Here is a 56,277-nt window from a genome sequence, read left to right as displayed (position 1 = left end):
ACCACCACCGTGCAGTGCGTGGTCGGCGTGCTCGATCATGTGGTCGAGCGCGTGCGCAAGGAACTCCTGCCCAAATACCCCAACGTCGACGATGTGGTGGCGCTGTCGCACAGCTACGGCTGCGGCGTGGCAATCAACGCGCCGGACGCCGTGGTGCCGATCCGCACCCTGTACAACATCAGCCGCAACCCCAACTTCGGCGGTCAGGCACTGGTGATCAGCCTCGGCTGCGAGAAGCTGCAGGCCAGCCAGTTGATGGATGGTGATCAGCTCACCAACGGCATGGACGAGGAGGACTGGCTGTTCCGCCTGCAGGATTCCGGCACCGGTTTCACCGGCATGGTCGAGCAGATCATGAGCATGATCGAGGAGCGCCTGAAGGTGCTCGATCAGCGTCGCCGCGAGACCGTACCGGCTTCCGAACTGGTGGTCGGCATGCAGTGCGGCGGCAGCGATGCCTTCTCCGGCATCACCGCCAACCCGGCTCTGGGGGTGGCCGCCGATCTGCTGGTGCGCGCCGGCGCCACGGTGATGTTCTCCGAGAACACCGAGGTGCGTGACGGCATCCACTTGCTCACGCCGCGCGCCGCCAGCGTCGAGGTAGCCGATGCGCTGATCCGCGAGATGGACTGGTACGACCGCTATCTGTCGCGCGGCATGGCCGACCGCAGCGCCAACACCACGCCGGGCAACAAGAAGGGCGGGCTGAACAACATCGTCGAGAAGGCCATGGGCTCCATCGCAAAATCCGGCAACAGCCCGATTGCCGGCGTCGTGGCACCGGGTGAGCGCATTCGTGGCAAGGGCCTGTGGTTCTGCGCCACGCCGGCGAGCGACTTCATCTGCGGCACCCTGCAACTGGCTGCCGGGATGAACCTGCACATCTTCACCACCGGTCGCGGTACGCCTTACGGGTTGTCCATGGTGCCGGTGATCAAGGTGGCTACGCGCACCCAATTGGCCGAGCGTTGGCCGGACCTGATCGACGTCGACGCCGGGCAGATCGTCTCCGGGCATATGACCCTGGAGGAAATGGGCTGGCATATCTTCCAGCTCTACCTGGACGTGGCCAGCGGTCGCAAGCAGACCTGCGCCGAACACTTGCGCCTGCACAACGACCTGGTGCTGTTCAACCCGGCGCCGGTGACCTGAGATGAGTGGCCTGTCCGAACATCTGATCCAGGCGCTGCGCGACGTGGTCGGCGAGGCCGGCCTGATCCTCGATGCCGAGCGCATGCAGAGTTACCTGAGCGACTGGCGCGGCGCCTATCGCGGCCAGGCGGCTGCAGTGCTGCGGCCTGCCTCGACCGAGGAGGTCGCTGCCGTTGTGCGTCTGTGCGTGCAGGCCGGCGTCGCGCTGGTGCCGCAGGGCGGCAATACCGGCCTGTGCGGCGGCTCTATTCCGGACGACTCCGGGGCGCAGATCGTGCTGTCGCTGACGCGCATGAAGCGCATCCGTGAAGTGGACGTGGCCAACGAAACCATTACCGTCGAAGCCGGGGTGATCCTGCAGCAGCTGCAGGAGGCCGCCGCCGAAGTCGGCCGGTTGTTCCCGCTGTCGTTGGGTGCCGAGGGCAGCTGCACGGTCGGTGGCAACCTGGCGACAAATGCTGGTGGCACCGCCGTGCTGCGTTACGGCAACATGCGCGACCTGGCGCTGGGGCTGGAAGTGGTGCTGCCCGACGGGCGCATCTGGGACGGCCTGCGCGGCCTGCGCAAGGACAATACCGGCTATGACCTCAAGCACCTGTTCATCGGCAGCGAGGGTACGCTGGGCATCATCACCGCCGCCGTGCTCAAGCTGTTCCCGGCGGTGCGCAGCCTGACTACCGCCTGGGTGGCGCTGCCCAGCCCACAGGCAGCCGTCGAGCTGATCGGGCAGATGCGCGGTCTGTGCGGCGACCGCCTGACAGGTTTCGAGCTGATGTCGCGGCAGAGCGTCGAGTTCGTCCTGCGCCATGTCACCGGCGTCAGCGATCCCTTCGCCGAAGCGCATCCCTGGTACGTACTGATCGAACTGAGCGATACCCAGCCCAATGCGCCGTTGAACGAAATGCTCGAGCAGGGCATCGGCGAGGCGTTCGAAAAGGGCATGGCGTTGGATGCTGTGCTGGCTGGTAGCGATGCGCAGGTGCGCGCCTTGTGGGCACTGCGCGAGGGCATCTCGGAGGCGCAGAACCACGAGGGGCCGAGCCTCAAGCACGACATCAGTGTGCCGGTCAGCCGTATTCCCGACTTCATTGCGCGTACCGACCAGGCGCTGCAACTGGCTTTTCCTGGCGTCCGTGTCGTGGCCTACGGGCACGTCGGCGACGGCAACCTGCATTACAACATCAGCAAGCCAGTCGGCGCCGAGGATGGCCCGTTCAAGGCGCAGGCCGAGGCGATCATGCGGGTGATCTACGATCAGGTCCTGGAAGATGCCGGCAGCATCAGCGCCGAACATGGCCTGGGCCAGTCCAAGCGGCTGGCCGCGCAGCACTACAAGGCGCCGTTGGAGCTGGAACTGATGGCCCGCATCAAGCAGGCGCTGGATCCATCCGGGCTGATGAATCCGGGCAAATTGCTGTAGAACGCATGATCGAAACAGGAGGATCCATGAGCAAACTCAAGGTGCTGCAGATCGGCCCGCTGAGCGAACGCTTCAATCGCGAGCTGGCCGACGAATACGAGGTCAGTGCGCTCTGGCAGCAGGCCGAGCCACTGGCCTTTCTGCGCGAGCAGGGCGAGCAGTTCATCTACATGGTGTCTTCGGCGCGTTTTGGCTGCACGGCTGATCAGCTGGCGCTGCTGCCGAATCTGCGCGCCATCTGCAGCTTCGGTGTCGGCTACGATCCTTATCCGCTGGAGCTGCTGCGTGACCGTGGCATCGCCCTCAGCACCACGCCGGACGTGCTCAACGACTGCGTGGCTGATCTGGCCATGGGCCTGATGATCGACAGCGCGCGGCGTCTGTCCGAAGCGGATCGCTTCGTGCGCAGCGGCGCCTGGAGCAGCACCACGGGCTTCCCGCTGGCGCGTCGGGTCAGCGGCAAGCGCCTGGGCATCGTCGGCCTCGGCCGCATCGGTGAAGCAGTAGCGTTGCGCGCCTCGGGGTTCTCCATGCCGGTGCGTTACCACAACCGCCGTGCGGTCGAGGGCAGCGCTTATCAGCACGAACCCGATCTGCTGGCACTGGCGCGCTGGGCGGACTTCCTGGTGCTGACCTGCCCTGGCGGCAAGGCCACCCATCACCTGATCAACGCCGAGGTGCTCGAAGCGCTGGGGCCTGATGGCTTCCTGATCAACGTGGCGCGCGGCTCGGTTGTTGAAGAGAGCGCACTGATCACAGCACTGAAAAAGGGTGTGATTGGCGGTGCGGGCCTCGACGTCTTCGAGCGCGAACCTCAGGTGCCGGCTGCATTGCGTGAGCTGGACAACGTGGTGCTGTTGCCGCACGTCGGCAGCGCGAGCGTCGAGACCCGCCAGCAGATGGCCGATCTGGTGCTGGACAACCTGCGTGCCTTCATCGCCACCGGCCAGTTGCTGACGCCGTTGTAACCCATTTGCGTGACGGCGCCTGTCGCCACGCTTATCGCCGCAACGCCACAAGCGCTGCGGCCGCTTCTCCCTCAACCTCACCTGCAGCACCGGCGCGCCACAAGCGCGCCGGGTTATCCCGCTATGCCTTGGGCAGGGTATCGCGGGGTCGCCCAGGCTGTGCGCACCGAGTAACACACCTGTCTTGGTGCGCACAGCGCACCCTACCGGCCAGATGCTTGCCACTGCGAACCAATAATGCACTTGCCCTGCCTGGGTGGTCAGGCTCTACACTCTGTGGTTTTTCCGCAGGCAAGGACTCTCACCGTGCAGTCGGTCATCTCCATTTCGCAACTGAACAAGATCTATGCGTCCGGGCACCCGGCCCTGCAGGGCATCGACCTGGACATTCGCCAGGGCGAGATCTTCGCCTTGCTCGGCCCCAACGGCGCGGGCAAGACCACCCTGATCAGCATCATCTGCGGCATCGTCAATCCGGGCGAGGGCCGGGTGCTGGTGGCTGGCCACGACATCGTCCGTGACTACCGCGCGGCCCGCTCGCAGATTGGCCTGGTGCCGCAGGAGCTGGTCAGCGACGTGTTCGAAACCGTCTGGGCGACGGTCAAGTTCAGCCGTGGTCTGTTCGGCAAGAAGCCCGATCCGGCCTATCTGGAGCAACTGCTCAAGGACCTGTCGCTGTGGGACAAGCGGGACGCCAAGATCATGGAACTGTCCGGCGGCATGAAGCGCCGGGTGATGATCGCCAAGGCCCTCTCGCACGAGCCGCAGATTCTCTTCCTTGATGAGCCTACCGCCGGTGTCGACGTCGAGCTGCGCCGCGACATGTGGAACATGGTGCGGCGCCTGCGCGAGCGCGGTGTGACCATCATCCTGACCACCCACTACATCGAAGAGGCCGAGGAAATGGCCGACCGCATCGGGGTGATCAGCAAGGGCCGGATCATCCTGGTGGAAGACAAGCAGGTGCTGATGCACAAGCTGGGCAAGAAGCAACTGACCCTGCACCTGCAGCAGCCTCTGTCATGCGTGCCGGCCGAGCTGGCGCGTTATGGTCTGGAGCTGGTGGATCAGGGTCATGCGCTGGTGTTCACCTTCGATGCCCAGCACGAGAACACCGGTATCGCCGAACTGCTGCGTGAGCTCGCTCAGCACGGCATCGACTTCAAGGACCTGCAGTCGAGCCAGAGTTCGCTGGAGGAGATTTTCGTTTCATTGCTGGAGGAGTCGCGCGCATGAACCTGTATGCCATCAAGGCCATCTACCTGTTCGAGCTGGCGCGCACCTGGCGCACCCTGCTGCAGAGCATTGCCACGCCGGTGATCAGCACCTCGCTGTATTTTGTGGTATTCGGTTCGGCCATCGGTTCGAGCATGACCCAGGTGCAGGGCGTGAGTTACGGCGCCTTCATCATTCCGGGGCTGATCATGTTGGCGCTGCTGACCGAGAGCATTTCCAACGCTTCGTTCGGCATCTACATGCCCAAGTATTCCGGGAGCATCTACGAGCTGCTGTCGGCGCCGGTGTCCTACCTGGAGATATTGATCGGCTATGTTGGCGCGGCGGCGACCAAGTCGGTGATCCTTGGTCTCATCATCCTGCTCACGGCGCGACTTTTCGTCGATTTCGAGATTCAGCATCCCATCTGGATGGCGGCGTTTCTGGTGCTGACGGCGCTGACCTTCAGCCTGTTCGGCTTCATCATCGGCGTGTGGGCCGATGGCTGGGAGAAGCTGCAGATCGTCCCGGCGCTGATCGTCACGCCGCTGACCTTCCTGGGCGGCGCCTTCTATTCGATCAGCATGCTGCCGCCGGCCTGGCAGACGGTGACCCTGTTCAACCCGGTGGTGTACCTGATCAGCGCGTTCCGCTGGAGCTTCTACGGCGTTTCCGACGTCAATGTCGGCGTCAGCCTGGCGATGGTGCTGGGCTTTCTGGCGCTGTGCATTTTGCTGGTGGGCTGGATCTTCAAGACCGGTTACCGGCTCAAGAGTTGATGCCGGGCGCGAGCGCGGCATTCGCGGCTGAAGCCGCTCCTACGCTCGGGTAAGGTGGTGTGCGCCTTTGACTGTAGGAGCGGCTTCAGCCGCGAAACGGTAGAAACGAAGGGGCGCACCATGCGCTCCTCGTTCATTTCAGCATGGTCGTTTTTTTCATCCACCAACGAGGTGGATCGATAAGCATGTAGGGCGGGTGCAACCCGCCATGAAGGGGTGGCGGGTTGCACCCGCCCTACGGTTCCGTGGGAGGCGCTTTAGCGGCGATTCGCTTCGATTCGTCGCTGCTGAAGCCCCTCCCACAGAAGCTGTGCCTGGCGCGGCCTCGCTCACTTCACCCGCAGTTCACACTCGAAGGTTTCGGCCGGCGGCACGTTCGGTTCCCAGGGCTGCTGGTAGGTCAGCAGCAGCCGGCCTTCGCCCGGTTCGCGAGCGGTAAAGCGCCAGGTGGAGATGCCCCCAGCACCCACCAGCCCGGCGTCTTCCGGATTGCTGTACACCTCCGGGCCAAGACTTTGCAGCACGTTCGGCGCCGCGTCGCGCACCTCCCAGCGAAAGCCGGTGGTGGGGTTGCTGGGCAGGCTGAGAATCAGTTGCTGGCCCTTGTTCAGCGTCAGCGGGCACTGCCGGTCCTTCTTCAATTCCAGCGTACCGGATTGATGGGCGCAGGCCGTAAGCAGGGCCAGGGCGGGCAGAATAAGCAGGCGCAAGGTGGCGTGCATGACGAACTCCAGTCGAACAAAAACTGGCCCAGCATAGCCGCACCGGGGGGCGGCACGCGAGCCGTAGGGTGCGCCGTGCGCACCTCGGTCAGTCGAACAACAACTTGGCTACGTCGCCATAGCGTTTGGCGAAGTGCACGGTCAGGCCTTCCTTGAGGTAGTCCGGTAGTTCCTCGTAGCTGCCGCGGTTGGCCTCCGGCAGGATCAGTTCAAAGATCTTCTGCCGGCGCGCCGCGATCACCTTCTCGCGCACGCCGCCGATGGGCAACACCTGGCCGGTGAGGGTCAGTTCGCCAGTCATGGCCACGCCTTTCTTCGGTGCCTGGTTGCGCGCCAGGGAGAGCAGGGCGCTGGCCATGGTGATGCCGGCGCTGGGGCCGTCCTTGGGTGTGGCACCTTCCGGCACGTGCAGGTGGACGAAGGCCTGGTCGAAGAAGGTCGGGTCGCCACCGAACTGCTTGAGGTGCGAGCTGACGTAGCTGTAGGCGATCTCCGCCGATTCCTTCATGACCTCGCCGAGTTGGCCGGTAAGCTTGAAGCCGCGATTGAGCGTATGAATGCGCGTCGCCTCGATCGGCAGGGTGGCGCCGCCCATGCTGGTCCAGGCCAGCCCGGTGATCACCCCGGTGCCGGCCAATACCCGCTCGTTGCGGAACACCGGCATGCCCAGCGCTTGCTCCAGGTCCTTGGCGCCGATGCGAATCTTCGCCTCGGGATCGTCCAGCAACTTCACCACCGACTTGCGCACCAGCTTGCCCAGCTGTTTCTCCAGCTGACGCACGCCGGCTTCGCGGGCGTAGCCCTCGATCACTGCACGCAGCGCCGCGTCGCTGATGGATAGGCGCGCTTTCGGTACACCCGCCTTTTCCAACTGCTTGGGCCACAGATGGCGCTTGGCGATGGCGATTTTTTCCTCGGTGATGTAGCCGGACAGGCGGATCACTTCCATGCGGTCGAGCAACGGCCCGGGGATGGAGTCGAGGGTGTTGGCGGTGCAGACGAACAGCACCTTGGACAGGTCCAGGCGCAGGTCCAGGTAGTGGTCGAGGAATTCGACGTTCTGCTCCGGGTCCAGCGTTTCCAGGAGCGCCGAGGCGGGGTCGCCCTGGTAGCTGGTGCCCATCTTGTCGATCTCGTCGAGCATGATCACTGGGTTCATCACCTCGGCTTCCTTCAGCGCCTGCACCAGCTTGCCGGGCATGGCGCCGATGTAGGTGCGGCGATGGCCCTTGATCTCCGCCTCGTCGCGCATGCCGCCTACCGAGAAACGGTAGAATGGCCGGTCGAGGGATTCGGCAATGGACTTGCCGATGCTGGTCTTGCCCACGCCGGGCGGGCCGACCAGCAGCACGATGGAACCGGCGATCTCGCCCTTGAAGGCGCCGACGGCGAGGAACTCGGTGATGCGCTGCTTGATGTCGTCCATGCCGGCATGGTGCTTGTCCAGCACCTTGCGCGCGCGGCCTAGATCGAGCTTGTCCTGGCCCTGTACACCCCAGGGCAGGGCGGTGGCCCAGTCCAGATAATTGCGCGTGACGGCGTACTCGGGCGAGCCGGTCTCGAGGATCGACAGCTTGTTCAACTCCTCGTCGATGCGCTTCTGCGCCGGTGCAGGCAGGGTCTTGCCTTCGAGGCGGGCAAGAAATTCCTCGCGATCCGCGCTCTTGTCGTCCTTGCTGATGCCCAGCTCCTGCTGGATCAGCTTGAGCTGCTCCTTGAGGAAGAATTCGCGCTGGCGTTCGCCGATCTGCTTGTTCACCTCTGCCGACAGCTCTTTCTGCAGGCGGCCGACCTCGACCTCCTTGCGCAGCAGCGGCAGCACCTTCTCCATGCGCTTGAGCATGGGCACGGTATCCAGCACTTCCTGCAGCTCATGACCGGAGGCGGTGGTCAGTGCGGCAGCGAAATCGGTGAGTGGCGACGGATCGTTAGGGCTGAAACGGTTCAGGTAGTTCTTCAGCTCCTCGCTGTACAGCGGGTTGAGCGGCAGCAGTTCCTTGATTGCATTGATCAGCGCCATGCCGTAGGCCTTGACCTCGTCACGCGGGTCGGCCGGCGCCTGTGGATATTCGACTTCGGCCAGGTATGGGCCGCGACGGCTCAGCCAGCCGCGAATGCGCACGCGGGTCAGGCCCTGGGCGACGAACTGCAGTTTGCCGCCTTCTTCGCTGACGTGGTGTACACGCACCAGGGTGCCGTGCTCGGGCAGGCTGGCCAGGTCGAACTCACCGTGCTCGTCCGGTGGGGTATCGACGAAGAACACCGCCATGCATTTGTGCTCGGTGTTGCCGACGCGCGTCAGCGTGCGGCCCCAGGGCTGCTGATTGACGATTACCGGCAAAACCTGCGCCGGGAAGAACGGGCGGTTGTGGATGGGGATGATGTAGAGCTTGTCCGGCAACTGCTGCGCGGGCAATACCAGGCCAGTGCTGCTGGCCTGGGCGTGAACTTCGACGGCTTCCGGGGTGTTGTCCTGATCGTTCATGGAGCACCTTTGCGTGTACGTTGGGTGCTACATGGGGCGACTTCGGGATTTTTTCAACGTTTCAGTCGAGGCTCAGGCGAATGCCCTGCAGACGCTGTTCGATCAGTGGGGTGAGCAGGGCGAAGCACTCGCCGGGCGCCAGGCGAATCTGCGCCGGCTCGATCAGATCACTCTGCAGGCGCTCGATCAGCGCGAGCAGATGCGCGTCCTGCTCCTGATCGAGCATGCGGTTGCAGAGAAAGCGCAGTTGCATCTGCAGGCCGGGCGGGCAGCGTTCGTAATTGGCCGCGCGCACCGCCAGGCCACGCAGCCTGGCGAGGTCTTCGAGCGAGCGGCAGGCCTCGCCGATTCCGCGAATTCTGGGGTGATGCTGACGGTAAAGACGATCCTCGAGCTGTTCGATCACCGCCAGCAGTGTCTCGATCAGTCGGCAGTGCGCATCGAAGTCGGCGGGTTTGCGGCGCAACTGTGGCCAGTGTTGTTGCAGAGGGGGTAGTTGCATGCTGGCACCGGGCCAATTCAGCCAGAGCTGATCCAGCTGCTGCGCCTGCGCATTGCGCAGCGCGACGCTCGCGGCATCCTGCTGCGCGCCCAGCCCGCGATGTTTCTGCAGGGCCTGCAGCAGGTCGAGGCAGCGCTGCACGATCTCGGTGTCCGCCTGTTTGCTGGCTTTCAACTGGCGATTTTCCGCGCGGTGGGTGAGCCAGTAGCTCAGTATGAGCAGCACGACCAGCAGGGTCAGAAAAATGAGGGCGGCATCGCTCATTGGGGTTCGCTTGTTGTGGTCGGTCGAGAGGGGCGAAGCAACTCTCCTGCCATTTGCCGGGGACTGCGTAATTCGGCTCAGCGAAGGTTCCCGGATGCACAGTAATAGAGCCTGAAGGTGTTCGGAGCTGCGACTTGGTGCGTTGGTTGTCAGGCGCATTGGTTGCTATAGGTGCAACCATTTCGCTGATAGGTGGTTGCGGCGTTTTTGCTTGGAAAGGAGTAAAGTGCAACCCTTGTTTCGTGCCGCCAGTCTTTTGCGATGCTGCAAGCCCGTGTGATCCGCCTGGATGAACAGGCCCATGAACATGCCCATGACCATCACCAGTTGGTGATGTCTCTGGTCGGCCGCGCCGAATTCGAAGTCGGCGGTCGTGGTGGCGAGGTGTGCCGCATGCGCGCCTGCCTGGTGCCGGGCGATGCCGCCCACCAGTTTGCCGGTATGGGCGACAACCGCATGCTGATTCTCGACCTGGACGAACAGGACACCCCCAGCGAAGACCTGGAGCTGCTCCACCGTCTTTTCGAAACACCGCGTTATCCCGCCCTCGATGTCGATTTCCAGCACCTGCTGAGCTATGCCGGCGCAGAGCTGGAGCGCTATGGCAGTGACTCGATCCTGGCGCGCTCTCTTGGCGGTGTTCTGTTACGTGCCCTGCATCTGCGCCTGTTCGGCGAACAGCGCCGGCAGCCGCAAGGGTCACTGGATCTGCAGCGCCTGGATGATTACATCGGCGAGCACCTGGCGCGGCGCATCAGCGTCGCCGAGCTGGCGCAGGAAATGTGCCTCAGCCCCAGCCACTTCCACGCCCAGTTCAAGGACAGCGTCGGCCTCACGCCGCACCAGTACCTGCTCCAGACTCGCCTCGACCGCGCTGCGCGCATGCTGCGCGAAAGCAACCTGCCGTTGGTACGCATCGCCGAGGAGTGCGGTTTCTCCAGTCAGAGTGCGCTGACCACCGCCATGCGCCGCTACATGGGCCTGACGCCCAAGCGTCTGCGCAGCGAATAGCATCGCTGCTGGCTAATTGCCGCTGGCCGGTTCGGCGCCGGCCAGCTAGGCTGTCACCTCAGTACGCCAAACTCGGTTGCCAGGACGGCATGTAATCCTGTGAACGTCCGGCCTTCGGCTCGGGCCAAGGTGCGCGCATGACTGGTTGCACGTCTTCCCTGTTGACCCTCGTTATCCTCGTGGCCATTGCCATGGCGAGTCCCGCATCCTATGCCGCGGCGCTGCACGCTGAGCTTGTGGGGGCTGCGGGCGAGCCGCTCGCCGATGCAGTGATCAGCTTGCGCGGTCCGCTACCGATGGGCACGCCATCTGCTTCGTCAGCAGCGCCTGAGGCGTTCATGGATCAGCGCAACAAGCAGTTCCAGCCCCATGTGCTGGCGGTGCGCACTGGCACTTCGGTGTCCTTCCCCAACAGCGATGATATCCGCCACCAGGTCTATTCCTTCTCACCGGCCAAGCGCTTCGAGCTGCGCCTGTACCAGGGCACGCCGAGCGAGCCGGTGCTGTTCGACAAGCCCGGGCTGGTGGTGCTCGGCTGCAATATCCACGACTGGATGCTCGGCTATATCTACGTCACGGACGATCCCTGGTTCGCCGTCAGCGACGAGCACGGCCGCGCCGCCATCGCCGACTTGCCGGCCGGGCGCTACGCCGTGACCCTGTGGCATCCGGGCAGCCCGCAGCTCCTGCCGCAGGCCGCTGGCGAACTGCAGTTGGAGGCGCAAGCGCCGAGCCAGCGGTTCGTCCTGGCCGGTAGCGCTCCCGTTGAGCCACCTGCGTCGCCGGCACCGAGCGCATTCGGCGAGGCCTTCAGGAAAGCTGCCGAAGATGCTGCGCAGTAGCTTCCAGGCGCGCATAGCCGGGGTCCTCATCCTGCTCCTGCTGGTGGTGATCGGTGCCCTCTATGTCGCGGTGAAGGCGGCCACCGATGCCGCCGTGCGCGCCCAGGCCCAGGAACAGCTGAACGTCGGCAGCCTCGTCTTCGAGCAACTGCTGGCGCTGCGCAGTGACCAGCTGCAGCAGGCCGCCCAGGTACTGGCGGCCGATTTCGGCTTCAAGGACGCAGTGGCCAGCGGCGATGCGCCGACCATCCGCTCGGCGCTAGCCAATCAGGGCGCGCGGATCAACGCCGGCGCGGTGTTCCTGCTGGGGCTCGATGGTAGCCTGCAGGTGAGCACAGACCCGGACATCGACGCCGAGGCTGTGGCCGGGCTTGCCAGCCAATTACAGCAGCCCCGGCGCGACGGCCCGCGCCTTTTCCTGTTGCCCATCGGCAGGCAGATCTACCTGCTGGTGGATGCCACGGTGAGTGCGCCACTGCCGATCGCCCGATTGCTGATGGGCTTTGCCGTGGACCGCGAATTCGCTCTGCAACTGCGCGAGCTGACCCACCTGGAACTGAGCCTGGTGGCCAGTGGCGACGGCACTGCGCCGATCTGGATCAGCACGCTGCCGGACAGCGCCCAGGCTCTGCTGGAGTCGCAGATGGAGGCGGCCAGCGCGATGCCGGAGCGCCTCGACGATGGCATCGAGCACTACTTCGGCCAGCACCTGCAGCTGACCAGCGGCCCCGGCTACCGGGTCGATGTGCTGCTGCACAAATCCCTGACCGAGGCTGAGGCGGCGTTCGCGCCGCTGGATCGACGAATCCTGCTGATCACCCTGGTGGCCATGCTTGCCTCGCTAATCGGCGCGCTGTTACTGGCGCTTAGCGTGTCGCGGCCGGTGCGCGAGCTGGCCGCCGCCGCTCAGCGCATCGGCCGCGGTGACTACCAGCAGCCGGTGGCCTTGGCCCGCAGTGATGAGCTGGGTCTGTTGGCGCTGGCGGTCAACGACATGCAGCGCGGCATCGCTGAACGCGAGCGGCAGTTGGCGCACAACGCCCTGCACGACGCCCTGACCGGTCTGCCCAACCGTACCCTGGCGCTGGAACGGCTTGGCAGCGCGATCACCGCCGGGCGATCCACGGCGCTGCTGTACCTCGGCGTGGGCAACTTCGCCGCGATCAACGAGAGCTGCGGCCAGGGCGGCGGCGACCTGGCTCTGCAGCAGTTGGCTCGGCGCCTGCAAGCGACCCTGCGCCCCGGCGACAGCCTGGCGCGCCTGCTGGGCGACGAGTTCCTTCTGCTGCTGGAGCAGTGCGACGGCGATAGCGCAGTGGCCAGCGCCGATCGTCTGCATCAGTTGCTGCTCAAGCCGCTGCGCATCGGCACGCTGGACGTCGCGTTGGACTGCCGCATCGGCATCGCCGCTTACCCGGCCGATGGCGACACGCCGGACGACCTGCTGCGCCGTGCGCGCATCGCCATGCAGGACGCCGCCCAGCAACCCGGTCGCCTGCAGCTCTACCAGCAGGGCCGCGACGCCGCCCAGCAACGGCAGATCCGCCTGATCCGCGATCTGCGCCACGCCGCCGCGCAGGGCCAACTGCTGCTGCACTACCAGCCCAAGCTGGATATCCGCGAGGGCCGCGTGCGCCAGGCCGAGGCCCTGCTGCGCTGGCAGCACCCGCAGCTGGGCATGGTCTCGCCTGGCGAATTCATCCCGCTGGCCGAGCGCACCGGCAGCATCCAGTTGCTCACCGCCTGGGTCATCGAGGAGGCCCTGCGTCAGTTGCAGGAATGGGACGGGCGCGGCGTCTGGGTGCAGCTGTCGTTGAACATCTCCACCGAGGACCTGCTCGACGTCGGCCTGCCGGCGCGAGTCGGTGCGCTGCTGACGCAGTACCGGGTGGCGCCGGAGCAACTGATCTTCGAGATCACCGAGAGTGGCGTGATGCTCGACCCCGAGCGTGCGCTGCAGGTGCTGCACGGCCTGCGCGGCTGCGGCATCGGCCTGTCGGTGGACGATTTCGGCACCGGCTATTCCTCCCTGGCGCAGCTCAAGCGCATGCCGGTGCAGGAGCTCAAGATCGACCAGAGTTTCGTGCGCGAGCTGGACGATCATAGTGAGGACTCGGTGATCGTCCGCTCGACCATCGAAATGAGCCACAGCCTGGGCCTCAAGGTGGTGGCCGAGGGCGTCGAACTGGCGCCCAGCCTGAGTCTGTTGCAGCGCTGGCACTGCGACACCGCGCAGGGTTATCTGATCAGCCGGCCGCTGGCTGCCGCGGCTTTCGAGGCTTGGCTGGCGCAGCCCTATCGCTCTCCTCTGGCCAAGGTGCACTGAAGCATGCGACTCACTTATCTGTTGGGCCTGTGCCTGTGCGGCGAGTTGGCAGTTGCCGGCGAAGGCCGTTTGTTGGCCACTGGCGGCGCCACTAGCCTGGAGGGTGCCGCTGGCGGCGGGATCATGCCCTGGGCGGTGCTGGCCGGCTACGGCGAGCGCGGCGAGTGGGGCGCGGACGTGTTCGCCACCCGCGTCGAGACCGGCGACTACCGCCTCGACGTGGCGGGCGTAGCGGCGGCCTACGGTAACCGCATCGAGCTGTCCTACGCGCGCCAGCGCTTCGACCTCGGCACGTTGGCGCGCGACCTGCGCCTGCCGGACAACAGCCTCAGTCAGGACGTGCTCGGCCTCAAGCTGCGCCTGGCCGGCGACCTGATCTACGAGCGCCTGCCGCAGATTTCCCTCGGCCTGCAGCACAAGCGTCAGCGCGACTTCCGAGTGCCCAGCCTGGTCGGCGCGCAACGCCGCGAGGACAGCGAAGGCTACCTGGCGGCCAGTCGGCTGATCCTCGGCGGCGCGTTCGGCTACAACCTGCTGCTCAACGCCAACCTGCGCTACAGCCGTGCCAACGAACTGGGCCTGCTGGGCTTCGGCGGCGACCGCCGCGACCGCCATTCCTGGCTCAAGGAAGGCTCAGTTGCTGTGCTGTTGGATCGTCACTGGGCGGTGGGCATCGAGTACCGGGAAAAGCCCGACAACCTGAGTTTTGCCGGCGAGAGCGACTGGGCCGATCTGTTCGTCGGCTATTTCCCGAACAAGAACCTGGCCCTGGTGCTGGCTTACGCGCGGCTCGGCGAGATCGCCACGCTGGACAACCAGGACGGCGTCTACCTGTCCGTGCAGGGGAGTTTCTGAGCATGCGCCTGGCCATGCTTTGCTTGCCGCTGCTGCTGGCGGCCTGCGCCCAGCAGGCGCCGCGCGACGACGGCCTGTACCGCGCCCTGGGCGAGGAGCCCGGTATCGTGCGGATCGTCGAAGGCATGCTGCTGGGCAGCGCGCGCGATCCGCGCATCGCCCGGCACTTTCTCGACATCGACATCGAGCGTCTGCGTGAGAAGCTGATCGAACAGCTGTGCTTCGAGAGCGGCGGCCCCTGCGTCTACACCGGCGACAGCATGGAGGAGAGTCACAAGGGCCTGCGCCTGACCCCCAGCGACTTCAACGCCCTGGTCGAGCACCTGCAGGACGCCATGGAGGCCGAGGGTGTGTCGACGCCGGCGCAGAACCGCCTGCTGGCGCGCCTGGCGCCGATGCGCGGGCAGGTGATCGACCGCTAGTGCCTGGGCTCAGGCGTAGTTCTGCGGACTGAGCTGGCGCTCGATCAGTTCGATGAGGATGTGCAGGGTCTTGATGTGCAGCTCCTGCACGCGGTCGGCGAAGTCGCCGCCAGGGGCGCAGATGCACACGTCGGCCAGGCTTTCCAGCAGCGAGCCGGGTTTACCGGTCAGGGCGATCACCTTCACACCCAGCGTCTTGGCGGCTTCGGCGGCCTTGACCACGTTGGGGCTCTTGCCGCTGGTGCTGATGGCGATGAGCACGTCACCTTCGCGGCCATGGGACTCGATATAGCGCGAGAAGATGAAGTCGTAGCCGAAGTCGTTGGCCACGCAGCTGATGTGGCTTGGGTCGCTGATCGACACGGCGGCGATGCCCGGACGGTTCTTGCGGTAGCGCCCGGTCAGCTCCTCGGCAAAGTGCATGGCGTCGCACATCGAGCCGCCATTGCCGCAGGAAAAGGCCTTGCCCTTGTGCTCGAAGCTCTCGACCAGCAACTCGGCGGCCTTCTGGATATTGCTCAGGGTCTGTTCGTTGGCGAGGAAGGCCTCCAGCGCGCGCTGGGCTTCCTGCAGGCTGTTGCGGATATGTTCGATCATCGCGTCTCAGAACCTCAAGGGAGTTCAGGGCTGGAATAGAAGGCCGTCAGCACTTTCACCAGGTGCTCCAGGTCGTGGCTGCCGGCCAGTTCGCGAATCGAGTGCATGGCGAAGGTGGGCAGACCGATGTCGACCGTGCGCACGCCGAGCTGGCTGGCAGTGATCGGACCGATGGTGGAGCCGCAGGCCATGTCGCTGCGCACCACGAAGCTTTGCACCGGCACTTCGTTTTCCAGGCACAGGTGGCGGAAGAAGCCGGCGGTTTCGCTGTTGGTGGCGTAGCGCTGGTTGCTGTTGATCTTGATCACCGGGCCAGCGTTGAGTTTGGGCCCGTGGTTGCCGTCGTGCTTGTCGGCGTAGTTCGGGTGTACGCCGTGAGCGTTGTCGGCCGATACCAGCAGCGAGCGTTGGATGGTGCGGACGAAGGCGTCGCCGTCTGGCAGCACGCGGCGCAGCACCTGCTCGAGGAAGGGGCCGTCGGCGCCACAAGCCGAGCAGGAGCCGACTTCTTCGTGGTCGGTGCAGACCAGTACACAGGTTTCCTCGTCGTCCGCATCGATCAGCGCCTGCAGGCCGGCGTAGCAGGACAGCAGGTTGTCCAGGCGCGCGCTGGCGATGAAGTCCTGATTGAGGCCGACGATGGCGGCGCTCTGAGTGTCGTAGAAGCTCAGTTCGTAATCGAGTACCGCGTCCGGGTTGAAGTCGTGCTCCATGGCCAACTGTTCGGCGAGCAGGGCGCGGAAGTCGGCGGTTTCGCTGCTGGCGAGCTGGGCGAGGATCGGCGGTAACTCGTTCTGCGGGTTGATCGCCCAGCCCTGGTTGGCCTCACGGTTGAGATGGATGGCCAGGCTGGGGATCACGGCGATGGGCTGGTAGAAATCGATCAGCTGGCTCTCGACCTTGCCGTCGCGGCGGTAGGTCACGCGGCCGGCCAGCGACAGGTCACGGTCGAACCAGGGGGCGAGCAGGGCGCCGCCGTAGACTTCCACGCCGAGCTGGAAGAAGCCCTGACGCTGCAGCTCGGGGTTTGGCTTGACACGCAGGCACGGGCTGTCGGTATGCGCACCGACCAGGCGAATGCCGCCATCTACGGCCGGACGCTTGCCCAGCTTGAAGGCGATGATCGAGGAGTCGTTGCGGGTCACGTAATAGCGGCCACCGGCTTCGGTGTGCCAGGGCGCGCGTTCGTCGAGGTGCCGATAACCGGCAGCTTCCAGGCGCATCGCCAGGCTGGTGGTGGCATGGAAAGGGGTCGGCGAGGCGTTGAGAAAATCGAGCAGGCCTTGGATCAGTTCTTCGCGCATGTATCACTCCGGACAGCGATGGCGCAGTGTAACCGTTTTGCCTGTTCTTGGCAGAACGGCGCGTGCATGGCCCGGATAGAGAACGGCAATATTGCGTGCGGCACGGCAGCATCGGGTGATGGCTGCCCGGAACAAAAAAGCGGACACCGACAGAGCCTCGACCTGCCGGTATCCGTGCGCTGCAAATCAGAATTTGTAGGTGGCCGAGAGGCTGAACACGTCACCCTTGGCTTTCACCTCACCATCCATGCGGGCGCCGCCCAGGCGGTCCTGGTTGACGGTGCGCAGGCGCGCCTTGTCGACGAACTGGTGGGAGTAGGCGGCGTCGATGCTCAGGTTCGGCTCGGACGCGAAGCGGTAGCTGCCGCCGAAAGAGACGAAGGTGCGGTCGCCATCGGGAATCCGCGCGTCACGGGTGGAGTTGCGCGTGGGCGTCTGATCCAGCGCGACACCGGCACGCAGGGTGAGCTCGTTGGTAACGCGATAATCGCCGCCGATCGAGTACATCCAGGTGTCCTTGTAGTCGTAGGGAATGACCACCAGGGTATTACCGTTGGATTCGAGCTTGAGCTCCTTGAACGATGACCATTGTGTCCAGGTAACGCTGGCTCCCAACGAGAAGCGGTCGTTGAACTCATGGACCCAATCCAGCGTGGCGCTGGCAGGTACATCCAGGCGGGACTTGGCGTCGGCTCCGTCCGGGTTCAGATTCAGGCCGGGGAAGGCCAGTTCGATGGCGGTGGCATCGCCGAATACCGGAGGAAACAGCGGGTTGGTCAGCAGATCATAGGAATATTGATCCGCATGGATGTTGTAGTCTCCTTCGAGCTTGTTGCGAATGCGGGCGTGATAGTTGATGCCCAGGGTGTCGCGCGAGGTAGGTTTCCACGCGACACCGGCAAACCAGCCGAAGGAGGTGTTGTCCACCTTCACCCGGATGAGTGCGTCGCTGATACCTGGCGGCAGGCCCAGCGGCAGTTGGGAGGATGGGGTGCCGGCAGCGGCCAGCAGGTCGAGGTTCTGGCTGATAAAGCCCTTGGTGTGCTGGACGATGACGCCACCGCCGACGGCGAAGGCATCGTTGACCTTGAAGGACAGGGAGCCAGTCAGGCCGACGGTCTCGATCTTGGTATCGACCGCGAAGTCCTGACCTTTCCAGTCTCCATCCCAGGTGGTTTGCGCGCCCATGGGCACCACCTGGCTCAGGCCGAAGCTCAGTCGATCGTTGATCGGCATGACCAGAAAGCTGGTGGGCAGCGCCTTGCCGAAACCACCCTGACCGCCATCGTTGGTGATGGGACCGTTATCGATGATGTTGCCGGTGGGGTTACCGGCCGGGTCAAATTCCAGGTCGCGATCCGAGCGCGGGTTGCCCTGATTGTCATAGACGTTGCCTTTGTACTTCAAACTGATCCGTGCATGGTGCACGGACACCTGAGCGACGTTATGGTCGATGAACGCCATGGCGGCAGGGTTGTTGAAGGCGGCGCTGGGGTCGTTCTTCCACATCGACCCGCCAGCGAATGCTCGGCCCCAGCCTGGCGTGCCGTAGGTTGGAACACCGAATGCGCCCGCCTGAACCTGGGAGGCGGCCAACATGGAACCTGCCAGGGCGGCAATCCAGAGAGTTCGGTGTGTGTTGGCAGAGAGAATATTATTTTTATTGCGCATGGCTGATCTCTTTTGTCTGAGAACTTCATTACTTCCAATAACCCGCGCCGTTATTGATCGATTCAATGCGGACGCGGGTTATTACTACGTGCCGGCCTGCACCTGTCAGTTGACCGAAATGGCCGGCGCCTGAACGTTCAGAGAACGGATATTGCAGTTGCCCGCCAATGCCTGTGCGGAGGTGACGCGCAAGGTGTGGTTGGAGTTGGTCCATTGCACGTTGATGGTGGTCGGGCCTGCGCAGTTGGAGGCCGGGATCAGGGGCGGAGCACCGGCGATGGTGAAGCCAACGCCGGATACGGTACCGAGCCAGGTCTCGCCACCGTCTGTGGTGGTGCTCGGAGTCAATGTCCACGGCAGGCCGGTGATGCTCGGCAGGGCGCACAGGCCACTGCCACTGACGGTCACGGTATTGATATTGGCGCTTGCCCCGCCGGCATTGATGGTGCCGTTGAAGACCACGTTGCAGTTCACCGTTGCGCCAAAGGACGAGGGTCCCGAAACACCGATGGTGCCGGTTGCGGTGAACGGGGAGCCGCCAGTGATGGTGGCCGCCGAGGCCATGCCGGAAATACCCAGGCCGATTGCCAGAGCACCGATGACACTAACCAGTTTGTTGTTTTTCATTGTTTCCTCACTAACAGATTGTTGTTGTATGTATGGCTGTTACGAGACGCACAACAAAACACTGACCTCTCTCTTCCAGCCCGAACTTCCCGAACAGTCCCGAATGCTTTTTCAGGCAGGCGCTCGGGATACAGCTAACTGAATGCAGGTGTCGCCATGTGCATGCAGTTGGCTGTTTTGCAGGCGAAGCAAACGTTCGCCGAATCGCGGTGAAACGTCCTTATTTCTTGCCGGGTGCAATGGCTGAAGAAATAGAGTGGGAGACTGCAGCATGCCGAGGCGTGACGTGATTTCGCCCAGGCAGGAAACAGGAGCGGATGAAGAGTTGCCTAGCGAGCAGTTCCATCTGGTTCAAGCTCCCCGTCATGTTGGTGGCAGGACCGTTCGAGTTGAGCGATATGCAGACCGTGCGGTGCAGTCGGCGGGCTCGTTGTCTGCCTCTAAGGTAATCTTCCGGGGCGAAAGAAAACCCCAGCCAAGGATGGGTTGGGCTGCTGACCGATCGATCAACTGTGAGTAACCGGGAAGAAGGTACACACCGCCTGTCGCCGATCCATACCAATGGATGGGGGCGGTGTGATCAGTTTGCGACTCGTACGTAACCGGGCTCGAGCCCGAAGACTTCCAGCCCATCAGGCATCGAGCGTCCGGCCTCGACTTCGACCACGCTGATGGGATGCTGGGGTGCGCTGCGGTAGTCCAGCAGCCACTTGTCCCCGGCTCGACGCATTGCGGCGGCGGGCACAACCAGCGCTTCGGGGTTTTGATAGGTGAGGATGCTCAGCTTGGCGCTCATGCCCAGCCTGACCTGGCGCATCTGCACTTCATCCAGTTCCGGGATGCTCACCACGACTTCGAACTGGGAGCTACCGCCGGGGACGCTACCGCCAAGGGCCTGGCCGCCCACCGCCATGACCTTGCCTTGCAGGTGCTGGTCATCGAAACCGTCGCCGGTAACGTCGACCGGCTGGCCTTCTTTCAGCTGGTTGACGTCCAGTTCGGCGACTCGGGCAATGACGCGCAGTCCCTCGATGCTGGCGAGGCCGAACAGGGGCTGGCCCTGGCTGACTCGGCTACCTGTCTGCAGCGGGCCTTTGGCTGCCTCCTCGGCGCTTATGCCGGGGGCCTGCACGACGATGCCGGAGAACGGCGCAAGGATCTCTCCTGAGGCTATCTGTCGGCTCAGGGCCGCGTGCTTGACCTCGGCATTGGCCAGCTCCATCTCGGCGATCTGCCGGTACTCGCCGCGGCCGCGTTCGAGCACGGCTTGCAGCTCCGCTTCTGCGGCCTGCAGGTCCATGCGCTGCAGCTGTGTCTGTCGCTCCAGCTCTTCCAGTTCGTTGCGGGCAACGATGCCTCGTTCATGCAGCGAGCGCGTGTCCTTGAGTTTCTGTTCGTTGCCGTCCAGGCCCATCTGTACGCTGCGCAAGGCGCGCCGCGCCCGGCTTACATCCTGTCCCGCCTCCCAGTCCTGCAGTTCGCGCACCGTGCGACGGGCCTTGAGCAGCGTGGAAAGGGCATCACGCACCTGCACCTCCAGCTCGCTGGCATCCATGCTGAGCAAACGCTCGCCCTTGACGACCCGTTGCCCGGGGGCGACGCGGTTGTCGGCGATGTTGCCGCCAAACGGAGCATTGATGCTGACGGTGCGCTCTGGCTCGATGCGGCCGACCAGACCGATACGGTGCTCCAGATTGCTCGGCTGCACGGCCAGCCACTGCCCGGAGGGTGGTTCGACAGTGGCGCGTGGCTGCATCTGGAACGACAGCGCTGCGATGCCCGCCAGCAGTGCGAGTCCGGTGATCATCAGGCGCGGTAGGCGCCAGTGTTTGCGCTCAGTGGTCATTGAGAATGATGTCCCAGCTTTCCAGTGTCATGCCCAGGGTCAGGTCCAGCTGCGTCTGCGCGTTGAGGTAGGCGATCACGGTGCTGAGACGAGCGTTCTCGGCGTTCTGCAGATCGCTTTCGAAGCTCAGCACCTGGAAGTTACTGGAGCGCCCGGCCGCCAGCTTGTCCCGTTCGATCGCCAGCTTGCGCCTGGACAGTTCCACGCCACGCTGGGCGATTTCGTACTGGCGCCAGCGGGTGCTCACATCCCGTATGACATCCTTGACGTTGCGAATCAGTGCCTGCCTGGCATCGGCCAACTGCAGTTGCTGATCTTCGACGTTGACTCGGGCATGTACTTCTCCCTGGCGTCTGCTCAGATCGCCGATGGGGATGTCGAGCCGTATGCCGGCATAGCTGTCCCAGCTGCGATCTGCGCCATTGCCATAGGTCGAGCCGTAGCGATCTCTGGCCTGATTGGCGCCGACTTCGAGCGACAGATCCCAGAGGCTCTGGTTCTTGGCGACCAGCAGGTTGATGTCCGCTTGCTGGCGCATGATCAACTGGCGCAGAAAGTCCGGCTGCTGTCGCTCGGCCAGACTGATGGCCTGGCTGGGGTCGATCTCGATCGCTTCAGCGTGCAGGGCGTCGGTTGCTCGCACTGGCGAAGAGAGATCCAGCGCGAGCAGGCGCAGCAGCTCCAGGCGGCTGCTGTCGACCAGATTGGCCGCTTCCTCGACGCCCAGCTCCTGGCTGGCCAGGCTGGCTTCGGTCTGCACCACCTCGAACTCCGCCATCCGCCCGGCTTCGATCATCGCCTGGTTGACGCTCAGCAGCTCCTGCGAGCGCTGCAGGGCAGCCCTGGCGATACCCAGTTGCTCCTGGGCTCGCAGCAGCTCGCGGTAAGCGAAGATGATCGCCGCGACGGTCTGCGAGATGCCGGCCTTGAGGCCGAGCCTGTTGGCCTCTTCGGTCAGTTGCGCGAGTCGCAGTGGCGCGGTGGTGACGTCGCGTCCAGCGCCACGTAGCAGCGGCTGGATGATGCTGAAGTCGACGCCGTCGTTGCGGCGCCAACCCGCCTGGTCGGCTTGCGAGTGGAACTTGCTCCAGCCTAGGCTGACTACGGTGCCATATTCTCCCAGTACGGTCGCTGTGGCGCCGAACTGACCCGCACGCTGACGATCGGCATGCCCCCGCGACGCTCGGTAGCTGTTGGAGAGGTACAGTTTGGGATTGAACGCATCTTCCGATACCCGCAGGTCGAACTTGTCGGCAATGCGCCAGAGATAGGCGCTCTTGATCGAGCGGTTGTTGCGCAGCCCAAGAAACACCGCGTCGACCAGCGACAGGTCGGCCATCTGTTCACTGAGCAGTTCAGCGGGCGCGGGGTTGGGCATGCTGGGTGCCGAAGGGCGCAAGGGTTCTTCCCGCCATGCCTGTGCTGGTGCGCTGAGGGTGACGATGAGGAGCGCGCCGAGCGCCAGTCGCCTATTCATCGCGCAGCGCCTCTACCGGTTGCAGGCGCGACGCGGCGATGGCCGGATGCAGACCGAAGAACAGGCCGACCAGTACCGTACTGCCGATGCCCAGGGGCAGCGCGCCGGGGGCCAGAAAGAATGCCCAGCCAGACAACTGCGCATAGCCCCAGCCGCCCGCCATACCGAGGACAGCGCCCAGCAGCGCGCCAACGCTGGTCAAGGCCACGGCCTCGACCAGGAACAGGTTGCGGATATCTCTGCGGCGTGCGCCCAGGGCCAGGCGCACGCCGATTTCCCGGCGGCGCTCGCTGACGTTCATCAGCATCACGTTCATCACCCCCACACCGCCACCGATCAGCGAGACGACGCCGAGCGCTGCCAGCAGGTAGGTGAAGGTTCGGGTCTGCTGTTGCATGCCCTCGAGGATCTGCTGCGCGAAGATCAGGGTAACCGGAGCATCCCCAGCGATGCGCTGGGCGAGAGTCTGGCGCAGTTGCTCGCCGGCCTGGATGACTTCTTCGGCGCTGTTGGCGCGGGCCACGACGTGGCTGATCTGTGGTACGGGATTGATGCGCGTCATGCCCTCCATGGGGATGAACAGCGTTTCGTTGGCATTGAACGGCAGGAGCATGCCGGGTGCCCCTTCCTGGAGAATGCCGACGACCCTAAATTGATAGGACTGCAGGCGTAGCTGGTCACCCGGTTGCAGCGGATCATCCGGCAGGCTCAGGGCCTGTGCCAGCGAGGCGCCGATGACCGCATAGGCTTCCTTGCGGTCGAACTCCGACAGCGAGCGACCGCTGGCGATATTCAGGCGTGCGGCCTCGAACAGTGCCGGGTCGGCGCCGATGATGTTGGCGTTGCCGACCCGCCCGTTGAAGATCGCCGCTGCGCCATAGGTCATCACCGGAGACAGGCTGGCGACGGCCGGGGTTTGCCGACCCAACGTCTCCACGCTCAGACGCAGGGGCAGGCCGTCGAGCCCGGTGGGTTGTGGTGGCAGCTGCAGCACCAGGGTATCGCTGCCCAGGTTGCGGAAGATGGCAATCGACTGCGCTGCGGCATTGCCGCCGATGTTGAGCAGGGCCACCACCGAGCAACTGCCCATGACGATGCCCAGCAGGGCCAGCAAGGAGCGCCGACCGAGCATGCGCAGGCTGTTCAGCGCCTCGAGCAGTATCTGTGCGGCGCTCGGTCCGCTGCTGAGCGGCATGCTCAGGCTCATGCTGCGCCGGCCTCGCGCAGCAGCCCCTGATGCACCTCGACCCGGCGCGCCAGGCGGTTGGCGATCAGAGGGTCATGGGTGACCACGATCAGCGTGACGCCTTGCTCGCGGTTGAGCTCGATCAGCAGTGCCATGATCTCCTGGGCCGTGCTGGCATCGAGGTTGCCGGTCGGTTCGTCGGCGAGAATCAGTGCAGGCTTGCCGACCAGCGCGCGGGCGATGGCTACGCGCTGGCGCTGCCCACCGGACAGGCTGGCAGGACGATGCTCACTGCGTTCGCCCAGGCCGACCCTGACCAGCATGGCGTGCGCCTGCTCGCGCGCCTGGCGGGGCGCGATGCCGCGATAGGTCAGGGGCAAGGCGACGTTGTCCAGCGCGCTGAGGCGGGGAAGCAGGTTGAAGCTCTGGAAGACGAAACCGATCAACTGGTTACGCAAGGCGGCCAACTGGTCAGGGCTGGCCTGGGCGACGTCGATGCCATTGAGGTGGTAGTTGCCGGTATCGGGCAGGTCGAGCAGGCCGAGCACGTTGAGTAGGGTGCTCTTGCCCGAGCCGGAGCTGCCGAGGATGGCGCAGCTTTCCCCATGCGCGATCCGCAGGCAGACGTCGCCGAGGATATGCAGCGTCTTGTCGGCAAGCCGGTAGTGCTTGCCAATGTGCTGCAACTGGATGAGCTGTTCTTCGTTATTGTTTTCGAGCATCCCGATGCCACTGCCTGCGTCCATGTCGATGAACCACTGAGCATCGCCTTGTCAGGCATTTCCCGGAGCCGAAGCCTCCGGGAAATCAAAGGGCAGTCGTCCCTCTGAAAGCGGCCACAACAGGGCCATGCCCGATAGCAGGATTGGCAGCGCTGGCTTGTCTGTAAAGCCAACTTTTTTCTGGTTCGCTCAGGCAGTGTTACCGATGCTCACACTGCCTGTGCAGAGCGGGTGAGCACGCCGAAACAGGGGTTCAATGAGAGCATTGGGCCGCCCTCGGCGCAGGTGACGGATCAGAACGGCGCGGGGCACTCGAAGCGCATGCGTTCGCCCGTTTGCGGGTGGGTAAGGGCGAGCATGCTGGCGTGCAGACACAGGCGCTCATGGGCGGCCAGGGCCTGTTCATGGGCGTAGAGGCGGTCGCCCAGCAGCGGGTGACCGATGGACAGCATGTGCACGCGCAACTGGTGCGAGCGGCCGGTGATGGGCGTGAGTTCGACCCGGCACCAGTCGCCGCAACGCTCGACGATGCGCCAGTGGGTCAGTGCATGCTTGCCCAGTTCATGATCGACGACATGGCGTGGCTTGGTTGGCGGGTCGTAGCGCAACGGCAGATCGATGCTGCCACTGTCGGCCTGCGGCTGGCCCCAGCAGAGGGCGGTGTAGGCCTTCTCGGTTTCACGGTCGTGAAACTGGCGTGACAGCTCGCGGTGGCTGTCGGCGTCACGGGCCAGGACGATGATGCCGGAGGTTTCCCAGTCCAGCCGATGCACGATGCGCGCTTCCGGGTAGCCGTTTTCCTGCAGGCGGGTGACCAGGCAATCCTTGTTGTCATCGGCGCGGCCGGGCACCGACAGCAGCAGGGTGGGTTTGTTGATCACCAGCAGGGCGGCGTCCTGGTGGAGAATTTCGATCTGGCTTAGCGGCATGGTGTATGGGCTGGTGTAGGAGCGGATTTATCCGCGATGCTGTTGGCCTGTAGAAGCTTCGCGGATGAATTCGCTCCTACAGGTGTGTGTTGCTACAAACGAACACGGCGGCCGAAGCCGCCGTGAGCACAACCGGTCTCGATTAACGGTCCGGCAGGGTAATGTTCAACTCCAGGATCGAGCAACTGCCCTGGTTTTCCAGTGCGACCTGGACCTGATCCGATTCGATGTTGACGTACTTGCGGATCACTTCCACCAGCTCCTGCTGCAGGGCAGGCAGGTAGTCCGGCTGGCTGCGCTGACCACGTTCGTGGGCAACGATGATCTGCAGGCGCTCTTTGGCGATGGATGCGGTGGTTTCCTTCTTGCGCGAACGCAAGAAGTCAAAAATATTCATTCTCGACCTCCAAACAGGCGCTGCAGGAAGCCCTGCTTCTTCACATCCAGGAAACGGTGCGCGACTTCCTTGCCAAGCAGGCGATCGACTGCGTCGCTGTAGGCCTGGCCGGCATCGCTCTGGTCATCGAGGATGACCGGGATACCCTGGTTGGATGCCTTGAGCACGGCCTGGGATTCGGGGATCACGCCTAGCAGGCGGATGGCGAGGATTTCCTCGACGTCTTCGACGCCGAGCATCTCGCCCTTGGTGACGCGCTCGGGGTTGTAACGGGTGAGCAGCAGGTGTTCCTTGATCGGCTCTTCGCCTTTCTCGGCGCGGCGCGATTTGCTCGCCAGCAGGCCGAGCATACGGTCGGAGTCACGTACCGAGGACACTTCCGGGTTGGTCACGACGATGGCTTCGTCGGCGAAATACATCGCCAGGTGGGCGCCTTTCTCGATACCGGCCGGCGAGTCGCAGACCACGTATTCGAAATTCTGCGACAGCTCGGTGATGACTTTCTCGACACCTTCGAGGGTCAGCGCGTCCTTGTCACGGGTCTGGCTGGCGGCCAGCACGTACAGGTTCTCGAGGCGCTTGTCCTTGATCAGGGCCTGGGTCAGGGTGGCTTCGCCATTGACGACGTTGACGAAGTCATACACCACGCGGCGTTCGCAGCCCATGATCAGGTCGAGGTTACGCAAGCCGACGTCGAAGTCGACGATGACGGTCTTGTGGCCGCGCAAGGCGAGACCGGTGCCGATGGCAGCGCTGGTGGTGGTTTTACCGACGCCACCTTTGCCGGAAGTGACTACGAGGATCTTGGCCAAGGTGATTCACCCCAAAAAATGAAGATAACGCGGGAATCTGAGGCCAATCGAGGCTTCCAGATGCCCTTTTTGTGTCCGTAAAAAGTGGCCGCAGTATCCGTTAAAGGCGGGTGATGTTCAACACGTCACCCGACAGGCTGACGTGCACTGCATCGCCCCACAGCGGGTCGCGGCGCAGGTCTTCGGCAACCTTGTAATGGCCGGCGATCGACAACATTTCGGCGCCCATTTGCTGACAGAAAATCCGTGCCTTGGTGTTGCCCTTGATGCCCGCCAGGGCGCGGCCACGCATGGGCGCGTAAACATGGATGTTGCCATCGGCGAGAAGTTCCGCCCCGGCGCTGACCGGCGCCAGTACGATCAGATCGCCACCCTGGGCATAGATCTGCTGGCCGCCGCGTACCGGGCTGGTGATGATGCGGCTGGGTTTGTGCTCGGGTTCGGCCGGTTTCTCTTCGGCTTTCCTTGGTGCCGGATCGAGGGGGCGCTCACGTGCACCGGAAGGCGGCAGCACCGGCAGATCCATGGCTTCGGCAGCGGCGACGTCGCTCTCCCGCGAGGCACGGATGGCCAGGGTGCGCAGGCCATGGCGGCGGCAGACGGCCATCAGCTCGGCCAGATCCAGCTCACCTTCGCCTTCCGGAAGTTTGTCCAGGGCCAGCACCAGCGGCGTGTTGCTGAAGAAGGCCGGGGCCTGGGCGACTTTTTCCGTCAATTGCGCGTCGAGGCGTTCGAGATCGTTGTGCGCCAGTTCCATCACGGTGATGGCGAGCATGCTGCCCTTGAGCTGGAATACGGGGTCTTGGGCGAGGAGGTCGGCTTGGCTCATGGTGGTGCGATGGGCCTTCTGGCGAGTCGAAAGATGCCCGGACTTATAGCGACATAGGCCGCATGCCGCAAGCTGCGCACGTCAGCTAGGCAGGGACGGGATGAACGCCTGGCTGTCGATTCGCCGTCGCGATCTGCTCTGCTGGCAGTGCTGTCAGCGAGCTGGCTGGGAAAACTGCGTTAGAATGTGCGGCTTTGTAAGTGATCGGAAACATCTCATGGATCGCCCCCGCTTTCGCGCCTGTTTTCTTCATCCGCGCTTCTGGCCGCTGTGGCTGGGCTTTGGGTTGCTGTGGCTGGTGGTGCAGCTGCCGTATGGCGCACAGCTGAAACTGGGGCGGGTGCTGGGTTGGCTGATGTACCACACAGCAAGCTCGCGCCGGCAGATCGCCGCGCGCAATCTGGAACTTTGCTTCCCCGGCAAGAGCGCTGCCGAGCGCGAGCGCCTGCTCAAGGACAACTTCGCCTCCACGGGTATCGCCTTCTTCGAGATGGCCATGAGCTGGTGGTGGCCCAAGGCGCGCCTGGCGCGGCTGGCGCACGTGGAAGGTCTCGAACATCTGCAGCAGGCGCAAGCCGAGGGGCAGGGTGTGATCCTGATGGCGGTGCACTTCACCACCCTGGAGATCGGCGCGGCGCTGCTCGGTCAACTGCACACCATCGACGGCATGTACCGCGAGCACGACAACCCATTGTTCGACTTCATCCAGCGTCGTGGCCGTGAGCGCCACAACCTCGATGCCAGCGCCATCGAGCGCGAGGACATTCGCGCCATGCTCAAGGTGCTGCGTGCCGGCCGCGCCATCTGGTACGCGCCGGATCAGGACTACGGCCGCAAGCAGAGCATCTTCGTGCCGCTGTTCGGCATTCAGGCGGCGACGGTGACTGCCACCAGCAAGTTCGCACGCCTGGGCAAGGCACGCGTGGTGCCTTTCACCCAGCAGCGCCTGGCTGACGGTAGTGGTTATCGTCTGGTAATCCATCCGCCGCTCGAAGGCTTCCCCGGTGAAAGCGAAGAGGCCGATTGCCTGCGCATCAACCAGTGGATCGAGCAGGTGGTCAGTGCCTGCCCCGAGCAATACCTGTGGGCGCACCGGCGTTTCAAGACGCGCCCCGAGGGCGAAGCGAAGCTGTACGGTACGCAAAAGTAGCGCACCTATACTCAACAGAAAATCAGGATTGGCCGATGACAGCAGCTGCCCACCCCCATGAGCCCGTCACCGGGCTGATTCTCTCCGGCGGTGGAGCGCGGGCGGCCTATCAGGTCGGGGTGTTGGCAGCCATCGCTGATCTACTGCCGGACGCTTCGCACAATCCCTTTCCGGTGATAGTCGGCACCTCGGCTGGGGCGATCAATGCCGTTGGCCTGGCCTGTGGCGCGCTGCAGTTCGGCGAGGCGGTGCGGCGCCTGACCTCGGTCTGGCAGGGCTTTCATACCCATATGGTGTACCGCAGCGACTGGCCTGGCGTGCTGCGTCAGGCGGCGCGTTTCGTTGGCCATAGCTTGCTCGGCCTGGGCCGCGATGTTCCGGTGGCTTTGCTCGACAGTTCGCCGTTGCGCGAGTTGCTGGAGCGCGAACTCGACTTCTCCGGCATCGCCGCAGCCGTGCGCCATCGCCAGCTGCGAGCGGTAGCAGTGACGGCCTTCGGCTACGAAAGTGGTCAGGCGGTGACCTTCTATCAGGGCCGCTCCGCTATCGATCCCTGGTTCCGTCATCGTCGCGTCGGTGTACCGACACGTCTGCAGCTCGACCATTTGCTGGCCAGCGCATCGATCCCGCTGATTTTTCCGCCAGTGAAGATCAACCGCGAATATTTCGGTGACGGTGCGGTGCGTCAGGCGGCGCCGATCAGCCCGGCGCTGCATCTGGGCGCCAGCCGCGTGCTGGTGATCGGTGTCAGCGGCAATGCCCAGCTCGAACCCAATGCCGAGCTGCCGCGTGTGGTGAGCACCCGACCGCCGAGTCTGGCGCAGATCGGCGGACACATGCTCAACAGCACCTTCATCGACAACCTGGAAACCGATATCGAGCTGCTCGAACGGCTCAACCAGATGAGTGCACTGGTGCCGCCGGAGCGGCGTCCCCGTGGGTTGGGTTTGAACCCGGTGGACGTGCTGGTGATTGCCCCGAGCCAGCCGCTGGATCAGATCGCCGCTCGTCATCAGCGTGAGTTGCCCAAGGCGCTACGCCTGTTTCTGCGCGGCCCAGGGGCAACCAAGGCCGGCGGTGCAGGCGTACTCAGCTATCTGCTGTTCGAGCCCGGTTACTGCAGTGAACTGATCGAGTTGGGCTATCAGGATGCGATGACGCGCAAGGCCGAACTCTGCCGTTTTCTCGGGCTGGTCGAATTGGTGCAGCCTGCCTGAGCCGTATCGTTCGATAGTTGCCAGGGTGCGCTGCGCGCACCGGGTGGCTTCCCTGCTGGCAGGCGGTGCGCGCGGCGCATCCTACGGCTGTCGGTTCTTGTGTTTCAGGCCAGTACGCCATCACGAAAATCGCGCATGGCTTGCTCGATTTCCTCGCGGCTGTTCATCACGAACGGTCCGTACTGCACGATGGGTTCGTTCAGTGGTGTGCCGGCGATCAGCAATACCCGCGCACCATGGGTGCTGGCCAGGTGCAGCTCGCCTTCGTCGGATAGCCGCACCAGGCGCCCGGCGCTGACCGGTTGTGCACTGGCCTCGGGCAGCTCGAGCAGGCCTTGGTAAACGTACAGCATGACCCGCTGACCATCGGCCAGGCGCGGTGAAACCTGGCTGCCGGCCGGCAGGTGCAGGTCGAACAGCTGAGGCTGGGTGTGTGGACGCTGCACGGCGCCGGCCTGACGAATCTCGCCGTCATCGAATTCACCCGCGATCACCACCACCTCGGCGCCGGACGCCGTGTTGATGCGCGGGATGTCGGTGGCTGGAATGTCGCGATAGCCCGCTTCACCCAGCTTGTCCTTGGCCGGCAGGTTGAGCCACAGCTGGAAGCCACGCATGGCGCCGGACTCCTGCTCGGGCATCTCGCTGTGGATGATGCCGCGCGCAGCCGTCATCCATTGCACGCCGCCGCTGCCGAGCAGGCCGACGTTGCCCAAGTGATCTTCGTGGCGCATGCGCCCTTCGAGCATGTAGGTGATGGTTTCGAAGCCGCGATGCGGATGCGGCGGGAAGCCGGCGATGTAGTCGTCGGGATTGTCGGTGGAAAACTCGTCGAGCATCAGAAACGGGTCGAAACGCTCCAGGCCAGGCCCGCCGATCACGCGGTTGAGGCGCACACCGGCGCCGTCTGAGGCGGGTTGGCCAGGCTGGATACTGATGACGCGGCGTTGCGAGGTCATGGCGGGCTCCTTGAAGGGTAGGAATGACGCCATGCTAGTCGCATTGAATCGATCTTTGGGTGGAAAATTCACCGCCAATGCATCGATAAGTTCGATGCATTGGCGAGGGTCAGTCGGCAATCTTCAGCTTGCGCGACTCGTGATAGAAGTAGCGGATCTTCTCGTACTCGAACGGCGAGTTGAGTTGGCCATAGCGGAAGCCGGTATTGGCGCGGGTGTCGACGATGCGCAGTGCGGTGATGCCGGGATTGCTGCGACTGGCGTCGGCCACATCGAGGTAATTGACCGCATTCTCCAGGCCGTAGTCCGCCACCAGCCCACCGGTGTCGCGCAGGTTCGACGGCCCGAGCAGCGGCAGCATCAGGTAAGGCCCTGCGGGTAAACCGTAGTAGCCCAGGGTCTGGCCGAAATCTTCGCTCGATCGTGGCAGGCCCATTTTCGTCGCCGGGTCCCAGATACCGCCGACACCCAGGATGGTATTGAACAGCAACCGCGCGGTGCTGTTCATCGCGCGTTGGCCCTTGAGCTGCAGCACGCTGTTGGCCAAGGTGGGAATTTCGCCGAGGTTGTTGAAGAAATTGTGTACGCCGGTTTGCACCAGGTCCGGCGTGACGTAGCGATAGCCGTCAACCACGGGCAGGAACACCCACTGATCGAAGCGGTAGTTGAAGTGGTAGACGCGGCGGTTCCACGACTCCAGCGGGTCATAGACCTGCAGGGCGTCGCTGGAGGCGCGCTCGAATTCCTGTTGATCCAGCCCCGGATTGAACTGCAGATTCTGCAGCGGGTTGGTGAAACCGTCGGCGTCGACCTGGCCCTCGGCCAGTGTCTGCCCGCTGGCCAGCAGCAGGGCGATGATAAACGTGCTGTGTTTAACCACGGAAGAACTCCAGCATGGCGTCGGCGTTGACGCGATAGTTGAGGTTGCCGCAGTGCCCGCCGCGCGGGTAAAGGGTCAGTCGGTCGCCAAAGGTGCGGCGCAGGAAGCCGATGTCGCCCTGGCCGAGGATCAGGTCGTCGGCATTGTGCATCACCGAGACCTTGTCGCTGCCTCTGAGATAGTCCTCCAGCGCATACAGGCTGCTCTTGTCGATCAACTGGTTGAGGCTGCCGCCATCGTATCGAGCACGCCACATGGGCATCAGTTGCTCGGCGATATAGCAATCGAAGTCGCAGCGCAGAGCCATCTGGAAGAACGGCGTGAGGCTGGTGCTCTCGGTGATGCGGTAGTCGCGCGGGGTAATCAGGCCACGACGGTTGAGCAGGTCCGAGGTGAACACGATGTCGGCAGACGAGAAGCGGAACGAGGCGCCGATCAGCATGGCCATCTGTTCGTCCGAGAGCCGCTCTTTTGACTGCTGGAAGTCATAGAGCATGGCGTCGTTGATATCCAGATAGCCCTTGTCATTGAAGTAGCGGGTCAGCTTGCCCAGTACCAGGTCATAGAAGTTGGTGCTGTTGTCGATGCCCTGGACCTTGGTCTGCACCAGCTTGTCCAGGTTGGTGATGGAGGTGTAGAGGTTGACCGGCGGGTTGAGCAGCAGCACGCGTTTGAAATCGAAGGCGCGGCGGGTTTCATCGAGCTGGCTGACGAAGGCGGCATGCAGCGCGCCGAGGCTGTAACCGGTCAGCAGGAACTCGCTGACCTCCAGCTTCGGGTGCTGGGCTCGCACAGCCTGCATGGCGCGGTACAAATCGTCGGCATCGTCCGGGCTGTAGCCAGGCGTGGCGAAGCGCGAGGCGGCGGCCATGAAATCGTAGCTGGTTGGCGATGACAGCTGCACGACGTGGAAACCGGCGCCGTAGAACAGCTTCTTCAGGTATTCGGTGGTGCCGCTGGCGTAGTGTGCGCCAGTGCCGGCGATGATGAAGATCAGCGGCGCACGGACATTCTGCTGGGCCAGACGGTAGTGCAGTTTGGTCACCGGCCAGAAATTGTCCAGCAACTCGAACTCGCGATCCGGGCGCAGGCGTACCGAGTAGTCGCTTTGTCTGATGTCACCGTCGGCAGGGAGCTCCGGGCGTAGCTCTGGCGGCGTGGTGGCGATGGTCGCCTCGAACGGGTTGGCCAGTGGATAGCCGTAGCTTTGCGCATCCACATCGGCGGCCATCGCTGAGACACAGAAGGCCAGGCCACCGAGCAAGGCGGCGAGTCGGGCAATGCTGGGCATGTGCTAAGTCCCTGTGAATAAGAGAACGTCTGGATTGAACAGCTGGCTTATGACAGCAACAAACTGGGCAAAGTGCCAGACCATCCTGCCTTATCGCAGGGAAACTTGAGTAATTTGAGTAGGCGTTGCTCACGCCTGGCCGATTGCAGACTTTTTCAGTCAGGCGTGATGGTGCAGCCAGGCATGTTTGGGACGCTCTGCCGACGGCTGACGACGGCGCTCGAAACGTTGCCAGACCTTCTCGTGGAAGTAGAAGCCCACCGAGTTGCACAGCGGCTCGATAGCTGCCACCAGGCTACTGGCCGCCACGCTGCCGGTCAGTGCGTAGGTGACGGCGAAGGCGATGCAGAAGTGCATGATGGTAAAGGTCAGTGTCTTGAGCATGATGCACCTCGTTGAGAATCATTTCGTCATGAGGGAGAGGCTAGTCCTGTTCGTCAGTGCCGGGAAATGTGGCCTTTGTATAGTGTTAATAGTTGTGTTCAATCGATTGTTCTTTTTTGAGAGTTTCTTTCTACTTCTTTCGCCCCAGGGTGGCTGCGTTAAGGTGGCGCTCTATTTCGATGGAGTCGGGCGATGCAGATTAGTGATATTCCCTTTGGCGTGACGGACTGGGCTGCGATACCGACGACCGAACATCCGGGTGAGCGTGGTGTGGCACGCTGGCGCACGTGTCAGTTCGGTGCGCTGCGTGTGCGTATGGTCGAGTATTCGCCGGGCTATCTCGCCGACCACTGGTGTCAGAAAGGGCACGTGCTGTTGTGCCTGGAAGGTGAGTTGACCACCGAGCTCGAGGATGGCCGGGTATTCGTGCTCAAACCCGGTATGAGTTATCAGGTGGCCGATGGGGCCGAAGCCCATCGTTCATCGACAACGTCCGGCGCGCGCCTGTTCGTGGTGGACTGAGCCGCGATGTTTTGGCGCATGGCTGCTGACGTCCTGGTTCTGGTGCACCTGGGCTTCATCCTGTTCGTGCTGCTGGGCGGCTTGCTGCTGTTGCGTTGGCCGCGGTTGTTCTGGCTGCACCTGCCTGCAGTGGTCTGGGGCATCGTGGTGGAGTGCCTGCATCTGGGGTGCCCGCTGACGCCCTGGGAAAACCAGATGCGCCGAATGGCCGGGCAGGCGGGCTATGAGGGCGGTTTCATCGAGCACTACCTGATACCGCTGATCTATCCGGCTGGGCTCACGCCACAGATTCAGCTCTGGCTGGGCGCGATCGTGGTGCTGGTCAACCTGATCGTTTACGTCTGGCTGATATGGCGCTGGCGCAATAAGGCTTGATCCCGATTTGCCCTGCCTATTCATAAGTCTGATGAAGGCGCGGGAGCTTTATTGCCTTCGCTACACTGGCAGCCATTGCAATCAGACATTGAAGGCAGGGCTGCTATGCAAAACCGCATGATGATCACTGGCGCGGGCTCCGGCCTGGGACGCGAAATTGCCCTGCGTTGGGCGCGCGAGGGTTGGCGACTGGCGCTGGCCGACGTCAACGAGGCCGGCCTGACCGAAACCTTGAAATTGGTACGCGAGGCCGGTGGCGACGGCTTCACTCGTCGCTGCGACGTGCGTGACTACAGCCAGCTGACCGCTCTGGCGCAAGCCTGCGAAGAGCAGTTCGGTGGCATCGACATCATCGTCAATAACGCTGGTGTCGCTTCCGGCGGCTTCTTCAGCGAGTTGTCGCTGGAGGACTGGGACTGGCAGATCTCGATCAACCTGATGGGCGTGGTCAAAGGCTGCAAGGCATTTTTGCCGCTGCTGGAAAAGAGCAAGGGCAAGATCGTCAACATCGCCTCCATGGCCGCTCTGATGCAGGGGCCGGGCATGAGCAACTACAACGTTGCCAAGGCCGGCGTGGTGGCGCTGTCGGAAAGTCTGCTGGTAGAGCTGCGTCAACTGGAGGTTGGCGTGCATGTGGTCTGCCCGTCGTTCTTCCAGACCAATCTACTGGATTCCTTCCGTGGCCCGACCCCGGCGATGAAGGCGCAGGTTGGCAAGTTGCTGGAAAGCTCACCGATCAGCGCGTCTGATATCGCCAATTACATCCACGATGAGATGGCCAAGGGCAGTTTCATGATTCTGCCGCACGAAATGGGTCGTATGGCCTGGGCGCTGAAGCAGAAGAACCCGCAGGCGCTGTACGACGAGATGGCCAGCATGGCCGAGAAAATGCGTGGCAAGGCCAAACCCGTCAGCTGACCACAAGGTCAGCTATTTGCACCTGCAGGCTTGCCTGGCATGGCCTGCAGGGGTAGGGTGGCCGCCCCGGCCTGCCTGCCGTAATGACCTCGGATAACTCGTGAAACCTGTCCCTCGGGCCCTGTTGCTGGTGGCCCTGGTGCTGGCGGCGATCAATTTGCGCCCCGGCATCACTTCCCTCGCGCCGCTGATCGAGCGCATCGCTTCGGAGCTGTCGCTGAGCCGCAGTTTCATCAGCCTGACCACGGCCTTGCCGGTGCTGTGCATGGGCCTGCTCGCGCCCTTGGCGCCGCGCCTGGCGATGCGCTGGGGTCTTGAACGCACCATCGTGCTTTGCCTTGGGCTTATTGGCCTGGCGCTGCTGGCGCGTCTGGCTGCGCACCAGAGCGTGGTGCTGATCGGCAGTGCCATCGCTTTGGGAGCCGCCATCGCGGTTGCCGGGCCTTTGTTGTCGGGCTTCATCAAGCGTCACTTCGCCAGCCAGATGGGCCGTGTGGTGGGCTGGTACTCACTGGGCATGGCCATCGGCGGTGCTGGCGGTGCGGTGCTCACGGCTCCGGCTACGGCGCTGTTTGGCGATGCCTGGCACCTGGGGCTGGCGGTGTGGGCCGCGCCTGCGTTGTTCGGGGTGATGCTTTGGCTGTGGTTACCCAATCAGGCCAGCGCTGCTGACGAGCAGGAGGGCGGTGGTTTGCCCTGGCGGCAGCCACGCGCCTGGCTGATCAGCTGCTTCTTCGCCATTCAGGCGGGCTTGTTCTATGCCATCGCGACCTGGGCGGTAGCGCGCTATCACGAAGCCGGGCTGAGCATGCTGCGCAGCAACTCGCTGCTCAGTCTTGCCATGCTCATGGGGCTACCCAGCTCGTTTCTGCTGCCCTGGGTGGCGCAGCGCTACAATGCGCGCTATCCACTGCTGCTGGCGTGTGGGGCGGTCACCTGTGGTTGCCTGGCGATGGTCACCTTCATGCCGCGTCTGCTGCCTGAATTATGGGCGGTGATCCTGGGCTTCTCGCTGGGCGGTTCCTTCGCCTTGTCGCTGGTGCTGCCGCTGTACGAAGCCGGCTCACCACTGGCCGTCAGCCGCTGGACGGCGATGATGCTGTTCACCGGTTACAGCCTGGGCTGCCTGACGCCCATTCTCACCGGGCTGGCACGTGATCTGTCCGGCAGCTACCGCCTGCCGTTCGCGGTACTCACCGCACTGGCTCTGGTGATGACGCTGGTGGCCTGGCTGCTGGGGCGTAACCGCCGGCAGCGGTGAGAATTGGCAGCAGTTCCTTTCTTGCCCAGGCGTGCTGTGTTAGAAGGCGTTCTGCTTTTTCAGGAGTGCCGGTGTGGAGTCCGAATCCATCGTCTATGGCTGCATCCGCGACTGGCCCTCGGATGATCCCGAGTTGCGTCGCCTGCGCCGTGAAACCAATCATGGCGTGCTGGCCGAGTTGCCGGCCGGCGAGCTCTGGCCGTTTCTTGGTCGCGAGATGTTCTCCTTCTGTGACTTGCCCGGTGCCGGCTTGTACCAGACCCAGGTGATCCACTTCGGCGCCAGCTATGGCGCGATCGAGTACGAGTGGAACCTGTGGATCGAAGCCTTCGAGGCGCTGCTCAAGCGCCTGTACTGGGCCAGCGCGGTGGTGCACCTGGAAACCGAGCTCAATGGCACGCACACCTTCCGCTGGGAGTCCGATAGCGGGTTTCACAGCCCGCAGGAGGGTGGGCTGCGTGTGCGCTGCGCCTGGGAGCGCGAGGGTGCCTTGCGTGGTTAGGGAGCGAGCATGATCAACTATCTATGGTTCCTGCTGGCGGCCTTGTTCGAGATCGCCGGTTGCTACGCCTTCTGGATGTGGCTGCGGCTCGATCGCAGTGCCTGGTGGGTGCTGCCTGGATTGCTCAGCCTGGCGCTGTTCAGCCTGATTCTGACCCGCGTCGAAGCCTCGTTCGCCGGTCGCGCCTATGCCGCCTATGGCGGTGTGTATATCGTCGCTTCGCTGGTGTGGCTGGCGCTGATCGAAAAGACCCGGCCGATGCTCAGCGACTGGTTAGGCGCTGCGCTGTGCCTGGCAGGCGCCACCATCATCCTGCTGGGACCGCGGCTGCATGCCTCCTGATCTTCTTATAAGTATCGGAAGTAAAAAGTTCCGCTGTCATCAAATCTTTATATATCAGCAACTGAGCTGAAATAACCCCTCGCCAAGATTCCCCCAGCACGAACGAGCCAATAGCTCGGGTGTTTTCAACACTAAAAGTCCAACAGGGGAATTTCTCGATGATCCGTAAGCACTTCGCCGGTTTCGTAGCCAGCGCCCTGGCTCTGGCCGTTTCCGCCCAGGCTTTCGCCGGTACTGTCACCACTGACGGCGCCGATATCGTGATCAAGACCAAAGGCGGTCTGGAAGTCGGTACCACCGACAAGCAGTTCGGTTTCAAAATTGGCGGCCGTCTGCAAGCAGACTACAGCACCTTCGACGGCATCTATACCGTGAACGGTGACAACGCCGATGCTGCCTACTTCCGCCGCGCTTTCCTCGAGCTGTCGGGCTATGTCTACAAGGACTGGGCTTACACCTTCAGCTACGATTTCTCTCACAACGCCGGCAGCTCTGAAGATGGTTACTTCGACGAAGCTTCCATCGCCTACAACGGTTTCGCTCCGGTCTCCATAAAGGTAGGTCGTTTCGACCCTGAATTCGGTCTTGAAAAAGCCACGAGCTCCAAGTGGGTGACTGCTCAGGAGCGTAACGCTGCTTACGATCTGGTTGACTGGGCCAACGCCCACCAGAACGGTCTGGGTATTCAGGTTTCTGGCAGCGCAGGTGATTCGCTGTACGGTTCCTTCGGTCTGAGTGCCAAGGACCAGAACGACGTCGATGGTGAAAGCACCAAGCAATTCAACCTACGCGGTGTTTTCGCTCCGATGCACGAAGCCGGCAACGTTCTGCACTTCGGTGTCAACTACGCCCAGCGTGACCTCTCCGACACCGCGTTCGACGCCCGTATTCGCAGCCGTATGGGCATGCGTGGCGTGAGCACCAGCGGTGGTAACGATGCGGGTACCAACGGCAACCGTCTGGTTCTGGGTGGTACCAACGTTTCGCCGGCAGGCTCCTACGACAACGATAGCGCCCTCGGTGTTGAAGCCGCATTCGCCATGGGCCCGTTCTCGATTCAAGGCGAATACATCAAGCGTGAAATGGAAGCTGACAGCGCTGCCTTCGACGATATCGAAGGTGATGGCTACTACGCTCAGGTGGCGTACACCCTTACCGGTGAAGCCCGTGGCTACAAGCTCGGCAAGTTCGACAGCATCAAGCCCAGCAACAAGCAGATTGGCGCCTGGGAACTTTTCTACCGCTATGACCACCTGTCGGTAGACGATGATAACGGTGCTCGTGCAGCTATCAGTGACATCGAAGCCAAGGTCCACAACCTGGGTGTCAACTGGTACGTCAACGACGCCGTCAAGATCAGCGGTGTCTACGTCAAGGCCAAGGTCGACAACTCCACCAACGCCAATGGCGACGACGACGGTGACGGCATGGTCTTCCGTGCTCAGTATGCGTTCTAAGTAATACCTGATTGCTCCTTTGAACCCCGCCTTGTGCGGGGTTTTTTATTGTTTCCAGCTTGGCGCCATGTAACCGAAAACATCGCCATTTCATTCGCCACACATTTCAACTGAACAAAAAAGCCCCAGACCTGCTGGGGCTCTCTGACCACTGCGATCAGTTTTGCTTCTGGAAACGCTTCAGTGCTTCTTCGATAAGCTGTCGTGCCTCGGCTGCATTGCCGTAGCCATTGAGTTCGACTTTCTTGCGACCTTCCGGCAACTGCTTGTAGACGCGAAAGAACGCTTCGATGCGCTGGCGTTCAATCAGCGGCAGGTCATCGACATCGAGGATCTTGTCGTAAGTCGGATCGACATCACTGCTGGGGACACCGATGATCTTCTCGTCCGCCTCCCCACCATCGATCATTCTCAGCACCGCGACCGGGCGGAACTTGATCAGCACGCCTGGATGCAGCGCTTCGCGGGTGAGTACCAGCGCATCGAGCGGATCACCGTCGCCACCCAGGGTGCGTGGCAGCGAGCCATAGTTGGCTGGATAGGCAACCGGCATCGACTGGAAACGGTCGACGAAAACCAGGCCCTCCTCGTTGATCTCGTATTTGGTGATGCTGCCGGCTGGAATCTCGACTGCCATGTGCACTTCATTCGGTGCGTCTTTTGCCTGCGCGGCATGGAAGGGATGAACGATACCAGGCGCTGCGAGGGCGCTGGGAGCAACGAAGCTGATGGCAACGCCGAGGGCAAGCAGTGATTTACGCATGATGACTCCCGAGAAGATTGAGGGGGTAATAAGCCGGCAGCCATCATGCCGGCGCCTTGTTAGAGATATATTGCAGTCTGGCTTCTGGGATTCAGTTCATGCCCCTCACCATCATCGACTCGCTTCAAGCGTTACCCGCCGACGTCTGGGATGGGCTGCTGATACAGCCACAACCCTTTCTGCGTCATGCCTTTCTCAGTGCGCTGGAGGACAGCGGCAGCGTCGGTGGCCGCAGTGGATGGCAGCCCTCGCACCGGCTTTGGTGCGATGAGCACGGCAAGGTGCAGGCAGCATTGCCGGCTTATCTGAAGCAGCACTCCTACGGCGAATACGTGTTCGACCATGCCTGGGCCGATGCTTGCCGGCGCGCCGGTATCGGCTACTACCCAAAACTGCTGGGCGCTGTGCCGTTCTCCCCGGTGAGCGGGGCGCGCTTGCTGGGTGATGTCCATGCGGCCGGGGAGTTGCTTGACGCGCTGACAGCCGGATTGAGCCAGGAAGCCTTGTCGAGCCTGCACATTAATTTCACCAGCCCGGCCTGTGATGCCGTGATGGCGCAACGACCGGGGTGGCTGGAGCGCTTGGGTTGCCAGTTCCATTGGCACAATCGGGGTTACCGGGATTTCCAGGACTTTCTCGATGCGCTCAGCTCGCGCAAGCGCAAGCAGATGCGCAAGGAGCGTGAGCAGGTGGCGGGGCAGGGCATCGAGTTCGACAGGCGCCTGGGCCATGAGTTGAGCGAGGCAGACTGGGATTTCGTCTATCACTGCTACGCCAATACCTACCACGTGCGTGGCCAGGCGCCTTATCTGACGCGGGACTTTTTCAGCCTGCTGGCCGAACGTATGCCCGAGATGATTCGGGTGGTGTTCGCCACGCAGCATGGCCGCGCGCTGGCCATGGCCTTCAGTCTGGTCGATGGCGAGACCTTCTATGGCCGCTATTGGGGTTGTCTGGCCGAATTCGACCGGCTGCATTTCGAAACCTGCTTCTATCAGGGCATGGAGCTGGCCATCGCCGAAGGTCTGCAGCGCTTTGATGCCGGGGCGCAGGGCGAGCACAAACTGATCCGGGGCTTCGAGCCGGTTCTCACCCGCTCTTGGCACTATCTTCGTCACCCGGGACTGCATGCTGCCGTTGTCGATTTTCTCGCGCAGGAGCGCTCTGGCGTGCGGGTTTACGCGCAAGAGGCGCGAAGCTATCTGCCTTTTCGCCAGCCCGACAACGGCTGATCGAGCGATCAGGTTATCGGCGGAGGGCCGAAACAGCTGTTTGCCGGAAGTTCCCCGAGTCGGAGATTTCTGTAAAAACTCCAGAGCTTTCAGCAAGAAGCCCGCTCGCTTCTGCCACTAAATTCCGCCCTTCACTTTCGTTACGACCGTTTTTGTCTGCGTCTATTGGTCAGACCAGCATTGCTGGGCTAGACCGATAAGAGAGGTTCTTGCAGTCGAACTGTGGTGGTAACGCGATTCGGTGGCCGCAGGCGCAAGCCAGGGAGGTCAGGGAAAGTGCCCAGGCACTTGCCGATGCAGTGACGAGGTGGTGGAGGTTTCACTGCACCGGTATCTGCCTCGATCGTGCCCACTCGATATCGGTGTGACGAGGAAGAGAGACCGGAGCCCCGCATCCGCAAAAGCGGGTGCACTTTGCCAATCAGGGCACGGTGCCCGAGAACAACAAACGAGAGGGGAGCCCCCCAAAATGACAGCTAGTACTCCAATGCTCGTCACCTTCGTGGTGTACATCGCAGCCATGGTGCTGATCGGCCTGATCGCCTATCTGCGTACCAAGAACCTTTCCGACTACATCCTGGGTGGCCGCAGCCTCGGTAGCTTCGTTACCGCGTTGTCCGCCGGCGCCTCCGACATGAGCGGCTGGCTGCTCATGGGCTTGCCGGGCGCGATCTTCGTCGCCGGCATTTCCGAAAGCTGGATCGCCATTGGCCTGGTCATCGGCGCCTACCTGAACTGGTTGTTCGTCGCCGGTCGTCTGCGCGTGCAGACCGAGCACAACGGCAACGCCCTGACCCTGCCCGACTACTTCACCAATCGCTTCGAAGACAACAGCCGCATCCTGCGCATCTTCTCGGCGCTGGTGATCCTGGTGTTCTTCACCATCTACTGCGCGTCCGGTGTAGTGGCCGGTGCTCGCCTGTTCGAAAGCACCTTCGGCATGTCCTACGAGACTGCGCTGTGGGCCGGCGCTGCAGCGACCATTGCCTACACCTTCATCGGCGGCTTCCTGGCGGTCAGCTGGACCGATACCGTGCAAGCCACGCTGATGATCTTCGCCCTCATCCTCACCCCGATCGTGGTGATGATCGCCACCGGTGGCTTCGATCCGGCCATGGTGGCCATCGAGGCGGTCGACGCCACCAACTTCGATATGCTCAAGGGCGCCACCTTCGTGGGTGTGATCTCGCTGATGGCCTGGGGTCTGGGCTACTTCGGCCAGCCGCATATCCTGGCGCGCTTCATGGCGGCCGATTCGGTCAAGTCGATCCCGGCTGCTCGCCGTATCTCGATGACCTGGATGATCCTGACCCTGGCGGGGGCCGTTGCCGTAGGTTTCTTCGGTATCGCCTACTTCGCGGCGCACCCGGAAGTGGCTGGTCCGGTCGCCGAGAACCCGGAGCGCGTGTTCATCGAGTTGGCCAAGCTGCTGTTCAACCCCTGGATCGCCGGTATCCTGCTGTCCGCCATCCTGGCTGCGGTGATGAGCACCCTGAGCTGCCAACTGCTGGTGTGCTCCAGTGCGCTGACCGAAGACTTCTACAAGGCCTTCCTGCGTAAAGACGCTTCGCAGACCGAGCTGGTCTGGGTCGGCCGCGCCATGGTGCTGCTGGTCGCGTTGATCGCCATCGCCCTGGCGGCCAACCCGGACAACCGCGTCCTGGGCCTGGTGTCCTACGCCTGGGCCGGTTTCGGCGCTGCGTTCGGTCCGGTGGTCATTCTGTCTCTGCTGTGGAAGGGCATGACCCGCAATGGCGCCCTGGCTGGCATGCTGGTCGGTGCCGCCACCGTGATCGTGTGGAAAAACTGGATCGGTCTGGGTCTGTACGAGATCATTCCGGGCTTCATCCTCGCTACCCTGGCCATCGTTATCTTCAGCCGTATCGGTCAGGCGCCGAGCCAGTCGATGCTGAACCGCTTCGACAAGGCCGAGAGCGAATACAAGTCGGCGTAACCTTGCCGGCGTGACCCAAAGGCGATGACTGCTCGGCAGTCATCGCCTTTTTCGCTATGGGGGCTCTAAGATATGGTTCTCCGCATTTTCGCGGGGCGGGTACGCTTGACACCGGACTGGCAAGTTTGTGTGCGTCTTGCTCACGGGCTTAGCATTATCCGTTACCGAGTCCACTGAGCGTTTGGGTTGCGCCCCTTACGGGCGCCACACCTTGATTCGCAGCGCTCACCCTGCGGGCCAGCCTGCGGCTGTTACTTCGCTTCGCTGCGTTTCCTCGCTCCGGCGCCGCTCCGGGGGCCGGCTTGCAAGGGCCATCCCTGGCCCTTTAGGTGGGGCCGCCATCGGTATCTCGCCGCATCCATGCGGCGCGCTCCTCTACGCAACACCTCCACTCGGCCTCCTGAAGGGGACCGGGCCGCGAGCTTGCGAAATCTCTGGAAGATCAAAGTCGGTAGCGTTTGGCTTTTGCTCTTGAAGCGCGATCTCACAGACGACGCCCAAATCCCCTTCAGGAGGCCGAGTGGAATCGCCGTGGAAGGGGTTGAGCGGCATGGATGCCGCGAGAGCCGTGATGGGCCAGGGATGGCCCTTCTCGGCGTGCCCCTGTAACGGTGATGGAGCGAGGGAACCCCGGCGTAGCCGGGGCCGTATGTAGGGGTGTGTTTCTTTGCTTACTTTCTTTGCACAAGCAAAGAAAGTGAGTCGCCCGTAAGGGGCGAAACCCATCAGATCAGACGACACGCTAACGGAGAGTGCCAGGTCATCGACAGCTGACACGTAATTGCCAGTCCGGTGTCAACCCGGACGTTCCCCAAACTATGCGAAGAACCTAAGATATGCCCACTCTTTTCCGACGGATGCTTTCATGACCAGCAACGACCCGCTCCACGGCCTGACCCTGCAGGCGATTCTCACCGCTCTGGTGGAGCGCATTGGCTGGGAGGGGTTGGCCCGTCAGGTCGATGTCCGCTGTTTCAAGCACGAGCCAAGCATCAAATCGAGCCTGACCTTTCTACGCAAGACGCCCTGGGCGCGGACCAAGGTCGAGGAACTGTATCTGCAGCAATTCAAGTCCTGAGGTCGCTCAGGCCATCAGTTGAATTCGAGTCCCAGCGCCCGCAAAGCCTGACGATAGCTGTTGCCGGCCATGCGCAGGCCGTTGTTGTGGTTGGCGCCGTCGATCAGTAGCAGCTGCTTGGGTTCGTTGGCGGCGGCGAACAGCGCCTCGCTGAAGCGCGAGGGCACGTAGCGGTCGTCGCGCCCGTGGGCGATCAGTACCGGGATACCGACGTCACCGATCTTGCCCAGCGAATCGAACTCCTGCGACAGCAGCCAGCGCACCGGTAGCGAAGTATTGGATACCGCTGCCGCCACATCTCCCAGGTTGGTGAAGCTGGACTCGATGATCAGACCGGCGGCCTGTGCTGCTTCATCTTCGCCCGCCAGCTCGTGCGCCAGATTGACCGCCACGGCGCCGCCCAGGGAATGACCGTAGATGAAGCGCTTATCCGCCTTTGGCTGCAGGCGCACCAGGTGCTGCCAGGCGATCAGGGCATCCTGGTAAACGCTGCGCTCGGAGGGCAGGGCGCCACGGCTTTGGCCGAAGCCACGGTAGTCCACTGCCAGTACCGAGAAGCCCATGGCATGCAACTGTTCGATGCGAAACAGCTGGCCGGTCAGGTTCCAGCGCGAACCGTGCAGATAGAGCAGTGTCGGGGCGTCCTTGCGCGACGCTGGCCACCACCAGGCGTGCAGGCTTTCATCGGCCGTCAGGTTCGCTGATTGCAGTTGCACCTCCTCGAGGCCAGCGGGCAGACCACTGAACCAGCGGGCGGTGCCGGGTTCGATGCGAAACACCAGCTCGCGCTCGGTCTGCTCAAGTTTGGCGCAGCCAATCGGCAGCAACACCAGCAGGCAAGCCAGGATGATCAAGCTCAGGCGACGGCGGCGGAGCAGGGCGAACCAGGATGAGGACATCGGCGATACTCATGAACGGCAACGGATGATGCTGCCATGGACTGCATATCCGGTGCCGGGTTTCGCCAGTCACTGGTCGTCGTGGTTACCGGGTATTACCGCCGGCTGATCTGCGTTGCACTCAGCGGAGTGTTGCAGAGCGTGGCGCTGCCTGGTTCGAGATAGGGTGCGAGGATCGGCGCCATGCCCTTGAGCACCTGTACCGGTAGTGCCGAGGTGAAGGTGAAACGCTCCGCCTCGCGTCCCGGTACGAAGGCGGTCAGGGTGCCATAGTGACGAGGGCCGAGGAAGAACACGAAGGTGGCCGTGCGGTTCATCGCTCGTGAGCTGATCACTCGGCCACCAGGGCCGACGCTTTCGATGCGGTTGTCGCCGGTGCCGGTCTTGCCGCCCAAGGTCAGGTCACGGCCGTCCTGCAACTGGAACGTGCCCTGCAAACGCCTTGCGGTGCCGCCTTCGACCACCTGAGAAAGTGCATTGCGCAGCGCGGCGGCAACTTCCGAGGGCATCACCCGCCTGGCGCCGTGGGTGTTGCGCTCGACCCGCGTTTCGTAAGGCGTGTCGGCAGCAAAGTGCAGTTCGTCGATGCGCAGCACCGGTTGGCGAATGCCGTCGTTCTGGATGATGCCCATCAGTTCGGCCAGCGCCGCCGGCCGATCACCGGAACTGCCCAGGGCGGTGGCCAGCGAGGGCACCAGGTGCTGGAAGGGATAGCCGAGGTTCTTCCAGCGTCGGTGAATATCGGAGAAGGCTTCCACCTCCAGCATGATGCGGATGCGGCTGTCGCGGGCACTCTTGTGCCGGCTGCGGAACAGCCAGCCATAAACCTCCTGGCGCTCGTCGACGCTGGCTGCCACGGCGTCGCTGAAGGTGGCCTGTGGGTTGTCGATCAGATAGCCCAGCAGCCACAGTTCCAGCGGATGCACGCGAGCGATATAGCCCTGATCCGGCAGGCTGTAGGCGCCAGGGCCATAGTTCTTGTACAGGTGCGCGATACGCTGATCGGTGAGTTTTTCCTGTGGCAGTTGCCCTCGCAGAAAAGCGGCGAAGGTGGCTTCATCGGCCTGCGGCAGCAGGTAACGGTGCACGGCGCCCAGACGCACCGAGGTCTGGCGCAGGCCGCTGATGAACGTCTCCAGCCGCTGCTGCTGCGGTTGGCCCTGGTATTTGCGCCAGAAACGCAGCAGGAACGTGCGCCCTTCCTGGTCGGCGAAACGTTGCAGGTATTCCTGGCGGCGTGGGTCCTTGTCGTCCTTGAGCAGTTTGGCGCTGCTCTGGTAGGTGCTGTAGCGCACCAGATCGCGCATCAGGCGTACGAACGGCAGATTGATCGACTCGCGCAGGGATTCACGCAGGGTCGGTTTGCGGCCGTTGTCCTCGCGGCGGAAGTTGCCGAATGTGTGTAGGCCGCCACCGGTGAAGAAGCGTTCATGCGGACTGGCCGAATAGCGTCGTTCCATTGCGGCCTCCAGCATGCTGGCCAGATCGCTGTCGGGGTTGGCCTGCAGATAGGCGACTGCCCAGCGGCTCAGGTAGTCCTGTGCGGCGATCTCGACGTTGCGCAGCTCGGCCGGGCTCTTGTCGGCATGGCGCTGATGCAGTTCGGCGATGATTTCGAGATAGGTCGCCAGTACCCGAAGCTTGGCGGTGGATCCCAGTTCTAGCTTGCTGCCTTCGTTGATGTCGAAAGGCTGATCGGTGCTGTCGGTTTGCACGCGCACCCGACTGCCAGTTGCCGTGCGCTCGAACAGGGTGAAGCTGTAGCGCACCTCGGCGGTCTTTTCCGGGGACAGCAGGCGCTCGCCGAACAGGCCGATCTTGCCGGCGAATTCGGGATCGGCCAGGCGTTGCAGGTAGGTGCTGGCTTCCTGCTGCAGATCGCGTTGCAGGGTGCTGCGTGCGGCCAGATCGAGGCGGTCCAGGTCGTAAAGGGGCATGCCCAGCAGGTTGGACAGGCGTGAGCGGGCCACGCTGATGCCCTTGTCGCTTTCCACCGACCGTAGATTGGGTTCCAGTTGCCAGTCGCGGTATTGCAGCTTCTGCGTCAGCGCCGCGTCACGCAGTACGGGGTCGATCAGGCCGCCGGCAGCCAGCAGGCGGATATGACCCTCCGTCAGCGCCTCCATCTCCTTGCGTCCTTGCGCCAGGTAGTAGGAAGGACGACGCTGGGCAATCATCAGCGACAGCACCTGGCGCAGGGCCAGGCCACGTTCAGCCATGCTGGCGTCGGGCGTGCGGCCAGGGTCGAGCAGCGCATTGCTGCGCTCGAAATCCGCGCCATACCAGATACGCAGGCCATCGGCCAGGCCATGAACCTCGCCATGCCCCGGTGCTGCGGACAGCGGTACGCTGTTGAGGTAATCGCGCACGATGGTCTGACGTGCTTCGAGGGTCTCTGGCCCCTGTTGGTAGGCACGCACGCTGGCGGAGATCATCTGCCGCAGTTTTTCTTTCGCCGACAGCGTCAGGCCGTCGGGAGAGTGCCGGTATTTCTCCAGCTGGGTCGCCAGGGTGCTGCCGCCAGCAGACTGGTCCTGCACATCGAGCACCTTGCCGATCTGCGACAGCGCGGCCATGGCGAACCGTGGCCAGTCCACCGCCGGGTTGGCGAGTGGCTGATCGCTATCGAGCAGATGACGGTTCTCGATGAACAGCAGGCTGCTCACTACCAGCGGCGCAATGCTGGCGAAATCGGCATAACCCTGTTGTGGATAGCGGAACTCATAGAAGGGCGTGCCACGGCAATCGCTGATGCTGAGGCCGGTTTGGCTTTTCTCGATGAAGGGCGGGAACAGGCCTCGGCGGCTGTAGGTCATCAGTGCCGGAGAGAAGCGCGCCTGCTCGCTGATCAGGAAGTCACGTTGCTGCAGGCGCTCCAGCATCAGTGGCAAGTAGGCATACCCCTGACGTTTATCGAAGGGGCCGTCGGCGGGGTAGAGAATATTCGGGCTGGGCCCAGGCTCGACGCGGTAAGTGAGAGTAGCGGCATAGCGGCTCAATTCACGGGCCTGGAAGTGCGCGCTGCGCAGCTCGAAAAACAGCACAGCGGCTGCAGTGGCCAACACCGATGCCAGTAGCAGGTAAAGCACCAGACGCCAGCGGCGTGGTCGCGGGACCGGCTTGTCATCGACCGCCGGCAAGGCGTTCGACGCAAGTTCGCGGTGTTGAGGATCCGATTGCCATAACGCGCCCATAATCCACCGGCTTGGCCTATCTGCTCCACGGAAAACACGGGGCTGCCGCTCGCCGGGCTTTGCCCTTGGCGCCTCGTCTGCTTAGTTATCAGCTTAGCTGCTGCGAGCGCGGCTGACGGGCGGTTTTGACGCAAAGCGTGTCGGTGTGGCCCGTTGGCGCTAGACTCGTGGCAACGCACAAATGCAGGGAGTCAGCATGCAGCGCGACCACCGAGAACAGCTTCAGCAAAGCTGGCAGGCCAATGCAGATGCCTGGGCCGCTGCGGTGCGTGAGCAACGCATCGAAAGCCGGCGCCTGGTTACCGATGCCGCGATCGTCCAGGCGGTCCTGGCCCTGCAACCCAGGCGGGTGTTGGATATCGGCTGTGGCGAGGGCTGGCTGTGCCGGGGCCTGGCCGAGCACGGTATCGAGCCGGTGGGGGTGGATGCCTCGGCGCCGCTGATCGAGGCGGCTCGCGCGGCATGCGACGGGCGTAGCCAGTATCGCGTCTGTGGTTATGCCGAGTTGCAAGAGCATGCCGAGCAGCTCGGGCGTTTCGAGGTGCTGGTCTGTAACTTCGCGCTGCTCGAGGAGCCGCTGCAGCCTATCCTGCGCAGTCTGCACGATTTGCTGGCGCCGGGGGGTAGTTTGCTGATCCAGACGTTGCATCCCTGGCGGGCCAGCCATGGCGAGCCTTATCAGGACGGTTGGCGGGTCGAGGATTTCGTCGGTTTCGGCGAGGGATTCCAGGCACCGATGCCCTGGTTCTTTCGCACCCTGCAATCCTGGCTGACGCTGATCGGTGAAACCGGCTGGCGCCTGGAATGGCTGCAGGAGCCGCTGCATCCCGAGAGTGTTCAGCCGGTGTCCCTGCTGCTGCTGCTCAAGCCGCTCTGATCATGCAGTTGCTGCTCAATCTCGACGTTCCCGACCTACCAGCGGCGGTTGCTTTCTACCAGCAAGCGCTCGGCTTCAGTGTCGGGCGTGTGTTGTTCGACGGTACGGTAATCGAGATGCTCGGTGCGGCTGTACCGCTCTATCTGCTACGCAATGCCGCTGCTACTCAACCCTGTCCGCAGGCGGATGTGCAGCGCGACTACCATCGTCACTGGATGCCACTGCACTTGGATGTCGTGGTCGATGACCTAGACGCAGCGCTTGCTCGGGCACTTGCCGCAGGTGCCCGAGCTGAAGGCGAAACCAACGAATATGACTGGGGGCGGCTAGTAACGCTGAGTGACCCTTTCGGCCACGGGCTGTGCTTGCTGCAATGGCGTGGCGAAGGGTACGACCTGGTCAGAACCCACTTGGGAGAAATCGATGCGCAGAATTGAACTGGCTGGCGTGCAGGTACCGGTGATAGGCCAGGGGACCTGGCGCATGGGGGAAGATGAGGGCCAGCGCTCGCGTGAGGTTGCGGCGCTGCGTGAAGGGCTGGATCTGGGCATGAGCCTGATCGATACCGCCGAGATGTACGGCGAGGGCGGCGCGGAGCTGGTGGTGGGCGAGGCTATCGCCGGGCGCCGAGACGAGGTGTTTCTGATCAGTAAGGTGTATCCGCACAACGCCAGTCGGGATGGCGTTCAGGTGGCCTGTGAGCGCAGCCTGGCGCGACTGGGATGCGAACGAATCGATCTCTACCTGCTGCACTGGCGCGGGCGCTACCCGCTGGAGGAGACCGTCGAAGGCTTCGAGCGGCTGCGCGAGCAGGGCAAGATCGGTGCCTGGGGCGTCTCCAACTTCGATCTGGACGATCTGCTGGAGTTGGATCAGCCTGCGTGCCGAACCAATCAGGTGTTGTACAACCTGGAGGCGCGTGGTATCGAGTATGACTTGCTGCCCTGGCATCAGCGCGCCGGTATGCCGCTGATGGCCTACTGTCCGCTAGGGCAGGCCGGCACGCTGCTGTACGAAGCGGCACTGCTTGAGGTGGCCCGGCGGCATGGGGTTACGCCGGCTCAGGTCGCACTGGCCTGGGTGCTCAGGCAGGAGGGCGTGATCGCCATTCCCAAGGCCGTGGGCAGCGCACATTTGCGCGATAACGCTGCGGCGGCTTCCATTACCTTGAGTGCGGATGACCTGGCCTTGCTCGACACGGCTTTCCCGCCGCCGCGCCGCAAGCAGAGGTTGCAGATGGTATAGAGAGCAACGCCACCCGGTAGGGTGCGCCGCGCGCACCGAGCCACCGGAAGGCTGGAGTCCTCCGCCCTCAAGCCACGACAAGCAGATGCCCCGGCTGAAGGGGTGGGTGTGCAGGGGCTGGACTGCCCTGCGACATCTTTAAGAACCGGAGTAGGGCGCTCAGTTGGCAGGGTCGGCAGCCAGGCGCCCGGCATCCTTGAGCAGTGCCTTGAGGAAGGCATCCTGCAACTCAGGGTCGTTGCGGGTCAGCTCGATCAGGCTTTGCTCCAGCTCGCTGGCCTCTTCTTCCAGGCCTAGATCGGAAAGGCGTTTGACCCGGTGTACCCACTGGTCAACATCGCCGCCTTCGAGGTCATCGAAGATCAGATCATGTGCTTCATGCAGTTTGCCGCGCAGGGTGTGGCTGACCATAAGGTTCGTTTCCGCGCGCGCGACATCGTCGCCCAGGCGATCTTCGACGCTCAGTTGCAACATGTTCAGGCGCGCGATGTCCTGCTCGCTGAACGGGCTGTCGAGCAAGTTGAGGCGCAGCACCCCGCTGCTGTCGGTGAGTAGTTCGAATTGCTGATCGCCAGCCTTGACCTGCACCGGGCGCTCGGACCAGGGCAGGTTGGTGTACTCCATACGACGGTCCCGCTGCAGCTCCTCGATGCTCGCCAGGTTCTGCTCGGCGCGGCCGTTCGATTCGACGTTCATGAAGGGGTTCAGGCCGGCCATGCCGTAACTGATCCAGCCACGGGTAGCGGTTTCCGGCAGGCTGCCGAGCAGCGCGACGTTGAGTATGTTGGCGCCCACGCCCGCAACCACCGCTACCGCGCCCATCGGCACTTCATAAAGCTCGCGCCAGGGCTGATAGGGTGTGTAGCGGTCGTAGCGACGGGTCACCTCGAAGGCTGTGACTTCGTAACTTTTCTGGTCATGCACACGCACGCGGCGTTGCGGTAGCTCCAGCACTTTGGGTTCGCCGGCATCGATCTGCAACTGGTGATCCAGCAGTTTGCGTTCGACGCGCTCCTCATGTTCGCTGCGTTGCGGCAGCTGATTGGCGCAGCCGCCGAGGAGGAGGGCGCCGCACAAGGCGGCGCCGGTCAGGCGAAGGTTGTTGCTCGTGTGCATGATGTCTCGGCAGGGCGTGATCAGCGGCTGATACGGGCTTGCAGGAAGGGCAGGATATCGGCCAGCGGCACGGCTTGCGCGTCGGTTTCGGCGCGGCTCTTGTACTCGAGGTTACCCTCTGCCAGGCCACGGTCGCTGACGACGACGCGGTGCGGAATGCCGATCAGCTCCATGTCGGCGAACTTTATGCCAGGGCTGGTTTTCTTGTCACGGTCATCCAGCAGCACTTCGTAGCCAGCAGCAGTCAGCTCGGCATACAGCTTGTCGGTGGCCTCGCGCACCTGCTCGGTTTCGTAGCGCAGCGGTACCAGGGCGATCTGGAACGGTGCCAGGGCGTCGTTCCAGCGGATGCCGCGTTCGTCGAAGTTCTGCTCGATGGCAGCAGCCACCACGCGGGAAACGCCAATGCCGTAGCAGCCCATGGTCAGGGTGACCGGCTTGCCGTTCTCGCCGAGTACCTGGCAGTTCATCGACTCGCTGTACTTGGTGCCGAGCTGGAAGATGTGACCGACTTCGATGCCGCGCTTGATTTCCAGGGTGCCCTGGCCATCAGGGCTGGGGTCGCCGGCGACGACATTGCGCAGGTCGGCAACCTCAGGCAGCGGCAGGTCGCGCTCCCAGTTGACGCCGAAGTAGTGCTTGTCTTCGATGTTGGCACCGGCAGCGAAATCGCTCATCAGCGCAACGCTGCGGTCGATGATGCAGGGTATCGGCAGATTGACCGGGCCCAGCGAGCCAGGGCCGGCGCCGATGGCGGCGCGAATCTCGGTTTCATTGGCCATCTGCAGCGGGCTGGCAACCAACTCCAGGTTGGCGGCCTTGATTTCATTCAGTTCGTGGTCGCCGCGCACGATCAGGGCGATCAGCTTGCCTTCCTCGGCGGCGTGTACCACCAGGGTCTTGATGGTCTTCTCGATGGCCAGTCCAAAACCCTGAACCAGGGCGTCGATGGTCTTGGTGTCGGGGGTGTCGACCAGGCGCATCGCTTCGGTCGCTGCAAGGCGCTCTTTCTCGCGCGGGATGGCTTCGGCCTTCTCGATATTGGCGGCGTAGTCGGAGACATTGCTGAAGGCGATATCGTCTTCACCGGAGTCGGCCAGTACGTGGAACTCATGCGAGCCGGTGCCGCCGATGGAGCCGGTATCGGCCTGTACCGGGCGGAAGTTCAAGCCCAGGCGGCTGAATACGTTGCAGTACGCCTGGTGCATACGGTCATAGGTTTCCTGCAGGGAAGCCTGATCCGCATGGAAGGAGTAGGCGTCCTTCATGATGAACTCGCGGCCACGCATCAGACCGAAGCGCGGGCGGATCTCGTCACGGAACTTGGTCTGGATCTGATACATGTTGATCGGCAGCTGTTTGTAGCTGTTCAGCTCATTGCGGGCCAGGTCAGTGATCACTTCTTCGTGGGTCGGGCCGACGCAGAACTCGCGATCATGGCGATCCTTCACGCGCAGCAGCTCGGGGCCGTACTGCACCCAGCGACCTGACTCCTGCCACAACTCGGCAGGCTGAATGGCCGGCATCAGCACTTCCAGCGCGCCGGCTGCGTTCATTTCCTCGCGCACCACGGTCTCGACCTTGCGCAGTACGCGCAGGCCCATCGGCAGCCAGGTATACAGGCCGGAGGCCAGCTTGCGGATCATGCCGGCACGCAGCATCAGCTGGTGGCTGATCACCACGGCATCGGAAGGGGTTTCTTTCAGGGTCGAGAGCAGGAACTGACTGGTACGCATGTTTGGCCGTTCTGTCGGTTGCTAGGGCTTGGAATAGGCCGGCATTGTACGGTGCCTATACAGTGGCGTACAGGACGGGTGCAGGCGCGAAAGTGCTACTGCGCCTCCCGGGGAGGAGTGAAGAGTGGGATTGACTGCACTTGAGGTTCAGAGCCTGATTCGAGCTGGGCTACCGATGGCCGAGGATATCGATCTGCGGATCGACCGCCTCGATGAAAGGGGTGTGCTGGCGCGCGTGCCTTTTCACGCCAAATTGGTGCGTCCGGGTGGCACGCTATCTGGCCCGACCATCATGGCGCTGGGGGATGCGGCGATGTATGCCGTGGTGTTGGGGCGTCTCGGTCGGGTGGAAATGGCAGTGACGTCCAATCTTAATATCAACTTTCTGGTCAAACCCAAGCCGGTGGACTTGTTGGCCGAGGCGCGAATACTTCGTTTGAGCCGACGCCAGGCAGTTTGTGAAGTTTCGTTGTATTCGGCTGGGAATGAGAATGAGTTGGTCGCACATGTAACAGGGACTTATGCGCTACCCCTTTAAAGCACTGAGCCAGAAATAAAGAAACCCGGCCAAGGCCGGGTTTCTTTTATTCCGCTATCGAGTAGCGCTGAAGTTACAGAACGCTCAGCGGGTATTCGACGATCAGGCGGAAATCGTTCAGGTCGCCTTCGAACGAATTGCGGTAGAACGCCTGGCGAACGCGGAAGGACAGGTCCTTGGCAGCGCCGTCCTGAATCACGTACTTGGCTTCGACGTTGATCTCACGTTCTTGCTCGCTGCTGCCAGTACCCACATCCATATCGGTACCGCGGATGTAGCGGGTCATGAAGCTCAGGCCAGGAACGCCGAACTCAGCCATGTTGATGTCGTAACGGGCTTGCCAGGATTTTTCGTCTTTCTGGTTGAAGTCGGAGAATTGAACCGAGTTCGCCAGCCAAACGGTACCGCCGCCGTCGACGCCGTAATCATAGCCACGGTCACCAGAAGAGCGCTGGTGTGCCAGGGTGAAGGTATGAGCGCCCATGGAGTAGGCAGCTGCCAGGCTCCAGATGGTGTTGTCTTGGTCGCTGGTAGTGTTGGTGTAGGTCTTGTCGTAGTCGGTCTTGTAAATGTTGACGTCGAAGTTCAGAGCCTGTTCTTCGGCCAGCGGCAGGTTGTAGTTGACGTTGCCGTAGTACTTCTTCCAGTAGTCCTCTACATCGGAGGCATGGAAAGCTGCGCTCAGGTCGTCGGTGAACGAGTAGGAGGCGCCCACGATGTTGGCATACTTCAGGCCGGCTTCGCCCTTGCCATTGATGTCATCGCGGCTGGTGCCGCTCTGGCTGCTCATGGCGGTGAAGCGGCCAGCGCTCAGTTCCAGACCTTCGATTTCGTTACTTACCAGGTAAGTACCGGTGGTGACTTCTGGCAGGATGCGGCTGTCGTCGGTGGAGAATACCGGGCTGGCAGTGAACTGGCTGCCATACTTCAGAACGGTGTCGGAGATGCGGAACTTGATGGCGCCGCCAACTTCGGTCTGAGTATCGTCGCCACGACCGTCATCGGTCTGTCCGAACAGGCCATTGCCGTAGCGGCCGCGACCGCTGTCCAGCTTGATGCTGCTCAGGGAGTGAGCGTCGAAGCCAACGCCTACGGTGCCTTGGGTGAAGCCGGATTCATACAGCAGGCGGATGCCCAGACCGGTTTCTTCACGGTAGCCAGCCGGGTTGGCGGAGGTGCTTGCGCTGTTCGGGCCGTTACGGAAATCGCGGTTCATGTACAGAACGCGATTGAAGATGTTGAAGCTGCTGTCTTCGATAAAGCCGTTGGACTCGGACTGGCTGGAAGCCACTGCCATTTGGCTGGTGCCCGCGGCTACTGCCAGGGCGATTACGCTCCACTTCATCACTTGCATCGTGATTGCTCCTTTGGTTTAGAAGAGTTGCGCTGCCCACTGTTTTGTTATATGGGCGGCTCTTTCTTTTTGTGTCGGCGGTAACTTATAGCACGCAGCCAATATTGGCGATAGTTGCAGTCTATTCATTACGACTTCGTTCATGCTGGTGTCGCATCGCATTAGGAGGAATGTCGCAAATCTGTAGCTCTGCCCTTGCGTTTCGTTATGCCAACGCTTTCGCGGCTCTGAGGTGTCTGGGGCCGCTGTTATTGATCGACTGCACGGCTAGCCGAGCATTGCTTTCACAGATAGCAAAAGTCGTGCTCAAAACCTGGATGTCCCGCTAAAACCTTGATTTTCTGGCATGCAGTGTGTCGATCAGCGACGCTGATCCCGCGTCTGGCGCGGGTTTGCCTGAGCGATGCCAGTTCTTCGCGTCCGGACAGCGGCAGGCGTTATCGCCTGCGTTCATATTGCTGCCCCGGTAACGCTTGGCAGTGTTTATTACGGGAAGAAACAAAATGGTGCACGCCTGCGGTGCGCGTGCATTCGGGCTGCCTTGCGTTGGTGCGTGGTCGCCAGATGAAGTCTCGACTGAGCCAGCGTATGCTGCGCGCCATAGGTTGGCCCTCGCTGGGGCTACGCTTGATCGATCCGTTTAAAAGGAGGACGACCGTCATGTTCGCTCTGGATTCGCGTCTGCAGCAGGATTGCCTGTTGGTCGGGGATTTTCCCCTGTGTCGTTTGCTGCTGATGAATGACTCCAATTACCCCTGGTTCATCCTCGTGCCGCGACGTGAGGAGGTCAGTGAGCTGTTCCAGCTCGACGCTGACGATCAGCGTCGGCTGTGGCAGGAAACCACGCTGCTGGCGGAGATCCTCAAGGACACTTTTGCCGCCGACAAGATGAACGTGGCTACGCTCGGCAATGTGGTCGGTCAGTTGCATATGCATGTGATCGTGCGTCGACGTGACGATGTCGCTTGGCCCGCGCCGGTGTGGGGGCGCCATCCTGCGCAGCCTTATGCCGGGCAGAAGGTGGGACAGATCATCGACAAGCTGCGCTTGGTGCTGACCGAGGATTTTCAGTTTGCCGGAGAGCCAGCATGAGTCTCGAGTCGCGGATCATGGAGCTGGAGAGCCGCCTGGCTTTTCAGGATGACACTATTCAGGCGCTCAGCGATGAGCTGGTCGAGCAGAGCAGGCGCATCGAGCGGATGCAGCTGCAATTGACGGTTCTGGCGCGACGCCAGGAGGAGTTGAGTGGTCAGGCGGGTATTGCCGAAGATGAAGCGCCGCCACCTCATTACTGATATGAAAAAGCCCGGTTTCCCGGGCTTTTCTTTGCGTGCAGCTCAGCGCCGCGAAGGGGCTGCTGCGATCACGTCTTCTGCCTGCAGGCCTTTGTCACGCTGCATGACCGAGAACTCCACGCGTTGGCCTTCGATCAGTACGCGGTGACCTTCGCCGCGAATGGCACGGAAGTGCACGAAGATATCGTCACCCGAGTCGCGGGAAATGAAGCCGAATCCCTTGGATGTGTTGAACCATTTGACGGTGCCGGTCTCGCGATCATCTGGCGTCACGCTGGTGCTGATACTGGCTTTTGGTGCGGACACACGTTGGTCTGCGCTGCGCGGCTGCGTGTTCAGTTGCGCTGCAAGGCTCAGTGCCACGGCGATTACCAAGGC

At 62.8% G+C, this 56,277-nt stretch carries 53 protein-coding genes and 1 pseudogene (1 of these 54 running past the window's edge); 28 read left to right on the top strand and 26 right to left on the bottom strand.

Going from position 1 to position 56,277, the window contains the following annotated elements; all coding sequences use genetic code 11:
* From garD to GV002_RS23890, 5 genes are all read left to right on the top strand, one after another.
* A protein-coding gene (gene garD / locus GV002_RS23910; protein ID WP_160020729.1) for a galactarate dehydratase crosses the window boundary here: on the top strand, positions 1-1,152 show its 3' portion. It extends 405 nt beyond the left edge of the window; the window shows 1,152 of its 1,557 coding nt (coding positions 406-1,557); its start codon lies beyond the left edge, outside the window; the stop codon is at positions 1,150-1,152.
* A 1-nt stretch (position 1,153) separates the two neighbouring features.
* Positions 1,154-2,572 carry an FAD-binding oxidoreductase gene (locus GV002_RS23905; RefSeq protein ID WP_160020728.1) on the top strand — a complete coding sequence of 473 codons (1,419 nt, stop codon included), beginning with the start codon at positions 1,154-1,156 and terminating at the stop codon, positions 2,570-2,572.
* A gap of 26 nt (positions 2,573-2,598) precedes the next feature.
* Positions 2,599-3,540, top strand: a complete 942-nt coding sequence (locus tag GV002_RS23900; protein ID WP_160020727.1) for a 2-hydroxyacid dehydrogenase — start codon at positions 2,599-2,601, stop codon at positions 3,538-3,540.
* A gap of 306 nt (positions 3,541-3,846) precedes the next feature.
* Positions 3,847-4,776: an ABC transporter ATP-binding protein gene (locus GV002_RS23895; protein WP_160020726.1), complete on the top strand. Its 930-nt coding sequence runs from the start codon at positions 3,847-3,849 to the stop codon at positions 4,774-4,776.
* Positions 4,773-5,534, top strand: a complete 762-nt coding sequence (locus GV002_RS23890; RefSeq protein WP_017678012.1) for an ABC transporter permease — start codon at positions 4,773-4,775, stop codon at positions 5,532-5,534. Before GV002_RS23895 ends, GV002_RS23890 begins: the two co-directional genes overlap by 4 nt.
* A gap of 329 nt (positions 5,535-5,863) precedes the next feature.
* Here the strand turns inward: GV002_RS23890 and GV002_RS23885 are convergent, their stop codons facing one another.
* The 3 genes from GV002_RS23885 to GV002_RS23875 all read right to left on the bottom strand — a co-directional run bounded on the left by GV002_RS23885 (position 5,864) and on the right by GV002_RS23875 (position 9,507).
* On the bottom strand, positions 5,864-6,256 hold the full coding sequence (locus tag GV002_RS23885) for a protease inhibitor I42 family protein (protein WP_160020725.1): 393 nt from the start codon (positions 6,254-6,256) through the stop codon (positions 5,864-5,866).
* 88 nt (positions 6,257-6,344) lie between these two features.
* Positions 6,345-8,741 carry an endopeptidase La gene (gene lon, locus GV002_RS23880; RefSeq protein ID WP_160020724.1) on the bottom strand — a complete coding sequence of 799 codons (2,397 nt, stop codon included), beginning with the start codon at positions 8,739-8,741 and terminating at the stop codon, positions 6,345-6,347.
* Positions 8,742-8,802: 61 nt separating this feature from the next.
* Positions 8,803-9,507, bottom strand: coding sequence for a hypothetical protein (locus tag GV002_RS23875; protein WP_160020723.1), 705 nt, complete (start codon positions 9,505-9,507; stop codon positions 8,803-8,805).
* 261 nt (positions 9,508-9,768) lie between these two features.
* Between GV002_RS23875 and GV002_RS23870 the strand changes: the two genes are divergently transcribed.
* The 5 genes from GV002_RS23870 to GV002_RS23850 all read left to right on the top strand — a co-directional run bounded on the left by GV002_RS23870 (position 9,769) and on the right by GV002_RS23850 (position 14,963).
* The gene (locus tag GV002_RS23870; RefSeq protein ID WP_160020722.1) at positions 9,769-10,518 is read left to right on the top strand and encodes a helix-turn-helix transcriptional regulator; all 750 of its coding nucleotides are present in this window, start codon (positions 9,769-9,771) and stop codon (positions 10,516-10,518) included.
* Positions 10,519-10,655: 137 nt separating this feature from the next.
* On the top strand, positions 10,656-11,360 hold the full coding sequence (locus GV002_RS23865) for a methylamine utilization protein (RefSeq protein ID WP_160020721.1): 705 nt from the start codon (positions 10,656-10,658) through the stop codon (positions 11,358-11,360).
* Positions 11,347-13,686, top strand: coding sequence for a putative bifunctional diguanylate cyclase/phosphodiesterase (locus GV002_RS23860; RefSeq protein WP_160020720.1), 2,340 nt, complete (start codon positions 11,347-11,349; stop codon positions 13,684-13,686). Before GV002_RS23865 ends, GV002_RS23860 begins: the two co-directional genes overlap by 14 nt.
* 3 nt (positions 13,687-13,689) lie before the next feature.
* Entirely contained in the window at positions 13,690-14,541 is an 852-nt protein-coding gene (locus GV002_RS23855; protein ID WP_160020719.1) for a DUF3034 family protein, read from the top strand.
* A 2-nt stretch (positions 14,542-14,543) separates the two neighbouring features.
* Positions 14,544-14,963: a group I truncated hemoglobin gene (locus GV002_RS23850; RefSeq protein ID WP_160020718.1), complete on the top strand. Its 420-nt coding sequence runs from the start codon at positions 14,544-14,546 to the stop codon at positions 14,961-14,963.
* A gap of 9 nt (positions 14,964-14,972) precedes the next feature.
* Here GV002_RS23850 and lpcA read toward each other — a convergent pair whose 3' ends face one another.
* The 12 genes from lpcA to minC all read right to left on the bottom strand — a co-directional run bounded on the left by lpcA (position 14,973) and on the right by minC (position 27,360).
* Positions 14,973-15,560 (bottom strand): D-sedoheptulose 7-phosphate isomerase, encoded by a 588-nt coding sequence (gene lpcA, locus GV002_RS23845; protein ID WP_160020717.1) that lies wholly within the window; start codon positions 15,558-15,560, stop codon positions 14,973-14,975.
* 14 nt (positions 15,561-15,574) lie between these two features.
* Complete coding sequence (locus tag GV002_RS23840) at positions 15,575-16,864, bottom strand: M18 family aminopeptidase (protein WP_160020716.1); 1,290 nt, start codon at positions 16,862-16,864, stop codon at positions 15,575-15,577.
* A gap of 186 nt (positions 16,865-17,050) precedes the next feature.
* Positions 17,051-18,463, bottom strand: a complete 1,413-nt coding sequence (locus GV002_RS23835; protein ID WP_160020715.1) for an outer membrane protein transport protein — start codon at positions 18,461-18,463, stop codon at positions 17,051-17,053.
* 177 nt (positions 18,464-18,640) lie between these two features.
* Positions 18,641-19,162: an alkane oxidation protein activator PraB gene (gene praB / locus GV002_RS23830; protein ID WP_160020714.1), complete on the bottom strand. Its 522-nt coding sequence runs from the start codon at positions 19,160-19,162 to the stop codon at positions 18,641-18,643.
* 580 nt (positions 19,163-19,742) lie between these two features.
* Positions 19,743-21,008, bottom strand: a complete 1,266-nt coding sequence (locus tag GV002_RS23825) for an efflux RND transporter periplasmic adaptor subunit (RefSeq protein ID WP_160020713.1) — start codon at positions 21,006-21,008, stop codon at positions 19,743-19,745.
* Complete coding sequence (locus GV002_RS23820; RefSeq protein ID WP_178094802.1) at positions 20,998-22,485, bottom strand: TolC family protein; 1,488 nt, start codon at positions 22,483-22,485, stop codon at positions 20,998-21,000. Before GV002_RS23820 ends, GV002_RS23825 begins: the two co-directional genes overlap by 11 nt.
* A complete protein-coding gene (locus tag GV002_RS23815; protein WP_160020787.1) occupies positions 22,478-23,680 on the bottom strand; it encodes an ABC transporter permease in 1,203 nt (400 codons plus the stop codon). The genes GV002_RS23820 and GV002_RS23815 overlap by 8 nt, the downstream gene beginning before the upstream one ends.
* An 8-nt stretch (positions 23,681-23,688) precedes the next feature.
* Positions 23,689-24,393, bottom strand: coding sequence for an ABC transporter ATP-binding protein (locus tag GV002_RS23810; RefSeq protein ID WP_256667181.1), 705 nt, complete (start codon positions 24,391-24,393; stop codon positions 23,689-23,691).
* Positions 24,394-24,686: 293 nt separating this feature from the next.
* Positions 24,687-25,322: an RluA family pseudouridine synthase gene (locus GV002_RS23805; protein ID WP_061241862.1), complete on the bottom strand. Its 636-nt coding sequence runs from the start codon at positions 25,320-25,322 to the stop codon at positions 24,687-24,689.
* A 142-nt stretch (positions 25,323-25,464) separates the two neighbouring features.
* The gene (gene minE, locus GV002_RS23800) at positions 25,465-25,719 is read right to left on the bottom strand and encodes a cell division topological specificity factor MinE (protein ID WP_003241592.1); all 255 of its coding nucleotides are present in this window, start codon (positions 25,717-25,719) and stop codon (positions 25,465-25,467) included.
* Positions 25,716-26,531: a septum site-determining protein MinD gene (minD, locus tag GV002_RS23795; protein ID WP_160020711.1), complete on the bottom strand. Its 816-nt coding sequence runs from the start codon at positions 26,529-26,531 to the stop codon at positions 25,716-25,718. The genes minE and minD overlap by 4 nt, the downstream gene beginning before the upstream one ends.
* 100 nt (positions 26,532-26,631) lie before the next feature.
* Complete coding sequence (gene minC, locus GV002_RS23790) at positions 26,632-27,360, bottom strand: septum site-determining protein MinC (RefSeq protein ID WP_160020710.1); 729 nt, start codon at positions 27,358-27,360, stop codon at positions 26,632-26,634.
* A 217-nt stretch (positions 27,361-27,577) separates the two neighbouring features.
* On the opposite strand from minC, the gene GV002_RS23785 reads away from it, so the two are divergent.
* Positions 27,578-28,510 (top strand): lipid A biosynthesis lauroyl acyltransferase, encoded by a 933-nt coding sequence (locus GV002_RS23785; protein WP_160020709.1) that lies wholly within the window; start codon positions 27,578-27,580, stop codon positions 28,508-28,510.
* Between the two features lie 35 nt (positions 28,511-28,545).
* Positions 28,546-29,727 (top strand): patatin-like phospholipase family protein, encoded by a 1,182-nt coding sequence (locus GV002_RS23780; RefSeq protein WP_160020708.1) that lies wholly within the window; start codon positions 28,546-28,548, stop codon positions 29,725-29,727.
* Between the two features lie 104 nt (positions 29,728-29,831).
* On the opposite strand, the gene GV002_RS23775 is transcribed toward GV002_RS23780, so the two are convergent.
* The 4 genes and pseudogenes from GV002_RS23775 to GV002_RS23760 form a co-directional block, all read right to left on the bottom strand.
* Positions 29,832-30,686, bottom strand: coding sequence for a pirin family protein (locus tag GV002_RS23775; RefSeq protein ID WP_160020707.1), 855 nt, complete (start codon positions 30,684-30,686; stop codon positions 29,832-29,834).
* 109 nt (positions 30,687-30,795) lie between these two features.
* Positions 30,796-31,497, bottom strand: a pseudogene (locus tag GV002_RS23770) (VacJ family lipoprotein); the annotation flags it as partial.
* 61 nt (positions 31,498-31,558) lie between these two features.
* Complete coding sequence (locus tag GV002_RS23765; protein WP_160020705.1) at positions 31,559-32,857, bottom strand: serine/threonine protein kinase; 1,299 nt, start codon at positions 32,855-32,857, stop codon at positions 31,559-31,561.
* Between the two features lie 159 nt (positions 32,858-33,016).
* On the bottom strand, positions 33,017-33,241 hold the full coding sequence (locus GV002_RS23760) for a DUF2061 domain-containing protein (RefSeq protein WP_021488318.1): 225 nt from the start codon (positions 33,239-33,241) through the stop codon (positions 33,017-33,019).
* A gap of 192 nt (positions 33,242-33,433) precedes the next feature.
* Here GV002_RS23760 and GV002_RS23755 point away from each other — a divergent pair, with 192 nt between their 5' ends.
* The 7 genes from GV002_RS23755 to GV002_RS23725 all read left to right on the top strand — a co-directional run bounded on the left by GV002_RS23755 (position 33,434) and on the right by GV002_RS23725 (position 38,618).
* Positions 33,434-33,763, top strand: a complete 330-nt coding sequence (locus tag GV002_RS23755) for a DHCW motif cupin fold protein (protein ID WP_160020704.1) — start codon at positions 33,434-33,436, stop codon at positions 33,761-33,763.
* Between the two features lie 6 nt (positions 33,764-33,769).
* Complete coding sequence (locus GV002_RS23750; RefSeq protein ID WP_160020703.1) at positions 33,770-34,138, top strand: DUF2784 domain-containing protein; 369 nt, start codon at positions 33,770-33,772, stop codon at positions 34,136-34,138.
* A 105-nt stretch (positions 34,139-34,243) separates the two neighbouring features.
* Positions 34,244-35,056 (top strand): SDR family oxidoreductase, encoded by an 813-nt coding sequence (locus GV002_RS23745; protein ID WP_160020702.1) that lies wholly within the window; start codon positions 34,244-34,246, stop codon positions 35,054-35,056.
* A 100-nt stretch (positions 35,057-35,156) separates the two neighbouring features.
* Positions 35,157-36,317, top strand: a complete 1,161-nt coding sequence (locus GV002_RS23740; protein WP_160020701.1) for a CynX/NimT family MFS transporter — start codon at positions 35,157-35,159, stop codon at positions 36,315-36,317.
* 73 nt (positions 36,318-36,390) lie between these two features.
* On the top strand, positions 36,391-36,819 hold the full coding sequence (locus tag GV002_RS23735; RefSeq protein ID WP_160020700.1) for a hypothetical protein: 429 nt from the start codon (positions 36,391-36,393) through the stop codon (positions 36,817-36,819).
* 9 nt (positions 36,820-36,828) lie between these two features.
* Complete coding sequence (locus GV002_RS23730) at positions 36,829-37,161, top strand: YnfA family protein (RefSeq protein ID WP_021488324.1); 333 nt, start codon at positions 36,829-36,831, stop codon at positions 37,159-37,161.
* A 158-nt stretch (positions 37,162-37,319) separates the two neighbouring features.
* A complete protein-coding gene (locus tag GV002_RS23725) occupies positions 37,320-38,618 on the top strand; it encodes an OprO/OprP family phosphate-selective porin (protein ID WP_160020699.1) in 1,299 nt (432 codons plus the stop codon).
* 157 nt (positions 38,619-38,775) lie between these two features.
* Here GV002_RS23725 and GV002_RS23720 read toward each other — a convergent pair whose 3' ends face one another.
* Positions 38,776-39,381 (bottom strand): inorganic diphosphatase, encoded by a 606-nt coding sequence (locus GV002_RS23720; protein ID WP_160020698.1) that lies wholly within the window; start codon positions 39,379-39,381, stop codon positions 38,776-38,778.
* Between the two features lie 98 nt (positions 39,382-39,479).
* Here GV002_RS23720 and GV002_RS23715 point away from each other — a divergent pair, with 98 nt between their 5' ends.
* The 3 genes from GV002_RS23715 to GV002_RS23705 all read left to right on the top strand — a co-directional run bounded on the left by GV002_RS23715 (position 39,480) and on the right by GV002_RS23705 (position 43,645).
* Positions 39,480-40,613: a GNAT family N-acetyltransferase gene (locus GV002_RS23715; RefSeq protein ID WP_160020697.1), complete on the top strand. Its 1,134-nt coding sequence runs from the start codon at positions 39,480-39,482 to the stop codon at positions 40,611-40,613.
* A gap of 469 nt (positions 40,614-41,082) precedes the next feature.
* Entirely contained in the window at positions 41,083-42,567 is a 1,485-nt protein-coding gene (gene putP, locus GV002_RS23710; protein ID WP_160020696.1) for a sodium/proline symporter PutP, read from the top strand.
* A gap of 865 nt (positions 42,568-43,432) precedes the next feature.
* The gene (locus tag GV002_RS23705) at positions 43,433-43,645 is read left to right on the top strand and encodes a VF530 family DNA-binding protein (protein ID WP_160020695.1); all 213 of its coding nucleotides are present in this window, start codon (positions 43,433-43,435) and stop codon (positions 43,643-43,645) included.
* Between the two features lie 14 nt (positions 43,646-43,659).
* On the opposite strand, the gene GV002_RS23700 is transcribed toward GV002_RS23705, so the two are convergent.
* Both GV002_RS23700 and GV002_RS23695 read right to left on the bottom strand, forming a co-directional pair.
* On the bottom strand, positions 43,660-44,544 hold the full coding sequence (locus GV002_RS23700; RefSeq protein WP_160020694.1) for an alpha/beta hydrolase: 885 nt from the start codon (positions 44,542-44,544) through the stop codon (positions 43,660-43,662).
* 95 nt (positions 44,545-44,639) lie between these two features.
* Positions 44,640-47,738, bottom strand: a complete 3,099-nt coding sequence (locus tag GV002_RS23695) for a transglycosylase domain-containing protein (RefSeq protein WP_160020693.1) — start codon at positions 47,736-47,738, stop codon at positions 44,640-44,642.
* Positions 47,739-47,934: 196 nt separating this feature from the next.
* On the opposite strand from GV002_RS23695, the gene GV002_RS23690 reads away from it, so the two are divergent.
* From GV002_RS23690 to GV002_RS23680, 3 genes are read left to right on the top strand one after another with little or no spacing between them, the layout of a single operon-like run.
* On the top strand, positions 47,935-48,615 hold the full coding sequence (locus tag GV002_RS23690; RefSeq protein WP_160020692.1) for a class I SAM-dependent methyltransferase: 681 nt from the start codon (positions 47,935-47,937) through the stop codon (positions 48,613-48,615).
* Positions 48,616-48,617: 2 nt separating this feature from the next.
* Positions 48,618-49,052 carry a VOC family protein gene (locus GV002_RS23685; protein WP_160020691.1) on the top strand — a complete coding sequence of 145 codons (435 nt, stop codon included), beginning with the start codon at positions 48,618-48,620 and terminating at the stop codon, positions 49,050-49,052.
* A complete protein-coding gene (locus GV002_RS23680; RefSeq protein ID WP_160020690.1) occupies positions 49,039-49,860 on the top strand; it encodes an aldo/keto reductase in 822 nt (273 codons plus the stop codon). The genes GV002_RS23685 and GV002_RS23680 overlap by 14 nt, the downstream gene beginning before the upstream one ends.
* 159 nt (positions 49,861-50,019) lie before the next feature.
* Here the strand turns inward: GV002_RS23680 and GV002_RS23675 are convergent, their stop codons facing one another.
* Positions 50,020-50,976, bottom strand: coding sequence for a hypothetical protein (locus GV002_RS23675; protein ID WP_160020689.1), 957 nt, complete (start codon positions 50,974-50,976; stop codon positions 50,020-50,022).
* Between the two features lie 20 nt (positions 50,977-50,996).
* A complete protein-coding gene (locus GV002_RS23670) occupies positions 50,997-52,712 on the bottom strand; it encodes a proline--tRNA ligase (protein WP_160020688.1) in 1,716 nt (571 codons plus the stop codon).
* Between the two features lie 130 nt (positions 52,713-52,842).
* Between GV002_RS23670 and GV002_RS23665 the strand changes: the two genes are divergently transcribed.
* Positions 52,843-53,250, top strand: a complete 408-nt coding sequence (locus GV002_RS23665; RefSeq protein ID WP_160020785.1) for a PaaI family thioesterase — start codon at positions 52,843-52,845, stop codon at positions 53,248-53,250.
* 73 nt (positions 53,251-53,323) lie between these two features.
* Here GV002_RS23665 and GV002_RS23660 read toward each other — a convergent pair whose 3' ends face one another.
* On the bottom strand, positions 53,324-54,604 hold the full coding sequence (locus GV002_RS23660) for an OprD family porin (protein ID WP_160020687.1): 1,281 nt from the start codon (positions 54,602-54,604) through the stop codon (positions 53,324-53,326).
* Positions 54,605-55,264: 660 nt separating this feature from the next.
* Between GV002_RS23660 and GV002_RS23655 the strand changes: the two genes are divergently transcribed.
* Positions 55,265-55,696: an HIT family protein gene (locus GV002_RS23655; RefSeq protein WP_160020686.1), complete on the top strand. Its 432-nt coding sequence runs from the start codon at positions 55,265-55,267 to the stop codon at positions 55,694-55,696.
* Positions 55,693-55,899, top strand: coding sequence for a SlyX family protein (locus GV002_RS23650; RefSeq protein ID WP_075745997.1), 207 nt, complete (start codon positions 55,693-55,695; stop codon positions 55,897-55,899). The genes GV002_RS23655 and GV002_RS23650 overlap by 4 nt, the downstream gene beginning before the upstream one ends.
* 42 nt (positions 55,900-55,941) lie before the next feature.
* On the opposite strand, the gene GV002_RS24195 is transcribed toward GV002_RS23650, so the two are convergent.
* On the bottom strand, positions 55,942-56,172 hold the full coding sequence (locus tag GV002_RS24195; protein ID WP_162237607.1) for a cold shock domain-containing protein: 231 nt from the start codon (positions 56,170-56,172) through the stop codon (positions 55,942-55,944).
* Positions 56,173-56,277: the final 105 nt, after the last annotated feature.

Source organism: Pseudomonas sp. 8O (genome assembly GCF_902506495.1).
GTDB lineage: Bacteria > Pseudomonadota > Gammaproteobacteria > Pseudomonadales > Pseudomonadaceae > Aquipseudomonas > Aquipseudomonas chaetocerotis.
Note: the sequence above shows the minus strand (reverse complement) of the source record. Positions and strands in the feature narration are given on the sequence as shown.

Excerpts from the sequence above, each read along its gene's own strand:
- GV002_RS23905 (WP_160020728.1), top strand. The coding sequence starts at position 1,154 with ATGAGTGGCCTGTCCGAACATCTGATCCAGGCGCTGCGCGACGTGGTC.
- GV002_RS23900 (WP_160020727.1), top strand. The coding sequence starts at position 2,599 with ATGAGCAAACTCAAGGTGCTGCAGATCGGCCCGCTGAGCGAACGCTTC.
- GV002_RS23890 (WP_017678012.1), top strand. The coding sequence starts at position 4,773 with ATGAACCTGTATGCCATCAAGGCCATCTACCTGTTCGAGCTGGCGCGC.
- GV002_RS23885 (WP_160020725.1), bottom strand. The coding sequence starts at position 6,256 with ATGCACGCCACCTTGCGCCTGCTTATTCTGCCCGCCCTGGCCCTGCTT.
- lon (WP_160020724.1), bottom strand. The coding sequence starts at position 8,741 with ATGAACGATCAGGACAACACCCCGGAAGCCGTCGAAGTTCACGCCCAG.
- GV002_RS23875 (WP_160020723.1), bottom strand. The coding sequence starts at position 9,507 with ATGAGCGATGCCGCCCTCATTTTTCTGACCCTGCTGGTCGTGCTGCTC.
- GV002_RS23870 (WP_160020722.1), top strand. The coding sequence starts at position 9,769 with ATGCTGCAAGCCCGTGTGATCCGCCTGGATGAACAGGCCCATGAACAT.
- GV002_RS23865 (WP_160020721.1), top strand. The coding sequence starts at position 10,656 with ATGACTGGTTGCACGTCTTCCCTGTTGACCCTCGTTATCCTCGTGGCC.
- GV002_RS23860 (WP_160020720.1), top strand. The coding sequence starts at position 11,347 with ATGCTGCGCAGTAGCTTCCAGGCGCGCATAGCCGGGGTCCTCATCCTG.
- GV002_RS23855 (WP_160020719.1), top strand. The coding sequence starts at position 13,690 with ATGCGACTCACTTATCTGTTGGGCCTGTGCCTGTGCGGCGAGTTGGCA.
- GV002_RS23850 (WP_160020718.1), top strand. The coding sequence starts at position 14,544 with ATGCGCCTGGCCATGCTTTGCTTGCCGCTGCTGCTGGCGGCCTGCGCC.
- lpcA (WP_160020717.1), bottom strand. The coding sequence starts at position 15,560 with ATGATCGAACATATCCGCAACAGCCTGCAGGAAGCCCAGCGCGCGCTG.
- GV002_RS23840 (WP_160020716.1), bottom strand. The coding sequence starts at position 16,864 with ATGCGCGAAGAACTGATCCAAGGCCTGCTCGATTTTCTCAACGCCTCG.
- GV002_RS23835 (WP_160020715.1), bottom strand. The coding sequence starts at position 18,463 with ATGTTGGCCGCCTCCCAGGTTCAGGCGGGCGCATTCGGTGTTCCAACC.
- praB (WP_160020714.1), bottom strand. The coding sequence starts at position 19,162 with ATGAAAAACAACAAACTGGTTAGTGTCATCGGTGCTCTGGCAATCGGC.
- GV002_RS23825 (WP_160020713.1), bottom strand. The coding sequence starts at position 21,008 with ATGACCACTGAGCGCAAACACTGGCGCCTACCGCGCCTGATGATCACC.
- GV002_RS23820 (WP_178094802.1), bottom strand. The coding sequence starts at position 22,485 with ATGAATAGGCGACTGGCGCTCGGCGCGCTCCTCATCGTCACCCTCAGC.
- GV002_RS23815 (WP_160020787.1), bottom strand. The coding sequence starts at position 23,680 with ATGCCGCTCAGCAGCGGACCGAGCGCCGCACAGATACTGCTCGAGGCG.
- GV002_RS23810 (WP_256667181.1), bottom strand. The coding sequence starts at position 24,393 with ATGCTCGAAAACAATAACGAAGAACAGCTCATCCAGTTGCAGCACATT.
- GV002_RS23805 (WP_061241862.1), bottom strand. The coding sequence starts at position 25,322 with ATGCCGCTAAGCCAGATCGAAATTCTCCACCAGGACGCCGCCCTGCTG.
- minE (WP_003241592.1), bottom strand. The coding sequence starts at position 25,719 with ATGAATATTTTTGACTTCTTGCGTTCGCGCAAGAAGGAAACCACCGCA.
- minC (WP_160020710.1), bottom strand. The coding sequence starts at position 27,360 with ATGAGCCAAGCCGACCTCCTCGCCCAAGACCCCGTATTCCAGCTCAAG.
- GV002_RS23785 (WP_160020709.1), top strand. The coding sequence starts at position 27,578 with ATGGATCGCCCCCGCTTTCGCGCCTGTTTTCTTCATCCGCGCTTCTGG.
- GV002_RS23780 (WP_160020708.1), top strand. The coding sequence starts at position 28,546 with ATGACAGCAGCTGCCCACCCCCATGAGCCCGTCACCGGGCTGATTCTC.
- GV002_RS23775 (WP_160020707.1), bottom strand. The coding sequence starts at position 30,686 with ATGACCTCGCAACGCCGCGTCATCAGTATCCAGCCTGGCCAACCCGCC.
- GV002_RS23765 (WP_160020705.1), bottom strand. The coding sequence starts at position 32,857 with ATGCCCAGCATTGCCCGACTCGCCGCCTTGCTCGGTGGCCTGGCCTTC.
- GV002_RS23760 (WP_021488318.1), bottom strand. The coding sequence starts at position 33,241 with ATGCTCAAGACACTGACCTTTACCATCATGCACTTCTGCATCGCCTTC.
- GV002_RS23755 (WP_160020704.1), top strand. The coding sequence starts at position 33,434 with ATGCAGATTAGTGATATTCCCTTTGGCGTGACGGACTGGGCTGCGATA.
- GV002_RS23750 (WP_160020703.1), top strand. The coding sequence starts at position 33,770 with ATGTTTTGGCGCATGGCTGCTGACGTCCTGGTTCTGGTGCACCTGGGC.
- GV002_RS23745 (WP_160020702.1), top strand. The coding sequence starts at position 34,244 with ATGCAAAACCGCATGATGATCACTGGCGCGGGCTCCGGCCTGGGACGC.
- GV002_RS23730 (WP_021488324.1), top strand. The coding sequence starts at position 36,829 with ATGATCAACTATCTATGGTTCCTGCTGGCGGCCTTGTTCGAGATCGCC.
- GV002_RS23725 (WP_160020699.1), top strand. The coding sequence starts at position 37,320 with ATGATCCGTAAGCACTTCGCCGGTTTCGTAGCCAGCGCCCTGGCTCTG.
- GV002_RS23720 (WP_160020698.1), bottom strand. The coding sequence starts at position 39,381 with ATGCGTAAATCACTGCTTGCCCTCGGCGTTGCCATCAGCTTCGTTGCT.
- GV002_RS23715 (WP_160020697.1), top strand. The coding sequence starts at position 39,480 with ATGCCCCTCACCATCATCGACTCGCTTCAAGCGTTACCCGCCGACGTC.
- putP (WP_160020696.1), top strand. The coding sequence starts at position 41,083 with ATGACAGCTAGTACTCCAATGCTCGTCACCTTCGTGGTGTACATCGCA.
- GV002_RS23705 (WP_160020695.1), top strand. The coding sequence starts at position 43,433 with ATGACCAGCAACGACCCGCTCCACGGCCTGACCCTGCAGGCGATTCTC.
- GV002_RS23700 (WP_160020694.1), bottom strand. The coding sequence starts at position 44,544 with ATGTCCTCATCCTGGTTCGCCCTGCTCCGCCGCCGTCGCCTGAGCTTG.
- GV002_RS23695 (WP_160020693.1), bottom strand. The coding sequence starts at position 47,738 with ATGGGCGCGTTATGGCAATCGGATCCTCAACACCGCGAACTTGCGTCG.
- GV002_RS23690 (WP_160020692.1), top strand. The coding sequence starts at position 47,935 with ATGCAGCGCGACCACCGAGAACAGCTTCAGCAAAGCTGGCAGGCCAAT.
- GV002_RS23685 (WP_160020691.1), top strand. The coding sequence starts at position 48,618 with ATGCAGTTGCTGCTCAATCTCGACGTTCCCGACCTACCAGCGGCGGTT.
- GV002_RS23680 (WP_160020690.1), top strand. The coding sequence starts at position 49,039 with ATGCGCAGAATTGAACTGGCTGGCGTGCAGGTACCGGTGATAGGCCAG.
- GV002_RS23675 (WP_160020689.1), bottom strand. The coding sequence starts at position 50,976 with ATGCACACGAGCAACAACCTTCGCCTGACCGGCGCCGCCTTGTGCGGC.
- GV002_RS23670 (WP_160020688.1), bottom strand. The coding sequence starts at position 52,712 with ATGCGTACCAGTCAGTTCCTGCTCTCGACCCTGAAAGAAACCCCTTCC.
- GV002_RS23660 (WP_160020687.1), bottom strand. The coding sequence starts at position 54,604 with ATGCAAGTGATGAAGTGGAGCGTAATCGCCCTGGCAGTAGCCGCGGGC.
- GV002_RS23655 (WP_160020686.1), top strand. The coding sequence starts at position 55,265 with ATGTTCGCTCTGGATTCGCGTCTGCAGCAGGATTGCCTGTTGGTCGGG.
- GV002_RS23650 (WP_075745997.1), top strand. The coding sequence starts at position 55,693 with ATGAGTCTCGAGTCGCGGATCATGGAGCTGGAGAGCCGCCTGGCTTTT.